At 44.3% G+C, this 57,671-nt stretch carries 48 protein-coding genes (2 of these 48 cut by a window edge); 39 read left to right on the forward strand and 9 right to left on the reverse strand.

Annotated elements, in window-relative coordinates:
• From CES81_RS04535 to CES81_RS04545, 3 genes are all read left to right on the forward strand, one after another.
• A protein-coding gene (locus CES81_RS04535) for a DUF1002 domain-containing protein (RefSeq protein WP_089120862.1) crosses the window boundary here: on the forward strand, window positions 1-136 show its final stretch. The gene continues 890 nt to the left of window position 1, outside the view; 136 of the gene's 1,026 nt are visible here — the last part of the coding sequence; its start codon lies off the left edge, out of view; its stop codon occupies window positions 134-136.
• Between the two features lie 276 nt (window positions 137-412).
• Window positions 413-1,543 (forward strand): LysM peptidoglycan-binding domain-containing protein, encoded by a 1,131-nt coding sequence (locus CES81_RS04540; protein WP_089120863.1) that lies wholly within the window; start codon window positions 413-415, stop codon window positions 1,541-1,543.
• A 200-nt stretch (window positions 1,544-1,743) separates the two neighbouring features.
• Entirely contained in the window at window positions 1,744-1,953 is a 210-nt protein-coding gene (locus CES81_RS04545; protein ID WP_089088544.1) for a hypothetical protein, read from the forward strand.
• A gap of 103 nt (window positions 1,954-2,056) precedes the next feature.
• Here CES81_RS04545 and CES81_RS04550 read toward each other — a convergent pair whose 3' ends face one another.
• The 3 genes from CES81_RS04550 to CES81_RS04560 form a co-directional block, all read right to left on the reverse strand.
• A complete protein-coding gene (locus tag CES81_RS04550) occupies window positions 2,057-3,025 on the reverse strand; it encodes a diacylglycerol/lipid kinase family protein (protein ID WP_089120864.1) in 969 nt (322 codons plus the stop codon).
• A 219-nt stretch (window positions 3,026-3,244) separates the two neighbouring features.
• Complete coding sequence (gene rnjA / locus CES81_RS04555; protein WP_089088542.1) at window positions 3,245-4,921, reverse strand: ribonuclease J1; 1,677 nt, start codon at window positions 4,919-4,921, stop codon at window positions 3,245-3,247.
• Complete coding sequence (locus CES81_RS04560; RefSeq protein ID WP_089088541.1) at window positions 4,918-5,136, reverse strand: DNA-directed RNA polymerase subunit epsilon; 219 nt, start codon at window positions 5,134-5,136, stop codon at window positions 4,918-4,920. The genes rnjA and CES81_RS04560 overlap by 4 nt, the downstream gene beginning before the upstream one ends.
• A 253-nt stretch (window positions 5,137-5,389) precedes the next feature.
• Between CES81_RS04560 and CES81_RS04565 the strand changes: the two genes are divergently transcribed.
• Window positions 5,390-5,896 carry a hypothetical protein gene (locus CES81_RS04565; protein ID WP_089120865.1) on the forward strand — a complete coding sequence of 169 codons (507 nt, stop codon included), beginning with the start codon at window positions 5,390-5,392 and terminating at the stop codon, window positions 5,894-5,896.
• Window positions 5,897-5,987: 91 nt separating this feature from the next.
• Here the strand turns inward: CES81_RS04565 and def are convergent, their stop codons facing one another.
• Window positions 5,988-6,545 (reverse strand): peptide deformylase, encoded by a 558-nt coding sequence (gene def / locus CES81_RS04570; protein WP_089088539.1) that lies wholly within the window; start codon window positions 6,543-6,545, stop codon window positions 5,988-5,990.
• A 296-nt stretch (window positions 6,546-6,841) separates the two neighbouring features.
• Between def and pdhA the strand changes: the two genes are divergently transcribed.
• From pdhA to holA, 17 genes are all read left to right on the forward strand, one after another.
• A complete protein-coding gene (gene pdhA / locus CES81_RS04575; RefSeq protein WP_089088538.1) occupies window positions 6,842-7,957 on the forward strand; it encodes a pyruvate dehydrogenase (acetyl-transferring) E1 component subunit alpha in 1,116 nt (371 codons plus the stop codon).
• 2 nt (window positions 7,958-7,959) lie between these two features.
• Window positions 7,960-8,937 carry an alpha-ketoacid dehydrogenase subunit beta gene (locus tag CES81_RS04580; protein WP_089088537.1) on the forward strand — a complete coding sequence of 326 codons (978 nt, stop codon included), beginning with the start codon at window positions 7,960-7,962 and terminating at the stop codon, window positions 8,935-8,937.
• Between the two features lie 39 nt (window positions 8,938-8,976).
• A complete protein-coding gene (locus tag CES81_RS04585) occupies window positions 8,977-10,290 on the forward strand; it encodes a dihydrolipoamide acetyltransferase family protein (RefSeq protein ID WP_089120866.1) in 1,314 nt (437 codons plus the stop codon).
• 7 nt (window positions 10,291-10,297) lie between these two features.
• Window positions 10,298-11,719 (forward strand): dihydrolipoyl dehydrogenase, encoded by a 1,422-nt coding sequence (gene lpdA, locus CES81_RS04590; protein WP_089088535.1) that lies wholly within the window; start codon window positions 10,298-10,300, stop codon window positions 11,717-11,719.
• Between the two features lie 111 nt (window positions 11,720-11,830).
• Window positions 11,831-12,118 carry a UPF0223 family protein gene (locus CES81_RS04595; RefSeq protein ID WP_439951273.1) on the forward strand — a complete coding sequence of 96 codons (288 nt, stop codon included), beginning with the start codon at window positions 11,831-11,833 and terminating at the stop codon, window positions 12,116-12,118.
• A gap of 4 nt (window positions 12,119-12,122) precedes the next feature.
• The gene (locus tag CES81_RS04600) at window positions 12,123-12,908 is read left to right on the forward strand and encodes an inositol monophosphatase family protein (protein WP_089120867.1); all 786 of its coding nucleotides are present in this window, start codon (window positions 12,123-12,125) and stop codon (window positions 12,906-12,908) included.
• 121 nt (window positions 12,909-13,029) lie between these two features.
• Entirely contained in the window at window positions 13,030-14,865 is a 1,836-nt protein-coding gene (gene typA, locus CES81_RS04605) for a translational GTPase TypA (protein ID WP_089120868.1), read from the forward strand.
• Between the two features lie 745 nt (window positions 14,866-15,610).
• On the forward strand, window positions 15,611-23,971 hold the full coding sequence (locus CES81_RS04610; RefSeq protein ID WP_089120869.1) for a mucin-binding protein: 8,361 nt from the start codon (window positions 15,611-15,613) through the stop codon (window positions 23,969-23,971).
• Window positions 23,972-24,202: 231 nt separating this feature from the next.
• Window positions 24,203-25,405 carry an FtsW/RodA/SpoVE family cell cycle protein gene (locus tag CES81_RS04615; protein ID WP_089120870.1) on the forward strand — a complete coding sequence of 401 codons (1,203 nt, stop codon included), beginning with the start codon at window positions 24,203-24,205 and terminating at the stop codon, window positions 25,403-25,405.
• Between the two features lie 4 nt (window positions 25,406-25,409).
• Entirely contained in the window at window positions 25,410-25,697 is a 288-nt protein-coding gene (locus CES81_RS04620) for a YlbG family protein (RefSeq protein ID WP_180949727.1), read from the forward strand.
• Entirely contained in the window at window positions 25,697-26,263 is a 567-nt protein-coding gene (gene rsmD / locus CES81_RS04625) for a 16S rRNA (guanine(966)-N(2))-methyltransferase RsmD (RefSeq protein ID WP_089088529.1), read from the forward strand. Before CES81_RS04620 ends, rsmD begins: the two co-directional genes overlap by 1 nt.
• Window positions 26,260-26,742: a pantetheine-phosphate adenylyltransferase gene (gene coaD / locus CES81_RS04630; RefSeq protein WP_089088528.1), complete on the forward strand. Its 483-nt coding sequence runs from the start codon at window positions 26,260-26,262 to the stop codon at window positions 26,740-26,742. Before rsmD ends, coaD begins: the two co-directional genes overlap by 4 nt.
• A 1-nt stretch (window position 26,743) precedes the next feature.
• Complete coding sequence (locus CES81_RS04635; RefSeq protein WP_089120872.1) at window positions 26,744-27,793, forward strand: SepM family pheromone-processing serine protease; 1,050 nt, start codon at window positions 26,744-26,746, stop codon at window positions 27,791-27,793.
• 90 nt (window positions 27,794-27,883) lie between these two features.
• Window positions 27,884-28,552: a helix-hairpin-helix domain-containing protein gene (locus tag CES81_RS04640; protein ID WP_089120873.1), complete on the forward strand. Its 669-nt coding sequence runs from the start codon at window positions 27,884-27,886 to the stop codon at window positions 28,550-28,552.
• Between the two features lie 66 nt (window positions 28,553-28,618).
• A complete protein-coding gene (locus CES81_RS04645; protein ID WP_089088525.1) occupies window positions 28,619-29,107 on the forward strand; it encodes a ComE operon protein 2 in 489 nt (162 codons plus the stop codon).
• Window positions 29,079-31,343 (forward strand): DNA internalization-related competence protein ComEC/Rec2, encoded by a 2,265-nt coding sequence (locus CES81_RS04650; protein ID WP_089120874.1) that lies wholly within the window; start codon window positions 29,079-29,081, stop codon window positions 31,341-31,343. Before CES81_RS04645 ends, CES81_RS04650 begins: the two co-directional genes overlap by 29 nt.
• Window positions 31,340-32,368, forward strand: coding sequence for a DNA polymerase III subunit delta (holA, locus tag CES81_RS04655; RefSeq protein ID WP_439951274.1), 1,029 nt, complete (start codon window positions 31,340-31,342; stop codon window positions 32,366-32,368). Before CES81_RS04650 ends, holA begins: the two co-directional genes overlap by 4 nt.
• A 55-nt stretch (window positions 32,369-32,423) precedes the next feature.
• On the opposite strand, the gene rpsT is transcribed toward holA, so the two are convergent.
• Complete coding sequence (gene rpsT / locus CES81_RS04660) at window positions 32,424-32,687, reverse strand: 30S ribosomal protein S20 (RefSeq protein ID WP_089088523.1); 264 nt, start codon at window positions 32,685-32,687, stop codon at window positions 32,424-32,426.
• Between the two features lie 268 nt (window positions 32,688-32,955).
• Between rpsT and rpsO the strand changes: the two genes are divergently transcribed.
• The 10 genes from rpsO (at window position 32,956) to argH (ending at window position 44,507) form a co-directional block, all read left to right on the forward strand.
• Window positions 32,956-33,225 (forward strand): 30S ribosomal protein S15, encoded by a 270-nt coding sequence (gene rpsO / locus CES81_RS04665; protein ID WP_089088522.1) that lies wholly within the window; start codon window positions 32,956-32,958, stop codon window positions 33,223-33,225.
• A gap of 236 nt (window positions 33,226-33,461) precedes the next feature.
• Window positions 33,462-35,198, forward strand: coding sequence for a ribonuclease J (locus CES81_RS04670; RefSeq protein WP_089088521.1), 1,737 nt, complete (start codon window positions 33,462-33,464; stop codon window positions 35,196-35,198).
• Window positions 35,199-35,263: 65 nt separating this feature from the next.
• Window positions 35,264-36,154: a hypothetical protein gene (locus tag CES81_RS04675; protein WP_089120875.1), complete on the forward strand. Its 891-nt coding sequence runs from the start codon at window positions 35,264-35,266 to the stop codon at window positions 36,152-36,154.
• Between the two features lie 187 nt (window positions 36,155-36,341).
• Window positions 36,342-37,529, forward strand: a complete 1,188-nt coding sequence (gene tuf, locus CES81_RS04680) for an elongation factor Tu (protein ID WP_089088519.1) — start codon at window positions 36,342-36,344, stop codon at window positions 37,527-37,529.
• A 219-nt stretch (window positions 37,530-37,748) separates the two neighbouring features.
• A complete protein-coding gene (gene tig / locus CES81_RS04685) occupies window positions 37,749-39,071 on the forward strand; it encodes a trigger factor (RefSeq protein ID WP_089088518.1) in 1,323 nt (440 codons plus the stop codon).
• A 267-nt stretch (window positions 39,072-39,338) separates the two neighbouring features.
• A complete protein-coding gene (gene clpX, locus CES81_RS04690; protein ID WP_089088517.1) occupies window positions 39,339-40,589 on the forward strand; it encodes an ATP-dependent Clp protease ATP-binding subunit ClpX in 1,251 nt (416 codons plus the stop codon).
• A gap of 101 nt (window positions 40,590-40,690) precedes the next feature.
• Window positions 40,691-41,284 carry a ribosome biogenesis GTP-binding protein YihA/YsxC gene (gene yihA / locus CES81_RS04695; RefSeq protein ID WP_089120876.1) on the forward strand — a complete coding sequence of 198 codons (594 nt, stop codon included), beginning with the start codon at window positions 40,691-40,693 and terminating at the stop codon, window positions 41,282-41,284.
• A gap of 2 nt (window positions 41,285-41,286) precedes the next feature.
• Complete coding sequence (locus tag CES81_RS04700; RefSeq protein WP_089088515.1) at window positions 41,287-41,583, forward strand: nucleoside triphosphate pyrophosphohydrolase family protein; 297 nt, start codon at window positions 41,287-41,289, stop codon at window positions 41,581-41,583.
• Between the two features lie 243 nt (window positions 41,584-41,826).
• Entirely contained in the window at window positions 41,827-43,125 is a 1,299-nt protein-coding gene (locus CES81_RS04705) for an argininosuccinate synthase (protein WP_089088514.1), read from the forward strand.
• Complete coding sequence (gene argH, locus CES81_RS04710) at window positions 43,125-44,507, forward strand: argininosuccinate lyase (protein ID WP_089120877.1); 1,383 nt, start codon at window positions 43,125-43,127, stop codon at window positions 44,505-44,507. Before CES81_RS04705 ends, argH begins: the two co-directional genes overlap by 1 nt.
• Here the strand turns inward: argH and CES81_RS13775 are convergent.
• Both CES81_RS13775 and CES81_RS13500 read right to left on the reverse strand, forming a co-directional pair.
• Window positions 44,409-44,729, reverse strand: coding sequence for an RCC1-like domain-containing protein (locus CES81_RS13775; protein WP_225356346.1), 321 nt, complete (start codon window positions 44,727-44,729; stop codon window positions 44,409-44,411). The genes argH and CES81_RS13775 overlap by 99 nt on opposite strands.
• Window positions 44,730-44,816: 87 nt before the next feature.
• Window positions 44,817-44,987, reverse strand: coding sequence for an SPJ_0845 family protein (locus CES81_RS13500; protein ID WP_179211632.1), 171 nt, complete (start codon window positions 44,985-44,987; stop codon window positions 44,817-44,819).
• A 319-nt stretch (window positions 44,988-45,306) separates the two neighbouring features.
• Here CES81_RS13500 and CES81_RS04720 point away from each other — a divergent pair, with 319 nt between their 5' ends.
• The 5 genes from CES81_RS04720 to CES81_RS04740 all read left to right on the forward strand — a co-directional run bounded on the left by CES81_RS04720 (window position 45,307) and on the right by CES81_RS04740 (window position 52,903).
• Complete coding sequence (locus CES81_RS04720; RefSeq protein ID WP_089120879.1) at window positions 45,307-46,788, forward strand: ABC transporter substrate-binding protein/permease; 1,482 nt, start codon at window positions 45,307-45,309, stop codon at window positions 46,786-46,788.
• A complete protein-coding gene (locus tag CES81_RS04725) occupies window positions 46,778-47,524 on the forward strand; it encodes an amino acid ABC transporter ATP-binding protein (RefSeq protein WP_089088510.1) in 747 nt (248 codons plus the stop codon). Before CES81_RS04720 ends, CES81_RS04725 begins: the two co-directional genes overlap by 11 nt.
• A 193-nt stretch (window positions 47,525-47,717) precedes the next feature.
• On the forward strand, window positions 47,718-49,514 hold the full coding sequence (gene uvrC / locus CES81_RS04730) for an excinuclease ABC subunit UvrC (protein WP_089120880.1): 1,797 nt from the start codon (window positions 47,718-47,720) through the stop codon (window positions 49,512-49,514).
• A gap of 100 nt (window positions 49,515-49,614) precedes the next feature.
• The gene (gene obgE / locus CES81_RS04735) at window positions 49,615-50,919 is read left to right on the forward strand and encodes a GTPase ObgE (RefSeq protein ID WP_089088508.1); all 1,305 of its coding nucleotides are present in this window, start codon (window positions 49,615-49,617) and stop codon (window positions 50,917-50,919) included.
• A 40-nt stretch (window positions 50,920-50,959) separates the two neighbouring features.
• On the forward strand, window positions 50,960-52,903 hold the full coding sequence (locus CES81_RS04740; RefSeq protein ID WP_089120881.1) for an acyltransferase family protein: 1,944 nt from the start codon (window positions 50,960-50,962) through the stop codon (window positions 52,901-52,903).
• Window positions 52,904-53,151: 248 nt separating this feature from the next.
• Here the strand turns inward: CES81_RS04740 and CES81_RS04745 are convergent, their stop codons facing one another.
• Together CES81_RS04745 and CES81_RS04750 are read right to left on the reverse strand one after the other, a co-directional pair.
• Window positions 53,152-53,880 carry a hypothetical protein gene (locus CES81_RS04745; RefSeq protein WP_089120882.1) on the reverse strand — a complete coding sequence of 243 codons (729 nt, stop codon included), beginning with the start codon at window positions 53,878-53,880 and terminating at the stop codon, window positions 53,152-53,154.
• Between the two features lie 15 nt (window positions 53,881-53,895).
• On the reverse strand, window positions 53,896-54,162 hold the full coding sequence (locus tag CES81_RS04750) for a hypothetical protein (protein WP_089120883.1): 267 nt from the start codon (window positions 54,160-54,162) through the stop codon (window positions 53,896-53,898).
• Window positions 54,163-54,384: 222 nt separating this feature from the next.
• Between CES81_RS04750 and rnz the strand changes: the two genes are divergently transcribed.
• The 3 genes in view from rnz to recJ are tightly spaced (at most 11 nt apart) and all read left to right on the forward strand, a layout consistent with a single transcriptional unit that may run on beyond the window.
• On the forward strand, window positions 54,385-55,323 hold the full coding sequence (rnz, locus tag CES81_RS04755) for a ribonuclease Z (RefSeq protein WP_089088504.1): 939 nt from the start codon (window positions 54,385-54,387) through the stop codon (window positions 55,321-55,323).
• 11 nt (window positions 55,324-55,334) lie between these two features.
• A complete protein-coding gene (locus tag CES81_RS04760; RefSeq protein ID WP_089088503.1) occupies window positions 55,335-55,679 on the forward strand; it encodes a LapA family protein in 345 nt (114 codons plus the stop codon).
• Window positions 55,672-57,671 carry the 5' portion of a single-stranded-DNA-specific exonuclease RecJ gene (recJ, locus tag CES81_RS04765; RefSeq protein WP_089120884.1) on the forward strand. 331 nt of this gene lie beyond the right edge of the window, so 2,000 of the gene's 2,331 nt are visible here — the first part of the coding sequence; its start codon is at window positions 55,672-55,674; its stop codon lies beyond the right edge, outside the window. Before CES81_RS04760 ends, recJ begins: the two co-directional genes overlap by 8 nt.

A 57,671-nucleotide genomic window follows, 5' to 3' on the forward strand; every position in this document is an offset into this window, starting at 1 on the left:
CAGCATCAGTAACTCGGTAGGTAACAAGATGGCGCAATTAAAAGATTTTGCTAGCAATGCCGATACAAGCGGAATCATGGGAGCTTTAAGCAGAATTTGGCAATCAATTGTCACTTTCTTTAACAATTTGTTTTAAAATTTCCCTTTTACTAAGCTAAAAATAATTGAATAATCACAAAAAAATAACTAGTTGTTAATATTCATGAGAATGGCAACTGGTTTTTTTGTATGCTACAAAGTCCGTTAAATAGCGCGATAGAAAGTACACTTAAAGATGAAAGCTTTTTTAGAAATTGCTAATCGCAAGAAAATCTTAAACTTTTTTGTTGATTTTTTAGAAAGTGTGTTAATATGAACATGTAATTTCTGTAAAACGCATTCATGAAGAATTAATTAGGAGGGGTGATCTGATTTGGGAAAACAACACACAACGACCAAAGTCATCACCGCTGGTGTTATTGGAGCTGCCGGATTTATGTTTGCCGGACCACTTCAGGCCAGCGCTAAAACAGTTACTGTAAAATCTGGGGATACTGTTTGGAAGTTAGCCAATCGGTATGGCGTATCGGTTAACTCAATCGAGAAGTCTAATCACTTAAGTAAAGATGCCATCTTTGCTGGGCAGAAGATTGTTTTAGGAGCCTCAGCTACTACTAATACGTCTGCAACACCCACAAAGTCAGTTAAACCCGTAAAGTCTGTTAAATCTGTTAATAACGGGGCTGCTTCTAAGCAAACGGCAGTTAAGACGGCTAAACAAGCTAATGTTAATCAAAACACGCAGACAACGACTAAAAAAGTAACGCCTGTAACGCCTAAAACTAAAGTGACTAAGCATCACGCATCATCATTTAAAGCAACGAGATCAGCCTCTACATACAGAGTTAAGTCGGGGGATACGCTGCACAAAATCAGTGCTAAGTACGGGGTCACTGTGAGTCAGTTGCAGTCCTTGAATCACTTACGTGGTGATGTGATTTATGCTGGTCAGCGTTTAAAGGTTAGGGGAACAGCCGCAAAAGTTAAGGCAACCACTACGGTTAAACGGACACCAGCTAAGCGGTCTGTAACTTCAGCTACTAAGCCGGTTGCTGCCAAGAAGAGTGTTTCAAAAGTTAAACGAACTGCTGTTAAGACACCCAAGGCTAAGAAGACGGTTAAAGCTGATGCTGCTGTTACACCAGTGAAGTCGGTCACCGGTTACGCTGTCAAGTTAGCTTCGGAAAAGATTCCGTACGTTTGGGGTGGCTCTTCACTAAGAGGAATGGATTGCTCAGGTTTTACCAGCTACGTCTATGCCCACACAGTTGGCACTTCATTGCCGCATAATTCAGTTGCCCAAGAGTCCCATGTATCGACCCATTCTGTCGGTAAAGCAGTTCCTGGGGATCTCTTATTCTGGGGTCACAGAGGTGCCAGTTATCACGTGGCAATCTACATCGGCAATAACCAGTATGTTGCTGCACCTGAACCTGGTGAAAACGTACAGATTCAATCGATCAATCCGTACTTTAGACCAAGTTTTGCTGGAACAGTGAAATAATTGTTTTTTAGAGCTAATATTTAGACTCGGGGTTTGGCAGACAAGCGTCCGGGTCTTTTATTTTCAGTCGATTTTAATCGTTAGTATTTTCAAAGATTTCTTGAAAAAGATGGTTCACAAAGCAGAAGTTTGGTGTTATAGTCATTCTTGTTTTGAAATGACTTAAACAACTATTCTGCAATTGAGAAGGTGTATAGGTGATGAGTAATCGTTCTGAGATCCTCACTGAATATCGAAAAGCAAATGAAAAATTAGATGAACTAAAGGCAACTGAAGCTCGACAGGTTGAACCGTGTTATCAACAGACGATTACGATTAGGCCGAAGTATGGGCAACAAATGCAAGAACTTTCAGCAAAATGCGATTATTTGAATATGATTTTAGAAGCGATGGCGGCGTCTGAGGATTAACTTTAACTTGGCGCAGAGTAATAAAGCAAAAAAGCCGAACTAACAGTAAGTATACTGGTAGTTCGGCTTTTTTGAATGCTTTAAATATCTAGAAAAAGCAGACTTAAATGGTGGGATCAATCCAGAAGGGGTATTGTTTAGTTTCAAAATAAGTATCCCAATAGCGCCCACCCATTTCTTCACCATCAATTTGACCGTATTCTATAGAAGGAACGATCAAATGAATTTTATTATGATGGTAGTGGTGAACAGATTTTAACTTTAAGTGTTTACCCATTGATATCATTAATGATATAAAAAGAAGTTTAAAGATATTGGCTTTTTCAATAACAACCAAATCAAGATTGGGGTCACTCACTGATGCCGGAGGTGCAATTTTAACGCCTCCGCCAAAGTAGGGGTGGTTTGTCACGGTAACCAGATAGGCATGAGCGTAGATATCTCTGTGTTGTCCAATGTGGACAGTCAGCGGGAAAGCCTCCTGGTTATAAAAAACGCCAATAATGACAGCCAGATAACTAAGGCCTCCCAGGTGCAAACGGTTGAGCCAGCTTTTAGTCTGTGTCCCGTTTGCGGAAGTCACCACTGCAGCGTCAAAACCAATGCCTACGTTGTTAGTGAAGATGCCGCGGGCCTGTTTATTTGTATCAAAGAAAGAACCCACTGTGAGCCAATTTTCAGCGGTACAATTTAAAACTTGGTTGAGGGCCTCACGCCAGTTAGTGGCCATTTTGATTCCTCTGGCAAAATCATTACCAGAACCAACAGGTAAGTAGGCCACTGGAATAGGGTGTTCTAAATTAGCTTCTGCTAATCCAGAGATTGTTTGATGAAGAGTACCATCACCGCCAACGGCCAGAACCACATAACGCGGCTGTTCGGTTGGGGTATCGTCAGCGTGTGCTTTCGCAAACTGGTTTGCCAAAAGCTGGGCGTGTCCAGAATACGCGGAGCGGACAACCTTATAGTCGACATGACGTTCGTCAAGTGCCGACTGGATTTCCGGCCACCGTTTTTTGACGCTGCCCCCACCAGCAAACTCGTTTAAAATGATGTAGTAACTAACTGACACCTAACTCATCCTCCAATAGCTTACAAAAATCATACTTTCTTATTATAGCCGACTTTACGTACAGGAACCATATTGAAATGTTCAGATTTGGTTAGAATGTGATGAGAAAAATGCCGCAATAATCAGTTAAAATCAATTGAGAGGCAAACTGTTATTAGTAGATAGAAAAAGTCGTCCACAATCAAAGTGGGCGACTTTTATTTTTATTTTTTAATTGGTTTAATCCATAATCAGCATTGGTAAAATCATTGGATGACGTTCAGTTTTTTCGTAAAGAAAGTTCTGCAAGTCATCAATGATGGCGTTACGAATCGAGGCTTCGTTGGCTTTCTTGGAACGCATTGCTCGGCGAATAGTGGCGAACACCAAACGACGGCCTTCATTCAGTAACTCTCCTGATTCACGCATGTAAACAAAGCCACGTGAGAGCAGATCCGGACCAGCTTGAATGATCTTATCATTCAAATTAATCGTTGCCACAACCACCACTAGGCCTTCTTCAGAAAGCAGCTGACGGTCTCGCAGCACGACGTTGCCGATATCGCCGATACCGCTGCCGTCGATGTAAACATCGCCTGCGGTAAAGTGTCCGGCAATTCGGGCTGAATCCTTGGTGAGCGCTAAAACATCACCGTTTTCCATAATGAAACTGTGATCTAACGGCACACCACATTGTTCAGCTAGTTCCGTGTGAATCTTGAGCATTCTGTATTCACCATGAATTGGCATGAAGTACTTCGGCTTCATCAAACGGAGCATCAGCTTCTGTTCTTCTTGACCACCATGACCAGAAGTATGAATGTTATTCACTTTACCATGAATGACGTTGGCACCAGCTTCTTCAAGTTCGTTGATCACGTGGTTAACACTGACAGTATTACCAGGAATCGGGTTACTTGAGAAGATAACCGTGTCTCCAGGCTGAATTGAAATTTGACGGTGGGTGCCGTTGGCAATCCGTGAAAGGGCAGCCATTGGTTCACCTTGAGAACCAGTACAAAGAATCATGACTTTGTTAGCTGGTAGGGACTTCAATTCGTTTGCATCAATGAGCGCATCGTCTGGAATATTCAAATATCCCAGTTCACGACCATTGACGATGGCAGCTTCCATGCTTCGGCCAAAGACCGCAATTTTACGGCCATGGGAGAGTGCAGTTTCACAGGCGGTTTCCATTCGGGAAATATTTGAGGCGAAAGTCGCGAAAATAATCCGGCCATCAACCTGGTCGAAAATCCGTCGAATAGACTTACCAACCCATTTTTCTGACTTCGTCCAAATCGGTTTTTCAGCGTTCGTGCTATCTGACATCAGGCACAAAACACCTTCTGCACCAAGCCGTGCCATCTTTTGCAGATCAGGCGGCTGGTTAGTAACTGGCGTCAGATCGAACTTATAATCCCCAGTCTGGACAATAACGCCAGATGGTGTATGAACAGCGACACCTAAAGTATCGGGAATGGAGTGGGTCGTTCGGAAAAATTCCACACTCAACTTGCGAAACTTCAAGACGGTATCATCGCTGATTTCATGAAGCTCAGCTGTTCGCAGCAAACCGTGTTCATCTAGTTTGTTTTTGATTAGCGCAAGCGCTAGTGGTCCAGCATAGACTGGCACGTTTAAGTCCTTTAAAAGGTAGGGAACACCACCAATATGGTCTTCGTGACCATGGGTAATGACCAGTGCTTTAATCTTTTGCTGGTTGGCAATCAAATAATGATAGTCAGGAATGACGTAATCGATCCCGAGTAATTCATCTTCTGGGAACTTAATTCCGGCATCGATCAGAATAATCTCATCCTGGAATTGAATACCGTATGTATTCTTCCCAATTTCGCCTAAACCACCAACGCCAAAAATCGCTGTTTCGTTGTTTTTGACGTTTAATTTTTTCATTTATTGAACTCCGTCAACTTGTAGTCCGGGTTTTCTTGTTCGTATTCAAGGAACTTGCCCTCAAGTGGTTCGATGAATTCGATGTTGTGCTTCGTGTTTTCAGCAACTAAGGCACGTGCTTCAACTTCCGTAGCGGCATCGATATAAAGCGATTTCGTATCCTCACGTTTGGGGTTGCGAATCTGGTCTTCTTGATAGTAAACTTTAAAAATCATAGTGAAATTGTCTACTTCCTTTCTATAAATACAGTTACTTACTGCACTGATCGTTAACCGATCTTTTATTTGTACCGAACGTCTCGTTGTTAATGAACAACAGTTGGTAACATATTATCATATATGAATAAAATTGTATAGTTTTCCAACGATTAGAGGGAGTACAGTAGGATTTGCACTCAGACCTGACTGCAGATTACAGGAGTTGGTATTTGAATTGTGGTAGTATAAATTTAAAAAGGGAGGGTTGGCTTTGAATCGAACGATAACGATTTTAATTGGTGTTGCGATAGCAGTTGGGCTATATTTATTGATTCATCATGTCATTGTGCGCCGTAACACTAAGAAAGCGCAAAGTACTGCACTGGAACAAACTAACGTGGCGGTTAAGGCTGCCCTTCAACGATTAGCGGATGAGCACTTTATTTCAGCCCCCGCAACCATTTTGGATGCTAACATCATTCTGGATGGCTGGGGCAGGGGGGTAATGGCCTTTGAGTACTTGGTATTAATTGACCAAGTGACAGATGAGCAGTTGCCGATTCTGAGACAGCGGTTAAATCATATCCTAGCTGAGTTTTGTCAGGACCATCAAATTCCGTCGGCAGTTGCATCCGGGGAATCAGCCTTTCTGGTCACGGATGCTTGGCGGCATACTAAACGAATCCATCTTGGCGTTGCTTATCTAGTCAATGAGGCGACGATTGAATACATCCAGGACTTGCACCGGTTAGATCCCAAGGCCAAGGGACAACCCTAGTCCCTAACAAAACAGCACCTTGACCCATCAAAAGACGGGTTAAGGTGCTGTTTTGTCAAATGCTTTTTAGAAGTTGCCATAACGGTTAGCACTATTCGAACATGATCGTGTTATCTTCAACTTCGTACGGGTTATCCTTGTTGATATGATCGTAAAACAGGATACCATGAAGATGGTCGATCTCATGCTGGCAAACGATGGCTGGATAATTCTTGAGGCGAACTTTTTTAGTTTCACCCTTTGTGTTCTGGTAGCGCAAGGTAATTCGGTCATGCCGCGGTACGAAACCGGGGACGTCTTTGTCTACAGATAAGCAGCCTTCACCTTCAGTTAAGGCACCGTTTTGAACTGAATGACTAATGATAACTGGGTTAATGATGACATCAGTAAAGGGGGATTTTGCACCCTCTTCAGCTGGAACTAACACAGCTGCCATCATTTTTGAGACACCCACTTGTGGTGCGGCTAAACCCACACCGGCACGCAGTCCGTATTCTTTGCATAAATCTGGATCCTGACTAACTTTTAAGTACTCCATCATATTGTCAGCCAACTTCTGATCCTCTTCTGATAATGGGAAACTGACTTTAGCAGCTTCTTGTCGGAGAACAGGATCACCGTCTCTGACGATGTCTTTCATTAAAATCACGAAAATTACCTCCGAAATTGAAAAAACAAGTGCTTTAATAACTAATTCTAGCATATCAGGCACTAAAAATGAAATTAAAAAAATGTGAAAGAAAATACAAACATTTTTTCAGAAAAAAGGATTCCTACACCCATGGGCTACTTGGTAGCTTTTGCGTTATAAAAGTAATGTAAGGGCTTGCACGAATTCTGGAAGCGTGGTAATTTAAATGTGTAGTTGAGAAAAGCAAGCGGTTTCAAAACTATGAAAGTGGCTTTGAAACCAATTGCATACAAACGGAAAGGAAAGTGTTAGTTATGGCGAAGAAAACTGGGCAAGCAATTGACTTTGCGTCAATTAAAGCCACGATGAGCGATCCGTATAAGAAAACGTTCCAAATTGTGGACAAAGATGCGAAAATCGTGAATCAGAAGCTTTTCGATACTTTTTCGGATGATCAGTTAGTTGATTTTATGAAAAAGATGGTTTGGGAACGTGCATTGCACGAACAGACGATGAACTTCTCTCGGCAAGGTCGTTTAGGCTTTTATGCTCCGACTTATGGTGAGGAAGCAAGTGAGATGGGGTCAGTCACAGCCTTTAAAGACCAAGACTTCCTGTTCCCTGCCTACCGTGACTTGCCACAATTGATTCAACATGGTGCCTCAGTCACCCAAGGCTTCTTATGGTCAAAGGGTAACGCCGTTGGTGACGATTATGGTGACCAGCGTAACTGGTTCCCACAAATCATTATCGGTGCACAATATGTTGAAGCTGCCGGCGCCGCATTAGGTATTAAGAAAAATGGCGAAAAGGATGCTGTATCCTTTGTCTATACCGGTGATGGCGGAACTTCACAAGGTGACTTCTATGAAGGTGTTAACTTTGCATCCTCATTCCAAGCTCCTGCTGTATTCATGGTTCAAAATAATGGCTGGGCAATTTCAGTGCCTCGTAAGAAGCAAACTGCTGCTGAAACCTTAGCTCAAAAGGCCGTTGCTTCTGGTGTTCCATCTATTCAAGTTGATGGGATGGATATCCTCGCTGTACACATTGCAACCCAAGAAGCGCGTGAGTTTGCTGCCGCTGGGAACGGACCAGTCTTAGTTGAAACCTTAACTTATCGTTTCGGTGCCCACTCAAGTGCTGGTGATGATCCTAGTCGTTACCGGACTAAGGAAGAAGAAAAACCTTGGTTCGATGCTGATCCTTTGATTCGGATGCGTAAGATCTTAACCGACAAGGGATTATGGTCACAAGATCAAGAAGACAAACTTGTTGAGGAATATAAGGACAGCTTTAAAGCATCAATGAAAGAAGCTGAAAATACACCTACGCAATCAGTTGTTGATATGTTGAAGACCACGTTCGAAGAACCAACTCCACAAATCAAAGCTGACATTGCAAGATTCGAAGCAAAGGAGTCGAAGTAACCATGGCTAAATTAACTTATATCAAAGCGATTACAGATGGTTTAGACGTTGTTTTAGGCGAAGATCCGAAAACGTTGATCTTCGGTGAAGACGTTGGTAAAAACGGTGGTGTTTTCCGGACTACTGAAGGCTTGCAAGACAAGTACGGTGAAGACCGGGTATTTGATACACCACTAGCTGAATCAGGAATTTTAGGATTATCAATTGGGTTAGCTGCTACTGGCTGGCGTCCGATTCCTGAAATTCAATTTATGGGCTTTACTTTTGAAGCCGTTGATTCATTAGGCGGTCAAATGTCACGTGAACGCTTCCGCTTTAGCGGCAAACGTTCCATGCCAATTACGGTTCGGACACCATTTGGTGGCGGGACTCATACCGCTGAAATGCATGCCGACAACCTTGAAAACTACTACGTTGGTACACCAGGTCTGCGGGTCGTAACACCTGCTAACCCGTATGATGCCAAAGGGATGATTATTTCCGCCGTTGAAAATAATGACCCGGTTCTTTTCTTGGAAAACTTGAAGTTATACCGTTCAATGAAAGATGAAATTCCAGAAGGTAAGTACACGGTTCCCCTAGACACTGCTAAGGTCGCTCGTGAGGGGACTGACATCACCATTGTGGCTTATAGTGCAGAAGTTAATGAGTCACTGAAAGTTGCTGACAAACTGGCTAAGGAAAACATTTCTGCTGAAGTGATTGACCTGCGCTCATTGTCACCAATTGATACGGATACGATCTTCAAATCAGTTGAGAAGACTCACAAGGTAGTTGTTGTGCAAGAAGCTCAAAAGATGGCTGGTGTCGGTGCTCAGGTAACTGCTGAAATTGCTGAACATGCCATTATGAACTTGGACGCACCAATTGGTCGTGTGGCTGCTCCAGATAGCGTATATCCATGGGCTCAAGTTGAAAATGACTGGATTCCAAACGCTGACGATATTGAAGAAAAAGCACGCGAAATTTTGAATTACTAACTCTAATGACTACTTTGTAAATAGAAAGGAAGTTTTTCCATGGCTTATGCATTCAAACTCCCAGAGCTTGGTGAAGGTATGGCTGAAGGTGAAATCGCATCATGGGATGTTAAAGAAGGGGACACCGTTAAAGAAGACGACGTTTTAGTTGAAATTCAAAACGATAAGTCTGTTTCCGAATTGCCATCACCAGTAGCCGGTACCATTAAAAAAATTGTTAAGCAGGAAGGTGAAACTGCTGAAATTGGCGATACTTTAGTTGAAATCGATGATGGTTCACCTGACACACCTGACGATGATTCATCTTCAGATGCTTCATCAGACGAAGCACCTAAGGAAGAGGCACCTAAGGAAGAAGCAGCACCTGCTGCCGCTGCTGCACCTGCTGCTCCAGCTGCCGCAACGGGGGTTCCTGCTCAATCGGATCCTAATAAGTTAGTTTCAGCAATGCCTTCTGTACGTCAATATGCACGTGATAAGGGAGTTGACATCACTGCTGTAACGCCAACTGGTAATCACGGCCAAGTTTTGAAGGCGGATATTGATAACTTTAATGGCGCTGCCGCACCTGCTCCAGCTGCTGCCGCACCGGCCGCTGCCGCTGCACCTGCTGCTTCACCACTTAAGCCTTACAAAGAAGCAATTCCAGATCTTGAAACCCGTGAACCAATGTCAATGATGCGTAAAGTTATTGCTAATTCAATGCGGACTTCTAAGGATATCGCTCCTCATGTTACTTCATTCCAAGACGTTGAAGTTTCTGCTTTAATGGCTAACCGGAAGAAGTACAAGTCAATGGCTGCTGATCAAGGCATTCATTTGACCTTCTTGCCATACATGGTTAAGGCACTGGTTGCTGTAATGAAGAAATTCCCAGATTTCAATGCTTCAATTGATGGTACGACGGATGAAATTATCCACAAGCACTATTACAACGTCGGTATTGCAACTAGTACGGATCATGGCCTATACGTTCCTAACGTTAAGAACGCTGACGCTAAGAGTATGTTTGAGATTGCAAAAGAAATTTCTGATAACACCCAGGCTGCTAAAGACAACAAGTTGAGTGCTAAACAGATGTCTGGCGGTTCAATTACCATCAGTAACGTCGGTTCAATCGGTGGTGGGTTCTTTACACCAGTGATCAACCAACCAGAAGTTGCCATCTTAGGTGTTGGTAAGATTGCCAAGGAACCATACGTCAACGATGATGGTGAAATTGTAGTTGGTAACATACTGAAGCTATCATTGAGTTATGATCACCGACTTATCGATGGTGCATTAGCGCAAAATGCTTTGAATATGATGAACGATTTACTTCATGAACCAGAATTGCTATTAATGGAAGGATGATCCTCAAATGTCAGATGCTGAAAAACGTGATACAGTCATTGTTGGTGCGGGCCCTGGCGGTTATGTTGCTGCCATTCGAGCTGCTGAACTTGGCCAAAGCGTAACGGTCATTGAAAAGGGTAATGTTGGTGGTGTATGTCTAAACGTTGGTTGTGTGCCTTCCAAGGCCTTAATTAACGCTGGTCACCGCTTTAAGGAAGCTCAAGATGCGTCAACCTTTGGTATTACTACTCAAGCGCCTTCAATTGATTTCAGTAAAACGCAGGAGTGGAAGCAAAAGAAGGTTGTTGACCGGATGACTAGTGGTGTCAAGATGCTGCTTAAAAAGCATAAAGTTGACGTCATTGAAGGCGAAGCCGTACTGGATTCCAATACTCAGTTACGGGTCGTATCAACCGGGCCAAAACAGTTTATGAGTGCTGATGACGGCTTGACGATCGAGTTTAAGAACTTGATCATTGCAACTGGTAGTCGTCCAGTAGAAATTCCTGGCTTTGAATTTAAAGACCGGGTCATTGACTCAACTGGTGGTTTAAACTTACCTGAAATTCCTAAAGAATTTGTCGTTATTGGCGGCGGTTACGTCGGAACTGAGTTGGCATGTGCCTACGCTAACTTAGGTGCCCACGTTACGATCATTGAAGGTACGCCATCAATTTTGCCTAACTTCGATAAGGACATGGTGAAAGTTGTTCTGAAGCAAATGAAGAAGAACGGGATCGATGTCATTACCAGCGCAATGGCAAAGAAAGCAGAACAGGATGGTAAGAGCGTCACGGTGACCTATGCTGTTGACGATAAGGAATCAACCATTAAGGCGGACTACTGCATGGTCACGGTTGGCCGTAAAGCTAACACGGATGACTTAGGTCTCGAGATGACTGACATTAAAGTCGGTGATCACGGTTTGATCGAAGTTGACCAGCAGGGACGCACATCCGTTCCAAACATCTATGCGATCGGTGATATTGTTCCGGGTCCAGCACTTGCTCATAAAGCCTTCTTTGAAGCTAAGACGGCTGCTGGCGCAATTTCAGGCAAGAAGACTGCCAACGATTGGCTTGGCGTTCCCGCTGTCTGCTTTGCAGATCCAGAACTTGCCACAGTCGGAATGACACAAAGTGAAGCCAAGGATAAGGGAATTGAAGTTAACACAGCTAAGTTCCCATTTGCTGGTAACGCGCGTGCTGTTTCACTTGATGAGCCAGATGGCTTTGTCCGTTTGGTAACGACTAAGGATGAAAATAATTTGGTTGGCGCTCAAGTTGTCGGACCAGGTGCTTCAGACTTGATTGCTGAATTGAGTTTGGCAGTTAACAGCGGTATGAACGCTGAAGATATTGCTTTGACGATTCACCCGCACCCAACGCTGAGTGAACCAATTCAAGAAGCTGCCGATGTTGCGATTGGCTTCCCAACCCACATCTAAAGTGACTTGTTTGTGAAATTAAACAAAACGGGACTGGACTGTGTGTCTAGCCCCGTTTTGCTGTATAATAAACTAGGAGAATTCACAATATTAAGTAGATGGGGTGCCATTTTGAAAAACTTTAGTTATCCCTTAGCATCTGATTGGACGACAGATGAAATTATTACGGTTACGGCTTTTTATCGACAGGTCGAGGATGCCTACGAGCTTTCGCAAGGTGTGTTGGTTGAGGCTTTGTTATCAGCCTATTCGGCCTTTAAAACCGTTGTCCCGTCTAAATCTCAAGAAAAACAGCTCGGCAAGCAGTTTGAACAGCTAACCGGGTATAGTTGGTATCGAACACTGAAAGCAGCCCATGAGACTGCTAAAAAGTCAGTTAAAATGACGATAGGAGGTTAAGTCCATGAACGAAACAGAACTTCACCGAATTGATCGAACAGTTAAACAGTGGCTAAAGACGTCACGTGACTTTATTTTGGCGAAAATGGGTGAGAATTTAAAAATTTCACAAAAAACTAGCCGGAAGGATCTAGTCACGAACGTTGATAAAGAAAACGAAAAACTAATCATTAGTAAAATTCGCACTTTTGCACCTAACAGCCAGATCTTAGGTGAAGAGGGGTTTGGTGACCAGATTCGTCAGACTAAGGGCTGGGTTTGGGTCGTTGATCCGATTGACGGCACAATGAACTTCGTTAAGCAACGCGATCATTTTGCCATTATGATCGCACTCTACGTCGATGGAAAAGGCGTTTTGGGCTATATCTACGACGTCGTTAATGATCAGCTCTTTTCTGGCGGACCGGATTTAGGTGTTTTCCAAAATGAGCAGTTGCTGCCGGCACCGGAAAACGTTGGTTTGCGTAACGGCCTTATCAGCTTGAGCGGGCCGATGGTGATTCATGACCGCTTTAACTTCCAAAAAGTGGCGGAGACGAGTTCCGGGCTAAGAATCTATGGTTCGGCTGGGGTTGAAATGGCCCACTTACTAAAAGGAGAAATTGTCGCGTATGTCTCATATTTGAAACCATGGGATTTTGGCGCTGGTAAGATTTTGGCAGAAAGTCTGGGACTTGCGGTGTCAACGGTTGACGGGAAGCCTCTAGATATGCTATCATCAGATTTCGTAATGGTAGCAACGGTACAAGCACAACAAGACATTCTGCCAATCATCGGTTCAAACGTCTGACTGTGACGCTGGTCACAGTTTTTTTATGGCGTTAAGTCAAGGTGTAGAGTGTGGAGAATGCGCTACAGTTTGACCGTTAAATAATGAAGATTCACGCGTTTATGAAAGGAAGAACAAGATTTTGAAAACCAGAGATGACATTCGTAACATCGCAATTATTGCCCACGTTGACCACGGTAAGACAACCTTGGTTAATGAATTAATGAAACAATCAGATACTTTAGATGAACATACGGAGATTGCGGACCGTGCGTTGGACTCTAACGATATCGAAAGGGAACGTGGGATTACGATCCTGTCAAAGAACACTGCAGTCCGTTATGGGGACAAGCAGATCAACATTTTGGATACCCCAGGACACGCTGACTTCGGTGGTGAAGTTGAACGGATCATGCGAATGGTTGACGGTGTTTTACTTGTCGTTGATGCCTTTGAAGGAACCATGCCGCAAACCCGTTTCGTTTTAAAGAAAGCTTTGGAACAACATTTAACCCCGATCGTTGTGATCAACAAGGTTGACCGTCCAGGTGCCCGTCCTTCGGAAGTGGTTGATGAAGTTTTGGACCTGTTCATTGAATTAGGTGCTGACGAAGATCAACTTGACTTCCCAGTGGTATATGCTTCAGCTATGAACGGAACTTCAAGTTACGATCCAGACATCGCAACTCAAGAGCACACCATGAAGCCAATCTTTGATACGATTATCAAAAAGATTCCATCACCAATTGACAATTCAGACGAACCACTTCAATTCCAAGTTGCCTTACTTGACTACAACGATTTCGTTGGTCGGGTTGGTATCGGCCGGATTTTCCGTGGTAAGATCAAAGTTGGAGACAACGTTACGGTCATGAAGTTAGACGGTACAACCAAAAACTTCCGTGTGACTAAGCTGTTTGGTTTCTTCGGTTTGAAGCGTCTTGAGATCAACGAAGCCAAAGCTGGTGACTTGATTGCCGTTTCAGGGATGGAAGACATTAACGTTGGTGAAACGGTAACGGCGACTGATACGCAAGAAGCCTTACCACTCTTACGGATTGACGAACCAACGTTGCAGATGACTTTCCGGACTAACAACTCACCATTTGCTGGTCAAGATGGAAAGTTTGTCACGAGTCGTCAATTGGAACAACGTTTGAAGACTGAACTTGAAACGGATGTTTCGCTCCGTGTTGATAACACCGACGAACCAGGTGCTTGGGTAGTCTCAGGCCGTGGGGAATTGCACTTGTCAATCTTGATTGAAACGCTTCGTCGCGAAGGCTTCGAACTTCAAGTATCACGTCCAGAAGTTATCTACCGAGACGTTGAAGGCGTTAAGTCAGAACCATTTGAAGAGGTTCAAATCGATACCCCTGACGAATACACCGGTAGTGTGATTGATTCACTGTCACAACGTAAAGGTGAGATGCAAAACATGGAAAGTACAGATAACGGCCAGACCCGTTTGACTTTCTTGGCACCTTCACGTGGCTTGATCGGTTACTCAACTGAATTCATGTCAATGACTCGTGGTTATGGTATCTTAAACCATACCTTTAAGAAGTATGCGCCAGTCATCAAGAACTGGAACCCTGGTCGTAAGAAGGGAACCCTAGTTTCAATGAATGCTGGTAAGGCAACGACTTATGCCATGATGGGTATTGAATCTCGTGGGACCTTACTGATCGATCCAGGTACTGATGTTTATGAAGGTATGATCGTTGGTGAAAACAGCCGTGAAAACGATATTACCGTCAACATCACCAAGGGTAAGAACTTGACCAACGTTCGTGCTGCTGGTTCCGATGACATGGCTCGTATTAAGACGCCTACTCATTTATCACTTGAAGAATCACTTGAATTCTTAAACACTGATGAATACTGTGAAGTTACCCCTCATCACGTTCGCCTCCGGAAGCAAATCCTGAGCACCAACGAACGTGAAAAGGCTGCTAAGCGGGCTCGTCACAACTAAATTTAACTTTTAATCAGTAGTCCATTTTTACTGATAATCACAAGATCCCCTTAAGCGGGCAGATGAACGATTGTGTTCAGTGTCAGCTTTAAGGGGATTTTTTTATTTTTAAATGGCCGTTTGTGGAATCTAAGAGCTGCCAAAAATATGGCTGGTACCGTTAAAGCCGTCACAATACTGAATTAAAGCTAGTCTAAGCTTCGTTATTAAGTGGATTGTTGCATTTAAAACATGGCTAGTAACTTCAACTTTACCGGGATTGTCGTTATCGGATGATTTACAGTCGTTGTTAGATGATTGTGTTACGTTAATGTTTTTGTTAAAATGTCATCAAACATTGATACTGCAATAAGAAACTGTGATGAAAAGGGGGAAATGATGAGGCTGTTGAAGTTGAATTATCGTAAAAACGTAAATCAGACATAATTCTGTAAATGTATTAAATATGATATTGTAACTAAAACGAAATACTAATCTGTATACAAATGATAGGTCATGAATTATAATGAAATCCTAAGTGGGTAGCTGTTTCTAAGTGGTTAATATCATGTACTAATCAGCAATTAAAATCGTTATCCTAAATTTTTAAAACATGCTTAACATTTTTAACTCAAAGGGTGGGGATCCTATGAAAGACTCTAAGTTTATACAGTTTTCCGCGTCTAGTAGACAAAATTAAACTGAAAAGTTTGGCTTGATTAAGTGAGGATAAATAAGAGCAATATTGTTAAGGGGGAGACAATCTATGGTTGGCAAAAATAATCACACTAAGATGATTCAATCGAATCTAAAAGAGCGTTATAAATCGTATAAAGTCGGGAGACGGTGGGTATTCGCAAGTATTGCCAGTTTGTCGCTGGGAGCAGCACTGTTTTTGGGTTCTGCAACAACGAGCTTTGCTGAGACAACGGATACTGCTGCTACACCGGATACGCAAGATGATAGTACGGCAACTTCGGCCACTGCAGCGACAACTGCGAAGACGGTCACCTTGAAGCCGGCGACCCAGCAAACGGATAAGTCAGCAGTGGGGACCAGTTCATCAGCGACAAATGTAACCGCTTCTGATGGTAATGGTTCTAACCAAACGGCTTCTAAAAATGAGGTAGATGCGACTCAGCAAGCGACCGCCGTTAAAGCGGCGCCAAGTGAACAGCAGCCGGTATCAGCAAATGATGCGAAAAGCACCGCTCAGCCTGTCAAAACGTCCGGGTCTAATCCTGGAAACAACGGGTCTACTGCTACACCGAACGACACTAAGTTAGCCGACGCTTCTATCACTAAAACGGCAAGTAATCTGGTTAAAGACGCTACTAATGTTGGGGTAGAACCAAATTCTGCAACGAAGCCTAACACACAACCAGCTGCACAAACCGCGGCCCAATCCAGCCAGGTGAAGACGGCACAGGTGACTTCAGTAGCTGCTAAGGTTGATCGTACTAAAGCAGATCAGCTTGATGCACAAGCAAAAACACTGTTAGTGGACCCGAGCAACACGGATCTGAACCAAGCTAAGATGGTGGCGTCCCAGCAGTATGCGCTGACTGGCGAGCCGCAACAGGTTGTGGCGATGGCAGCTGATGTAAAGTCAACGGTGATACTCACTTCTTCTACAGATAAAATCGGCTATGGGCAGCCAGCTGGGGATGTCGTGATCACGGCTAAGATGACGGTTAATACCGGAGATACCGTCACTATCACCGTTCCCACCAACTTAGACGATTTAGAGTGGAGCAATGTTCAAAAATTGCAAGATAGTCTGGGAACTACCCAGTACGTGAAAAATACTGATGGCACCTATACGGTAACGAATACGTTTAATCAAAGCGGTATTTTTACGCAAAAGATCACCTTGAAACAGGTAAGCAATGGCGCGGATTCAGGTGAGTTACCTCAACTGACTCCGGATCAAATTGGCAAAGATACCACTGGTGAAGTCACGGCAACACTTAATGGCAGTCCAGTAGATCCATTGACATTAACGCAAACGACCAAGCCAAGCGTGGCAATTTCAAACCCAACCCGGGTATCGCCGGCACTAACCAGTAAAGATGCTGATGGCAATCCATTTTCAGTAGACGCCGTTATTCCTAATACGAACTACGTATATAAGGTTAACGTTACCGATTCCACAGGACTGAAAGATGATTCAGGCGACGGCATCAATTCGAGACTGAACACAAATGGCACGACCATTACGATTCCGGTGCCAACTGGTTTTACTCTGGATAGTGCGCTGACTGACACCTTGAATGGGTTTGCCGCGGGAACTACCACAATCAAGCAAGATGCTAGCGGTGCCAATATTATTATCACGGTACCTGCAAACACTGAAGTGGGTAAGGGCGGTTTCTACCTCGCTGGTAAGTACACGAACGAATTAACTGATACCGTGCAGACTTTAACTGCCGCAGGAAATCCAACGATCACTCAAAAGATCCCGAACGGTCAAACGTTAACGGCAACCAGCAATCCTTGGACTGAGAAACTGGCAGCTAAGGGTGATGGCGTTGCACCAGCCGTTGGCAGTGTTACTGCCGCTGGTAATAGTAGTAAGGCTCCAGATAAATTAGTGCTTGATACAGATACCAGTAATGATCCACTGTATCTGAGCAGTTTTGGGTTTGGTGTTACATCTTCAACACCTGTTACCGATGCTAAATTGACGATTACGGTTCCGGATGGTGTCGATGCTACAGGTGTTGTGGTACCAAAGGAGATCGTCAATCGGAATGCTTACTTACCTGGAACAACTGAATATGGGTACACCTTAATACTTGCAGATGGAACGACTGAAACGGGAACCGTAGCCGCAGGCGGGACCATTTCCAAAGGCAACACGACTTCGCTAATCAAGCAAATCGTACTGACGCCAAACTACCTAGCACCGGGCGCGACAACGGGGACTGAGCCAGGTAATCTAGATGCTGCTCACAAGGACAATTACATTCATTTATTGGGCAAGCTTGATGCTAAATATGAAAATGGTTCAAACGTTAAAAACGGTGATGGATTGAAGTTTAATATCAATATTCAAATGCCAGAAGATACACATAGCATGGATTCTTGGGCGAACGAGACAGTTTCTAGCCCGATGGGACGTGTCGGTGCTTGGGGCTGGAAAGGCGGTACAGATAATACTGCACCAGGTAAGCAGGATAGTGGTTATATTAGTGTTGTCGCTAATGGCTCTAGTGGTCAGACAATTGACCTGGTTTATGAGCCAACGCTGTACTTCGTTTTACCCTTTGGAACCAATATATATAGTATCAATATGAAAGCAAGAGACGCTTCGGGCAATACAGTATCAAATGGGGCTAAAATTTCATACTATCAAACTAGCAATGGGCAAACCGGTGTTAAAGTTGATTTTGCGGGTACTGGCCTATCAGTATTTACCGATGATACATTCCAGGATGTCATTCATTTGAGCAATGATGCTGATGCGTTGCCGGGGAAATCTTACGTTTATTACTACGTGACTTCGCCGACCACATCTATTTCAAATACGACTAAGGCAACAGATTCGAAAATTGGCGATCCTGCTAATGATAAGAGTGAAACCAATCCTAATCCTAACGCCGACCTGACATTTGTTGATGGCGATGCTAATGCTGTAGCAATGGCAGGCAATCGGTTCCTTTGGACCATCGACGCAGCCACCGGTACGTATGTGGCTTCAATGGCTCAAGGTAACCAAGATGAGATGCCTAAAAATGCTGGCACGGCTGTTGCTAATGGCAATAATGAGCTTGATTTCTATACCAATCTGGTGAATGCAGCCTCAGCGATTAAGGATGCTTCAGTTGCTATTAACCTACCAGAAACTGGCGATGATCAGGGTTCAACCTATACCTTCCAGCTGACCGGACCAGTGAGCGTGCCTACGACCTTTACCACTAGTGAGGGAACTGGCAGTGATACGTTAACACCGACGGTTTTGTACAGCACAAATCGTTATGACAAGGCAGGCACAGCGGTTGATACTACTGGATACGTAACGGCTGACCAAGTGAGTGACTGGTCAGCAATTCGGTCGGTAATTGTTCAAGTAGGTAAAGTACCAAACAATGCAGCTACCGGTCGAATTAAATTGACTGGCACCACGGCCAACTTTAATAACATTACGTCACCGGATAAGCAAATCGGTTATTTACAGACAATTTTGTATGAGAATGGGGCGGCTGCATCAGTGACTAATAAGGCTACGTCCATTACCATCATCAGTAAGTCGACGGTTAATGCACGAATTCACTACAAAGATGCCACTGGCGACCATTACATTCCGCTGGATAGTTTAAGTAAGACACTCGTTAATAATACGGATAGATTGAATGCCAGTGATTTTCCTTCAACTGAAGATCAATTAACCGCGGCTGAAAGCAGTTTGAGTGATACCGACAAAGCTTTGATCAATACTTTGCTTTCAAAGGGTTATTATTGGGTCAAAAATTCTGATGGCAACCTGAAGACGACCATCGTCAATTCAGATCATGGTGATTACGGAACGGATAAGCCTAATAAGGTTGCGGTATTTGGTGCTACTTCGCAATATTACTTCGATGGTGATATCGTGCAATACGACTTGACCAATGCTGCTGATTTAACGGTTACCTACGTTGATACCGATAACAATAATAAAACTGTCGGTACACCGGAAACAATTTCGGGTGGCATCAATGACATTGGGTCATACACCGTGACGGTACCAGATGGTTATGTTCTGGCAACGGGTCAAGCTAACATGGTGCCATATACATTAACCACTGATGATACTGATAATATTGTCATCAAACTGGCTCATGAAATTGATCAGGGAACTTTGACAACCACGCGGACAATCACTTATACCGGCTTGCCAGCTGATAAGACGCCAAGTGATACACCTCAGCCAATCACTTGGACAACAACTACGGATAAGGTTACTAATAAGACGACTTATACGCCGAGCGGCAATTACGAAGAAGTCACGGTACCCATAGTTTCGGGTTACACACCAGATCAATCAACGGTGCCGGTAGGGACAAATGCGGTAGTTAACACCAAGCCAACGGATAAAAAGGTAACGGTTACCTACACTGCCAACCCGCAAAAGGTGCAAATACATTATATTGACGTAACCGGATCGGATAAGACCACAGGCTGGACTACAGGCGATGGTACGGAAGTAACAACCGCTGAGCAAACACTAAACGGGAAGACGGATGAGGCCTACACGAACACCATCAAGATACCTACAAATTATGTTCAGGTCGCGGCCGATGCTGGTGCATCCAGCGGTACGTATGATACTGACGATAAGACGGATCAGAGCTACTTCGTTTACATCAAGCACGCCACTAAGACCATCACGCCAACGACTGATCCGAAAAACAATCAGTTGAAGGCTTCCATTACGCGGACGATCAACTACGTTTATGGTTCTGATGCAGTCGATGGTAAGAAAGGCACGACAGCGGCGCCAACGGTGACCCAGACGCAGGACTTCACCCGAACAGGAACCATTGATTTAGTCACTGGCGACGTCACTTATAGTACTTGGACGCCTACGAGCGGAACTGGTGAAGGGTTTGCAGCAGTGACTTCACCAACTGGAACTGCTCTGACCGGTTATACGCCGGATACGTCTACAGTAGCGGCTGTGGCGACAACTAGTTTAACGGCTGATGACAAACCAGTAACGGTAACGGTCACCTATCACCCGGATGCTCAAAAAGTCACGGTACACTACATTGACGTGAACGGATCGGATAAGACTTCGGGTTGGACTGCCGGCGATGGCACAGAAGTAACAACCGCTGCGCAAGCGCTGAGTGGAACTACGGATGAGGCCTACACGAACACCATTCAGATACCTGAAAATTACGTTCAGGTTGGTGCTGATGCTGGTGCATCCAGCGGTACGTATGATAACGATGATCAGACGGACCAAAACTACAACGTCTACGTTAAGCACGCTACCAAGACGATCACCCCAACGACCGATCCGCAGAATGATCAGTTGAAAACAACCATCACCCGGACAATCAACTACGTTTACGGCAATAACACGGTTAACCATCGCAAAGGCGACCAAGCGCTCAATCCCGTTGAACAGCATCAGGACTATACTCGAACAGGGGTTATTGATGAAGTTACTGGCACTACCACTTATAGTGGTTGGGTACCGACGACCGGAGACGGCGAAGGATTCGATGCGGTAACGTCAGGTGCAATTACCGGCTATACGCCGGACAAAGCTTCGGTCGGTCAAACAACGGTTGACGTGAAAGATGTGGTGGCTAACAAGGTACTGACACCAGTCACGGTAACGTATAATCCTGTCGCTCAGAAAGTTGAAATTCACTACATCGATGTAACGACTTCAACGAAGACGTCGGGTTGGACAACAACTGATGGTACTGAAGTAATATCGGCTGAACAAACGCTGAATGGTACGACGGATGGCGTTTATACTAACCCACTTATTTTGCCGATGAACTACGTCAAGGTCGGCCAGGATGCTGGGGCCGTTAGTGGCTTCTTCGATAATAACGGTCAAGTTACACAGACTTACAACGTCTACATTAAGCACGCCACCAAGACCATTACGCCAACGAACGATCCGAAGAATGGTCAGCTGAAAGCAACCATTACGCGGACAATCAATTACGTTTACGGTAATGACACGGTTGACCACCGTAAGGGTGATCAGGCATTCAACCCAGTTGAACAACATCAGGATTATACTCGAACGGGCACTATTGATGAAGTGACAGGTGATATTACGTACACTGCATGGACGCCGACAACCGGAGACGGTGAAGGCCTTGGCGTGGTCACCTCAGATTCGCTTACTGGCTACACACCGGACCAAGCTTCAGTTGCCCAAGCAGTGGTTGATTTGAAAGATGTGGCTAACAAGGCAATGACACCAGTTACAGTAACGTATAATCCGAACGCTCAGGTAGTTCAGATCCACTATATTGATGTCACGGGTTCAACAAAGACGTCAGGCTGGGTACCAACTGATGGTGATGAGGTGACAACGGCTGAACAAACCTTGAATGGTACGACGGATGGCGTTTATACTAACCCACTTATTTTGCCGATGAACTACGTTAAGGTCGGCCAGGACAATGGAGCGGCTAGTGGCTTCTTTGATAAAGACAGCAAAACTGACCAAAGTTACAACGTCTACATTAAGCACGCCACCAAGACCATTACGCCAACAAATGATCCGAAGAATGGTCAGCTGAAAGCAACCATTACGCGGACAATCAATTACGTTTACGGTAATGACACCGTAGATCATCGCAAAGGTGACCAAGCTTTCGATCCAGTTGTACAGCATCAGGACTATACGCGAACGGGAACCGTTGACCAGGTTACTGGCAGCATTACCTATAGTGCCTGGACGCCAACGGCTGGCGCTGATGAAGGTCTTGGCGCGGTAACGTCAGATACGTTGACTGGCTACACACCGGATCAAACTTCAGTTGCTCAAGCAGTAGTAGGCCAGACAGATGTGGCTAACAAGGCATTGACACCAGTCACGGTAACGTATAATCCTAACGCTCAGAAAGTTGAGATTCACTATATTGACATCACGGGTTCGGATAAGACGACTAACTGGTTGCCAACCGATGGTACTGAAGTAGCGTCGGCAATGCAAACACTGAATGGTACGACGGCTGGCGTTTATACCAATGCCATTACGGTACCGATGAACTACGTTAAAGTCGGCCAGGATGCCGGGGCAGCCAGCGGGTTCTTTGATAACAACGACCAGATCATTCAAAGCTACAACGTCTACGTCAAGCACGCCACTAAGACAATCACGCCAACGAATGATCCGAAGAATGACCAGTTGAAAGCAACCATCACCCGGACAATCAACTACGTCTACGGCAATGACACCACTGATCATCACAAGGGTGACCAGGCGTTCAATCCGGTTAACCAGCATCAGGATTACACCCGAACGGGAATCGTTGACCAGGTTACTGGCACTATCACTTATAGTGATTGGACACCAACGGCTGGTGCTGATGAAGGCCTTGGTGCGGTAACGTCAGGTGCCCTTACCGGCTATACACCGGATCAAGCTTTGGTTGGCCAAGCAGTAATAGGCCAGACAGACGTGGCCAACAAGGCACTGACGCCAGTCACGGTAACGTATAATCCAAATTCAGTAACAATGACTGTCACGTATGTTGATGATGTGGAAAATGGTAAGGTTGTTGAAGGTACCGTGTTAGATGGCACTGTTGATCAAGCGGGTCACTTTAACGTAATCGTGCCAAACGGCTATGAACTGAGCAAGAATCAAAAGAGCAGCATTGATTACAAGTTCACGCCGAATGAAGCCCAGAATAAGATTATTATCCACCTTGTTCATGGTATTGCTCACACCACAACCACGACAACTCGGACCATTAACTATTACATTCAGGGCACTACGACGCCAGTTCACGTGGCGACCGTTCAGACACTGACTTGGAACGTTGCGACTGATAAGGTGACTGGTGAAAGTGTCGCAACGCCTCAGGGCGGTTACGATAAGGTAACCTCACCGCTTGTGCCGGGGTACACCGCTGATGTCACGAGTGTTAACGGTCAGTATCCAAAGCCGGTCACTGGTAAGAGTGGCGGTAACCTCACCGCGACGGTTTACTATACGGCGGTTCCAGTGAACCCTGATAACGGTGGTGAAGTAACGCCGCCGACTACACCGGAGACGACTGATATGACTGATGGCGGAACAGTGGTACCAAACCAGCCGCAAAATGAAAAGGTTCCTCAGCAGCCGAATGGGAAGACCACAGACTACGACCGGACACCAAACCAGCCAGGATCAGATAACAGTCAAAACCCAACCCAGTCTAATGATGGGACGGCAATGAAGACTACTGAAAACGCTACTGGCCAATTGGGGCGGTCAGTTCCAACCCCAACCAGCAACAAGGCACAATCAGTAACGAGACAACGAGTTGGTAAGGCAACAACTAAGCTGCCACAAACCAATGAGCAACGTACCGGCCTTTGGTCAGTGTTGGGAATCAGTTTGATGGGTATGATGAGTTTGCTTGGATTTGCCAAGCGGAAAAAGCACGATCAAGACTAGTGTTTTAAAATTAAGTCACGAAAGCGCACTTCAAAAAATGAAGTGCGCTTTTTGTGATTAGGGGCCAATTTTAAAGGATCTGAAAATGGTTTTTTAAGTAAAATGATTTTAAGAAAATTAGTCTGTGAAATTTTAAAGGTTTTATACGGATTTACATCAAATCCCGCCAATATGCTATAATCAAGTGAGTTTATTTAAGAAATTTAGCGGAGTAGTTTGGGGACTTTTCAGATGCGAAATTGGATATTTTCAAGGTTACTAGAAACAAAACAAGCGTTTAGTTTAAAAAAATTAAAAGAGTTAGATTATTGGCTGCTCATTCCGTATTTGATGTTGTGTGGTTTCGGTGTCGTCATGGTCTATTCGTCCAGTTCCAATGTTGCAGTACAAATGGGCTCAACGCCGATCAGCTATTTATTTAAGCAGTTATTTTTCGTGTTGATCGGGATGTTTATCATTTTATTGATGTTTATGATTCCGTATCATTTTATAAAAAGCGGTAGAGCTATTTTTGCTGTATATGGCGCTTTGATCCTTGCTTTACTCGGCCTGCTAGTTGTTGGTCAAACCATTAATGGTGCAGCCGGCTGGTTCCATATTGGCCCGTTTAGCATTCAACCCGCTGAGTTCGTTAAGGTGATATTGATCCTACTGATGGCTAAATCGTTGACGATGCCGGATCAGGTGGCCGACATTGTCGGTGGTCATTGGTGGCAAGTCATGTGGTTTCCGGTGATCCTGTGCGGAGCTATGATAGGCTTAGTGCTTATCCAACCCGATATGGGGAGTGCCGTGATTATTACGGCAATTGTTTTTATGATGTGTTTGAGCAGCGGCTTTTCCTTTAAAAAGAGCTACTTATATTTTGGCGTAGCTGTTGCCCTCGTCATTTTTATCGTCTTTCCCATCGCGTTAAAACTTTCAGAATCAGGGACCGTAAAATCTTATAAACTAGCTCGACTAGTCGCCTTCGTTGATCCTTTCGGCCATGCTAACGGATCGGGGCAGCAATTAGTCAATTCATACTATGCTTTGAGTAATGGCGGCTTGTTTGGTGTCGGCCTTGGCAATTCTATTCAAAAGCGGGGGTACTTACCCGAACCGAACACCGACTTTATTATGGCCATTACAAGTGAGGAGCTGGGCCTAGTTGGTGTCGTGATTATTATGATATTACTAGGGATGATTATTTGGCAGACTATTCGAATCGGCATTCGATCAAACGATTCGTTTAACACGTTGGTTTGCTACGGCGTGGCCACCTACTTTGCTGTTCAAGCCTTTATTAACGTTGGCGGGGTAGTTGGCTGGTTGCCAATTACTGGCGTGACGTTTCCCTTCATCAGTTATGGCGGGTCGAGTATGTTTTCGCTAACTCTATCGTTAGGAATCGTGTTAAATATCAGTGCACATGAACGCAGAAAGCGGGGGTAACATAATGGAGATTCAATCACGAACCAGTTTAGTTGTCTACGTGTCCAGTCTGCGCCAAGTGCGGCAGCTGAAGCGTTATGGACACCTGGAATACGTATCAAAGCGGATGCGTTATGCCATTATCTATGTCAATGAAGATCAGGTTAAAGAAACGATTGGCCGGTTAAAACAATTGCATTTTGTCAAACAAATTATTGAGTCTCCCCGAAACGAATTGATGGATTTACTAGGATTATCTGGTGAGCCAGAAGCAAAGGATGACCAAATTAATTTTGAGGAGGATGAAGAGTAATGCGCGTTGTTGCAGGAGAGTATGGGGGCCGCCGGCTAAGAGCGGTGCCTGGAATGAAAACTCGGCCCACGACAGATAAGGTGAAGGAAGCCGTGTTTAATATTCTTGGTCCTTATTTTGATGGCGGGAGAAGTCTGGACCTTTTTGCCGGTTCGGGCGGCCTTAGCATTGAGGGGGTCTCACGAGGCATCGAACACGCTGTGCTGATCGATCGTCAGGGTGCTGCCATCAAGACGATTGATCAAAATATTGAAGTGACGAAGGAACCGGCTAAATTTACGGTGATCAAGCGGGACGCGGAAATCGCTTTAAAGCAGCTTCAAGCCCAGAATCAGTCCTTTGACTTAATCTATTTTGATCCGCCTTATCGCGAACAAAAAATTGTTAAGGAGATTCAAGAACTGATTAAAGGCCAGTTTTTGAATCCGGGTTGCCGTATTATGTGTGAAACCAATCAGGAAGCTGATTTACCAGCTGAAATAGGGGCTTGTACGCGGATCGTGGAGAAGTCCTATGGGATTACTAAAATCACCGTATATCGCTATCAGGGAGGCACCAGTCAATGACAATTGCAGTTTATCCAGGCAGCTTTGATCCGCTGACGTTAGGTCATTTGAACATTATTGAACGCGCTAGTAAACTGTTTGATCAGGTGATTGTAGCAGTGGGCATCAACATTAGTAAAAACGTGCTGTTTACGCCTGAAGAACGGGTTACCATGATTCAAAAGAGCGTTGAACAATTGCCCAATGTAACGGTTCAGACAGAGGATGGCTTAACGGTGCAGTTTGTTAAATCGGTCGGTGCAAGTGTGATTGTTCGCGGGATTCGGGACGCCAGGGATTTATCCTATGAGTCTGGTATTGCCGGCATGAACCACTATTTGGATGACTCAATTGAATCCGTTTTTCTGGTGACCGATCCTAAATATGCCTTTATTTCTTCTTCATTACTTAAAGAGGTGCTGCATTTTAAGGGCGACGTTTCTAAACTGGTGCCACCGGCAGTCGCCAAAGCTTTAAATCAAAAGCAAAGGTCAGAATAGTATGAAAAAACAAACGCGTAAAAAGGTTCTTCAGTATAGTGTCAGCATCGTTTTAGCCATTGTGATCCTGGTTGGTTTCTTTTGGCCAATGCCAAAATACATTGAATCGCCTGGTTCTGCTGATAACTTGAAATCATTTGTTAAAATTAAAAATCATCCTGATCGGCATTCAGGCAAGTTCATGATCACGTCAGTCAAACTGGCGCAAGCTCACCCGGTTACATATTTGGTGGCAAAAGTGTCACCATACGCTTCAATTGAAAGTGCCCAAAGTGTTACTGGCGGCCAGAGTAATGCGACATACATCAAAATGCAGGATTTTTATATGCAAAGTGCGATCAATGAAGCTAAGGCGGTGGCCGTTAAGGCAGCTCACAAAAAAGTGACCAAAAATTATCTGGGTATTTACGTGATGGATGTGCAGAAAAATTCACGGTTTAAGCACCGGTTGAAAGTGGGGGATACGATCACTAAAGTTGACGGTCACCACTTTCAAAGCGCATACGGCTTTCAAAAATACATTGCCAAAAAGGCTGTCGGCGATCGCTTGCGGGTTCAATACCAGCATAACGGTAAACTGAAAACGACCACGGCGCCGCTGATTAAACTGTCTAGCGGCAAAACCGGAATCGGGATTATCCTGACTGATAACGTGAAGATCAAGACTGACCCCAACGTCAAAGTGGATCCTGGTCAAATTGGCGGGCCATCCGGCGGGTTAATGTTTAGTCTGCAGATCTATAGTCAGCTGACGAATAAAAATATTCGCCATGGCCAAAATATTGCGGGGACTGGAACCATTAATCCCGATGGAACAGTTGGCGAAATCGGCGGCATCGACAAAAAAGTCGTGGCCGCTAAAAAGGCGGGTGCAACCATCTTCTTTGCTCCTTATCTGAAGCCGACTAAGGCGGTTTTGCAGCTTGAACCTGGACACGTGACGAATTATCAGTTAGCTAAAAAAACGGCTAAAAAAGTGGCGCCGCACATGAAGGTTGTGCCGGTTGCTAACTTTAACCAAGCCGTTCATTATTTGAATACACACCATTAAAACCAAAACGTTCCCAAAAGCCGGCTGACTTTTGGGAACGTTTTGGTCTTCCTTGCCGTAGTTGGGATTAGAGAGAAGGGAGGGAGAAAAGTGGATAGGTTAAAGGAACTGCTAGAAAACGCCAATCGACAGACTTGGATCATTATCGGTTTAGGACTAACGACCATTCTTGCAGTGGGCTTTTTATTGTTAGGTAATCGACCAGCTGCCAGCGCACAGCCGGAGTTTGCTTCGCAGTCAATGATGTCTGATTCTGGCATGACAGCGTCATCAAGTGCTGCTGCAACAACCAGTCAAACCAGTGTGGAGACGACCATGTACGTGGATGTTAAAGGCGCCGTTAAGCAGCCAGGGATGAAGAAAGTAACGTCTACCATGCGCGTTATTGATGCTATTCAGTTGGCTGGCGGTTTTGCCAGCAACGCTGATCAGAAGCAAGTTAATTTAGCACAGAGACTAACTGATTCGCAGGTTGTTTATATTCCTAAGCACGGTGAACAAGTCCCTGCTTCTGCTACCGGCGGAACATCGGCAGCAGGTGGCGGAGCTGGGGCTGAAAGTCAGGCACCTCAAGTTAATATCAACACTGCTGATCTAACTGGCTTACAGCAACTAGATGGCGTTGGTGAAAAAAAAGCCCAGAAAATCTTAGACTATCGGCAAGAACATGGCGGTTTCAAATCAGCTGATGAGCTTAAAAACGTGAACGGTTTTGGCGACAAAACATTGGCACGCTTAAAGCCTCAAATCACCGTCTAGGGTTATCATGTTCCGATAAAATTTGGTATACTTAACCAGATAATTAGATGATGGAGGCGGCCATTTATGGCAAATAAAAGGATTCCTTGGGATCAATATTTTATGATGCAGTCAGTATTGTTGGCAAGTCGAAGTACGTGTAATCGGCTTTCAGTAGGTGCGACCATCGTTCGTGACCGTCGCATTATTGCCGGCGGGTATAACGGCTCGGTTTCTGGTGACGTGCACTGCATTGACGAGGGCTGTTACCTGGTTGATGGGCATTGTCTGCGAACGATTCACGCGGAAATGAACGCTATTTTACAGTGTGCGAAATTCGGTGAGGCCACTGACGGTGCCGAAATTTACGTCACTGATTTTCCTTGCCTGCAGTGCACTAAGATGCTGTTGCAAGCGGGGATCAAGAAGATTTCCTACCTGCATAACTATCATAATGATCCGTATGCGATGTCGTTAATTAAGATGAAGGGTGTTGAACTAAACCAAGTCACCCTGGATTCTGAGGCCATTGAACGCGCATCAGTTGATGCCTATTTGCAAGAACATCAATCATAATCTGATTTGGTTAGCTATTTTAGCTGGGTGTTTAAGCGGCTGTTTTTTCGGTTTAACTTGGCTATCAGCGATATTGACAGTGATTTGGCTGATTCGCATACTTTGTTTACGTGACCGTCAGCTCTTGATTTGGACGGCCCTAGTGCTGGTCATCTTTAGCGGCTTTTTTTGGCAAACACAACGGCGGATAAAGGATCAGACAATGTCAGATCAAACCGGAGCATCACTCTTGCTGACGGTTCAACCGGATGAATTACGCATTGAAGAGGGCCGAATTCAGTTAAGCGGCCGTACCAGAGATGGCCGGACGATTCAAGGACAGTATTTTTCGGATGATCAAGCACAGCTTGAAAGCTTGCGTTTAAAAAAGACAACTCAAATGTTAGTTCATGGCGATATTGGTCAGCCGCCGCCAGCAACTAACGCTAACGAATTTGACTTTCGTCAGTACCAAATTGATCAGGGGATTTTTAACACGATCAAAGTTGATCGACTAACGCCAGTTGAACTTTCTCATGTCAAAGATCCGTTTACTTGGTGGGTCAATCTTTGTCATAGTTGGCGGGCACGGTTGGTGTACGCCACGCAGACCCTGCCCAAGACATTGAGGCTGTACGTTCAGGGCCTTTTTTTAGGCTGGCGGGCAACCGATTTTTATGATTCATTAAGCGCGGTGACGGACTTAGGGCTGATTCATTTGTTCAGTATCTCAGGGTTCCATATTGTTTGGATCGTAGCTGCCGTGAGCTGGTTTTTTCGCCGTTTAGGGTTTACTAAGACGCCAATAGCGGTGCTTTTATTGCTGCTGTTGCCTACCTATTATATTATCGCGGGTTCTCAAGCCGGTCTGCTGCGAGCGGTTGTAGTGGTGATTTTAGGCTTATTAGCGTCACTTTGCGGCTGGCAGCTGACTGGATTAACGACTTGGAGCATGAGCTTATTGCTGGGATTGGCTGTTCAACCGGCTTTATTGATGCATTTAAGCGGTCAGTTAAGTTATGGCCTGGCCTTTGGACTGCTGTTTACCAGGGAGTTTGGTGTGTTTAAAACGACCTTGATGCTTAACCTATTGAGCTTACCGCTGATCCTCTATCATATTTACCAGTGGCACGTTTTGACCATGTTCGTTAATTTACTGATTTTGCCGGTCTTTAGTGTCTGCATTTTTCCGTTAGTGCTGGTTGCCGGAATCGGCGGGCACGTGATGCCGTGGCTGGCGGCTGGTACGGAGTGGCTGTTAAAGCTGTTTACTGGTGGCTTGAATGCCATTGATGCCTTACCCGGGATGATCGTGTTTGGCAAACCAGCAGCCTGGGTCGTCGGCTTATTGACGATTTTAACGCTGCTGATGATGACACAACGGTTTAAGCACTGGATAATGCTGATTTTAGGGGTGGTATACCTGGCCAGCTTTTTAGTGATTCATTTTCCAGTGTCAGGGGAAGTGACCTTTTTTGATATTGGTCAGGGAGATAGTTTCCTTGTTCGGGCACCTTATAATCAGCAGATCACCATGATCGATACTGGCGGCCGCGTCAATTTTAGCGGTAAAAAAATCAGTGGCCGCAGCCGGGCACAGCGCATCAGCCTTAACTATTTAAAGAGTCAGGGGATCTCGCGTATCGATAACCTCTGCTTGTCACATCAGGACGCTGATCATGTCGGGGACGTTGGCGACGTGCTGCAGGGGATGCACGTTAAAAGGCTATACGTTCCGCTGGGTATGACCGCCAATCCGCAGTTTATGAAGCGGATTGTGCCATACATTAAGCAAACTAAAATTATGCCTGTTCAAGCTGGTCAGCAGGTTAGTGGCACACCGCTTACAGTGGTTCATCCCTTCAAACCTGGTTTAGGGACCAACGAGGACTCAATGGTTTTAGCCGGTCAAATAGCGGGGAAACGTTTTCTATTCACCGGTGATTTAGACCAAGCGGGTGAACGGGATATTTTAAACCGCTATCCTGCATTGCGCACAGACGTGTTAAAATTAGGGCATCATGGCAGTAAAACGGCAACTGATCCAGGGGTTGTTAAAAAATTACAGCCCAAGATCGGCGTTATATCTGCCGGGCGGAATAATCGTTATGGGCATCCTAACCAAGAAACATTGGCTACTTTGGCAGCTGATCATATTCCCGTTTTCAATACGCAAGTTAACGGGATGATTCGTTATCGATATACCAACACAACCAATGGCCATTGGGAGACCTTTTTAAAGGAGAAATTAACTTGACGTACGAGACAACGATGGCACAACTAAAAAAAGGGACCGCTAAACCGGTTTATTTGATTACTGGTAATCAGCCGTACTTAACACAGCGGCTGAAAAAAGCGTTTTTAAATCTGATCCCAGAGGCTGAGCAAACCATGAATTACGCCAGCTATGATATGGAATCAACGCCATTAGCACAGGCTTTAGACGATGCCATGTCAGCACCGTTTTTTGGCGAAAAACGACTGGTATTTATTGAACGGGCCTATTTTTTAACCACGGAAAACCACCGGGGCAGTAAGATCGACCACGATATTGAGGGTCTACTCAAATATTTAGAACATCCAGAGCCGACCTCTATTGTGGTTTTCTTTGCAACTAACGGTAAACTGGACAGCCGTAAAAAGGTTGTTAAAACCATTAAAAAAGCGGCCGAAGTCGTTAGCTTAGAGGCAGTGGGTGAGCGCCAGATTCGCTCATTAGTTCAGCAGAATCTTAAGCAGGACCAGTTTGAAATTAAACCGGATGCGCTCGATTTGCTGCTTCAGCGGACGGGGACTGACTTGTCGCTGATTATGAATGAACTGCCGAAACTGAAATTGGCGTCTGTAGAAACCAAACAGATCGATCAAACGGTGGTTGCAGAATTGGTTTCTAAATCGCTGGATCAAAACGTGTTTGATTTGGTCAATGACGTGATGGGCAAGCGTATCGAAGCTGCTTTGAATCTGTACCGTCAATTGATCTTGACCAAGGAGGAGCCGCTCCGGATCAACGCTGTGTTGGTCAGTCAGTTTAGGCTGTTGATTCAAACGAAGATTTTAATGCACAATGGTTATAGTCAGGGCAGCATTGCTTCTGCGCTGAAGGTCCACCCATACCGGGTGAAATTAGCGATGCAAAGTGTTCGGCATTTGGAGTTGGACCACCTTCGAAGGGCCTACCTTGGGTTAATTCAAATTGAACGGTCATTAAAATCAACTAGTCAAGAACCGATAATGCTTTTTGAACTGTTCATGCTGAAATACTTGGATGAGGTTGCTTAACAACAAAAAAAGGACCGATTCGTAATCGAATCGGTCCTTTAATATTTGGTTTAATTTAGGCGTTTGCTTTAGCTAAACGAGCAGCCATACGTGACTTGTCGCGGGAAGCTTTATTGGTTTTGATTAAACCCTTTGAAGCAGCACGGTCAACGGCGCTAGAAGCAGCTTTGTATAACTCAGCTGCGTTATCGTCGTGGTTCGTAACAGCTTTTTCAAACTTCTTAACGGCTGTTCGCATACTGCTAAGTTGTGCAGAATTACGTTCGTTAGCTTTAACGTTCGTTTTTGCACGTTCGATCGCAGATTTGATAATTGGCAATGAATTCACCTCCACACTCATAAGCCAGATGGCTCTGTAATATTCAACGAATGTCATTATACAGAATAAAATCAATGATTGCAACAGTTCGTCATTAATTGTAAAGTAAAACTACTTGATAAGGGGTTTAATATAAAACCTTGTTATTCTGTGCTAGAACAGATATAATAACAAAGGTTCTTAATTTTCCCTTACTTAGTTGACTGCGATCTCACTCACGGCAACTCAGTAACGGGTGGACAAATAAAATAAAGGTGGGAAATTTTTCATGGCTATTACACAAGAAAAGAAAACCGAGATTATGAAGCAGTATGCTCGTCACGATGGCGACACTGGTTCAGCAGAAGTTCAAATCGCTGTTTTAACAGCAGACATTAACGAATTGAACAACCATATGAAAGTTCACAAGAAGGACTTCCATTCACAACGTGGTTTAATGAAGAAGATCGGTCATCGTCGTAACTTGTTAGCTTACTTACGTAAAACTGACATCCAACGTTACCGTAATCTGATCAAGTCATTGGGTCTACGTCGTTAATTTTGATTATTTGGAGCTCTCCATTTTCGGAGGGCTTTTTTGCTGTTCTGAGAGATTTTTTTACTTGAGCCAGTTTGGACTGTTACATAGTTGAATTAAGTGTGATAAACTGTAAACAGTTTGTAGACGTGCCTAAATTTTAAGAGTTTAGGAAAAAAGTAAGTATTCATAATCAGCGATGGCTTTTAGCAATTGGCTGATTTGAAGAACCAGAACAACATATTTTGAGGTGAATTATGGACAAAGCAAAAATTAAGATGATGCCATTGGGCGGTGTTCGCGAAAATGGCAAGAATATGTATATTGTAGACGTAAATGACAGTATCTATGTTTTAGACTGTGGTTTAAAGTACCCGGAAAACGAATTGCTGGGCATCGATATTGTGATTCCGGATTTCGGTTACTTGCGGGAAAATAAGGATCGTATTGTGGGTGTATTTCTCACTCACGGCCACGCTGATGCCATTGGTGCACTGCCTTATTTCTTGAAGGAATTTAAGGTGCCGGTATTTGGCTCTGAAATGACGATTGAACTCGCTAAATTAAATTGCCAGTCGGATCCGAATGTGAAGGACTTTGATGACTTTCACGTGGTGGATGCGCAAACTGAAATTGATTTTGGGGACGTGACGGTTTCGTTCTTTAAAACGACCCATTCAATTCCTGAATCAATGGGAATCGTATTGAATACCAGTGAGGGCAGCATTGTTTATACTGGTGACTTTAAGTTTGACCAGACAGCTGCGCCTGGTTACCAAACGGACTATGCTCGGTTGGCTCAAATTGGAACTAACGGCGTACTTGCGTTACTAAGCGATTCAGCTAATGCCGAGAATCCTAGTGAAACCGCGAGTGAACGTGACATTGCCGAGAACGTGATTGAAACGTTCAACTATGCTAAAAGCCGCATTGTAGTGGCTAGTGTAGGCTCGAATATTCTACGGTTACAGCAGGTTTTCGATGCAGCTGCTAAGACGGGCCGGAAGGTTTATTTGACTGGCCGAGACATCGAAAAGATTGTTGATACGGCAATGCGCTTAAATAAACTCGTTTTGCCAGAAGACGATTTACTGATTTCAGAAGATCAACTGGAAAAATTGTCACCTGAACAAATCGTGATTATTCAAACGGGTAAGATGGGTGAACCGATCAAAGCCCTTCAACGGATGGCTAACAAGCAGGAGAAGGGTCTGAGCATTGAAAAAGACGACCTGGTCTTTATTACAACGACGCCTTCCCATGCCATGGAGACCAACGTTGCTAAGACCCGCGATATGATTTACCGGGCCGGCGGTGAAGTCAAAGCGATTTCTGATGATTTGAATTCATCTGGACACGCCAGCAAGCATGATCTTCAACTGCTGATCAACATTCTTCATCCTAAGTATTTAGTGCCGATTCAGGGTGAATACCGGCTAATGTCAGCTCATCAACGGGCTGCTGAGGAAGTCGGTATGGCAGAAGACCATATTTTTATGACTGCCAAGGGTGACCAGCTCGTTTACGATGGCAAGGATATGGTGTTGAGCGGCAGTGTTGAAGTGGGCAACACCATGATCGATGGTATTGGTGTCGGTGATATCGGCAACATTGTTCTGCGAGACCGTAAAGTGCTTTCAGAAGACGGCATCTTTGTTGCTGTCATTACGATCGACCATAAAAAGAAGCAGATCATTGGGGAACCAAAGATTACTTCTCGTGGTTTTGTGTACGTTAAAGCAAATAAGGACCTCATGCATGAAAGTGCCGAGATTATTAAAAAAGCAGTTCAAACGAACCTGGACAATAAAGAATTTGACTGGACGCATTTAAAACAGGATGTTCGTGAGAAGCTCAATCACTATTTATTTGACCAAACGCGACGCCATCCAGTGATCTTACCAGTGATCATGGAAGTTGATCCGCGACGTCATAAGCCGAAGAGCAAACATAAGAAACAAGCTGCACAAAAGAATCAGCAAGCTGAAAAATAATGGTTCTAAATCCCGTATGTTTGAATGCAAACGTACGGGATTTTTATTTCATGGAGGTGCGTAGCGTGGATCGAAACTTGCAGTTGGCAAACGAAGCCTTTAAAAAAGAACAGTGGCAGCAGGCTGCTCAGTTTTATGAGCAGGAATATCAGTCTGCACCTAGTGAGAAAATCAATCATTTACTGGTTAAGAGCCTGTTTGAGGATCACCAGTACAAAATGGCCTATACGGTGATGATGGATAACCTTAACAGCTACTTAATGGATGGTCAGCATGTGATCCTGATGGTGAGGGTGCTGCTAGTTAATCATCAGTTATTAATGGCACATGTTTTAACGGCAACGGTTCCGCGCTTGCCAGCAGAAGTTGGCCAACTCCTTTTTCAGGCGGAAGAAGAAGCTCGCCAGAAACCCGGTTTTAGAAAAGACTATCAAACTTTCTATCAGCTGAGCGCCCTAACGCTTAATCAGCAACAGCAGGCATTTGAAAAGGGTAAGCAATTGCCCCTAGGTGAGTGGGTAACAGCGACAAAAGCTTTATTGATTGATCCATTTGTTAAGCCAATTATTCGGGTGAGCTTATTAGAAATGGTACAAAAACTTAAGCTGAAAGAACGATTTACTTTTCGCTGGTTGGATAATAAAAATTACGAGGTTGCAGGCAATCAGTTAAAATCATTGGCAGAGGTCAAAAAGGTTGGTATACTTGAACGTACGCTGCAAGCGATGCTTGGGGATCACGATCCCATGACTCAGCAGTTGTACCAAAACGAGTTGGGTTTGCAAGTGACGTTGTTATATCCCTTTATTGATCGGGCCATCCCAGACCCGCAAGCCTGGGTGACACGTTTGATCCAGGGTGATCAGGAACAGTCAGCAGCATTACCAACGGCTTATAGTGTCGAATGGTGGCAACGAAAACTGTCACAAATTATGTCAGAGATGACGGGCACATAAAAATTTTCCATTGAATTTAGAGTTTATTGTTTACAAACGATAACCTAATCTATATAATATTTAAGGATTCTTCTTGAGGGATTCTCGATTTACCTTTTCGAGAAGAAGTAGTATAATTTACAACAAAGGGTTGCCAACAAATCGCTTGTTGGCATAATCTTTGTGAAAAATACAGGAGGTTTCATTAATGGCAAAAGAAACATACGAACGAACTAAGCCCCATGTAAACATTGGTACTATTGGCCATATTGACCATGGGAAGACTACCTTGACTGCAGCTATCACCAAGGTTTTAGCCCAAAAAGGGTTAGCTAAGGAAGAAGACTACGCTGATATTGACAAGGCACCTGAAGAACGTGAACGTGGTATCACGATCAACACTGCCCACGTTGAATACGAAACTGAGAAACGTCACTACGCACATATTGATGCCCCAGGACATGCTGATTACATCAAGAACATGATCACTGGTGCCGCTCAAATGGATGGTGCTATCTTAGTTGTTGCAGCTACCGATGGTCCAATGCCACAAACTCGTGAACATATTCTTTTGGCTCGCCAAGTTGGTGTTGAATACATCGTGGTCTTCTTAAACAAGACTGACTTAGTTGACGATGATGAATTGATCGACTTAGTTGAAATGGAAGTCCGTGAATTACTTTCAGAATACGATTACCCTGGTGATGATATTCCAGTTATCCGCGGTTCTGCTCTTAAAGCACTCCAAGGTGATGAAGAACAACAAAAGGTTATCTTACACTTAATGGACGTTGTTGATGAATACATCCCAACTCCAGTTCGTGATAACGACAAGCCTTTCTTGATGCCTGTTGAAGACGTCTTCACCATTACTGGTCGTGGTACTGTTGCTTCTGGTCGTATCGATCGTGGTACTATCAAGGTCGGCGATGAAGTTGAAATCGTTGGACTTAAGGAAGAAGTTCTTAAGAGTACTGTTACTGGTTTGGAAATGTTCCGTAAGACTTTGGAATTTGGTGAAGCCGGCGATAACGTTGGTGTCTTGCTTCGTGGTATTAACCGTGATCAAGTTGTTCGTGGCCAAGTTCTTGCAAAGCCAGGTTCGATCCAAACTCACAGTAAGTTCAAGGGTGAAGTTTATATCCTTTCTAAAGAAGAAGGTGGCCGTCATACGCCATTCTTCTCAAACTACCGTCCTCAATTCTACTTCCACACCACTGATATCACTGGTGTTATTGAATTGCCTGATGGCGTAGAAATGGTTATGCCTGGCGATAACGTCACTTTCGAAGTTGACTTGATCGCTCCAGCTGCCATTGAAAAGGGTACTAAGTTTACTGTTCGTGAAGGTGGCCACACTGTTGGTGCCGGTGTTGTTTCAGAAATCATGGACTAATACCTACCTAAATGAACATAAAAAGTCCGAGAAGGTTACCTTTTCGGACTTTTTTATTTGAGTGAATCCCAGTAAAATAATGAATCATAAAACGACTGTCTTCCATACGTTGCGTGCAGTCTAATGTTTACTTTTGAGCTTGCTTACGTTAAACTAAAGTCTGTACGCAATTTGAGTATGATCGTATTCGAAGATATATTTAATTTCGGAGGGAATATAATGGCTGCAAAATGGGAAAAAAAGGACACTAACAAGGGTGAATTAACCTTTGAAATCGGTGCCGACCAAATTAAGAAAGGCTTAGACCAAGCCTTCGCAAAGACCAAGAAGAACTTAGCTGTTCCTGGTTTCCGTAAGGGAAAGGTTCCACGTCAGATCTTTAACAAGATGTACGGCGAAGAAGCCCTTTATCAAGATGCTTTGAACATTGTTTTGCCTGATGCTTATGAGGCAGCAATCAAAGAAGCAGGTATCGAACCAGTTGATCAACCACAAGTTGACGTTGAATCCATGGAAAAGAACAAGCCATGGGTTTTAAAGGCTGTTGTTACTGTAAAGCCTGACGTTAAGCTGGGTGAATACAAAGACTTAAGTGTTACTAAGCAAAACACGCGTGTTTACCAAAAGGACATCGATGCTGAATTAGAAAGCCGTCGTCAATCACAAGCTGAATTAGTTTTGAAAGAAGACGAACCAGCTGCTAAGGGCGACACAGTTGTTATTGACTTTGACGGTTACGTTGATGGCAAGCAGTTCGATGGTGGAAAAGCTGATAACTATTCACTCGAATTAGGCTCTAACTCATTCATCCCAGGTTTTGAGGACCAATTAGTTGGCCACAAGGCTGGTGAAGATGTTGATGTTAAGGTGACCTTCCCAGATGACTACCAAGCTGAAAACTTACAAGGCAAGGAAGCCACTTTCAAGACGACTATTCACGAAGTTAAGCAGAAGGAATTACCTGATCTTGATGATGAATTTGCTAAGGATGTTGACGAAGAAGTTGACAGCTTAGACGAATTAAAGGCCAAGATCAAGGATGAACTGAAGGAAAAGAAAGTGACAGCTGCTCACAATGCTATCGAAGACGAAGCCATTGGCGAAGCCGTTGATAACGCCGAAGTTCAAGAAATTCCTGACGCAATGAAGGAAGAAGACATTCATCGTCAAATGGATCAATACTTAGCAAACATGCAACAACAAGGTATCGACCCTAAGACTTACTTCAAGCTAACAGGTACTAGCGAAGATGATTTGCACAAACAGTTTGCTGCAGATGCAGAACGTCGTGTAAAGACTAACTTAGTACTGGAAGCCATTGTTGATGCTGAAAAGATCGAACCTTCTGAGGATGATTTAAAGGCAGAAGTTAAAGATCTTGCCGGTCAATATGGGATGGAAGAAAGCGCTGTTCGTTCAGCACTTTCAGATGACATGCTGAAGCATGATATTGCCATTAAGAAGGCCGTTGACCTGATTACTGACTCAGCTAAGCAAGACAAGTCTAAAAAAGACGAAGAAAACGAAAAAAGTGACAAGTAGTTTTTAACGTTAACGTTGCTCACAAAGGCCCTAAAGACGAGAATGGTTGATTCTTGTTAGGGCCTTTGTTTGTGTATATGGGCTATTGAATGATGTACGAGTGGAGAACTGCAAGAAAAAATCAAATGGCCTAAAAGGTATGATTAACGCCGTTTGTAGCGTGGGCTGTTTGAGCTTTTACTTTCCCACTCCCATCTTTGTATGGTATAGTAGCAGTTGCGTTAAAGAAAAATATAAATGTAGAATTTAAAGAGGGGTGACTCTTAATTGTTTGAAAATACTGATACAACTGGCCCCGTAAATTGTTCTTTTTGTGGTAAGTCGCAGGATCAGGTTAAAAAGATTGTTGCTGGTCCTGGAGTTTATATCTGCAATGAATGTATCGATTTATGTAAAGAAATCATTGATGAAGAATTTAGTGAAGAAAGCTCACAGACGGTTTTTGATGTGCCAACTCCACAGCAAATTGTTGATTCTTTAAATCAGTACGTTATTGGTCAAACTGAAGCCAAAAAGACGCTTTCAGTTGCTGTTTATAACCACTACAAACGTGTGAATGAAATGGCCACTAACAAGAATGATGGTCCTGAATTACAGAAGAGTAATATTACCATGATTGGGCCGACCGGCTCTGGTAAAACTTATCTGGCGCAGACACTGGCGAAGATTTTGAACGTGCCGTTTGCCATTGCTGATGCAACGACCTTGACTGAAGCAGGCTACGTTGGTGAAGACGTTGAAAACATCCTTTTGAAGTTATTGCAAAACGCTGATTACGATGTTGAACGTGCTGAAAAGGGTATCATCTATATTGATGAAATTGATAAGATCGCTAAAAAAGCCGAAAACGTTTCGATTACACGTGATGTTTCCGGAGAAGGTGTTCAACAAGCACTGCTGAAGATTCTTGAAGGCACGATTGCTAACGTTCCGCCGCAGGGTGGCCGTAAGCATCCGCAACAAGAATTTATTCAGATTGATACGACCAATATCCTGTTTATTGTGGGTGGTGCGTTTGACGGTATCGAAACCATTGTTAAGAACCGTCTTGGTGATAAAACAATCGGTTTTGGTGCGGACTCAACTCACCAGCCAATTGATAAGTCAGAAAGCCTGATGCAGCACGTTGTCCCTGAAGACATGCTGGAATTTGGTTTGATTCCCGAATTTATCGGGCGTTTACCAATTTTAACGGCCTTAGAGAAGCTTTCTGAAGATGACTTGGTTCGAATCCTGACGGAACCTAAGAACGCTCTGGTTAAGCAATATCAACGTTTGATTTCGCTTGATGGCGTCGAACTGGATTTTGAAGATAAAGCGTTACGGGAAATGGCTAAGTTGGCGTTGAAGCGTAATACTGGTGCGCGTGGCCTTCGATCGATCATTGAAGATGTTATGCGTGATATCATGTTTGAACTGCCAAGTCGTGATGATGTTGCGAAGGTCATCGTTACTGGTGATACTGTAAAGGATCACCAAGAGCCGGAACTCATCTTAAAGGATCAAAAGGCTTCTTAAGCTGTCGGTCCGCAACTAATGTCAGCTGACATTTACGCCGTATGTTCCGTGTTATGGGGCATGCGGCTTTTATTTAGGCAAAAACCAAACGGGAGGTAACAATGGAAGTACACAATGTTGAACTGGTGATGAGTGCGGTTGATCCCAAACAATATCCCAAAACGGGACAACCAGAAATTGCGTTAGTTGGTCGCTCAAACGTGGGTAAGTCTTCGTTAACCAACGTTTTGATCAACCGGAATAGTTATGCTAGGACATCTAGCCAGCCGGGGAAGACCCAGACGCTGAATTTTTATCACGTTGAAGATAAGCTCTATTTTGTAGACGTTCCTGGTTATGGGTACGCTAAAGTATCTAGATCAGAACGTGAGAAATGGGGAGAAATGATTGAAACTTATCTCACCGCGCGCGAGACATTACGTGGCGTAGTTTCGTTGGTTGATGGGCGTCACGCACCAACGGAAGGCGATCAAACCATGTATACTTGGCTGAGTTATTACGAAATCCCAACGTTGGTGGTGGCAACCAAAATGGATAAGATTCCTGGCGCAAAGTGGAACAAACAGCTCAGCCTGGTAAAAAAGACGTTACAAATTCGTCCGGAAGATGATTTGCTGCCTTTTTCTGCCCAAACCAAGGCAGGTAAAGATGATGTGTGGCAGTGGATCGAACAACACGCGTTTGGGGGAAAATGATCATGGAATTTAATGACTATCAAAAAGCTGCCAACCGAACTCTTTTTGGCAGTGAACAAGTGTTAACCAACTGTGCCTTGGGCCTTTCTAGTGAAACGGGGCAGGTTGTTGATTTAGTTAAGCAATATACGTTTCAGGGAGAATCCTTGGATAAGCAAAAGCTGGTCAAGGAAATGGGTGATGTCCTTTGGTACTTGTCCCAAGTTGCTGAATGGGCGGACATTCCCTTTGAGGACGTCGCCAGTGGCAATATTGACCGTTTGAATAAGCGGTACCCGGATTCACCTAATAATCATTAATTAATAAAAGTTCGCAAATCAGGTAATTAATCAACTGATTTGCGAACTTTTTTTTGAATACGACATTTAAGTAAAAAGCCTGATACAAGCTGTTATTAGTGCTAAAGGCCAGTCATAAATAATGTATATTAACTGTAATATTGGCTATTTTTATGTATAAATAATAAAAAACACTTGCATTTACTGAATACAGGTGTTAATCTCGTATCATTAAGTAAAAAGATGAAATGAGAGGGCGGTAACATGACAAATAATAAAAAAGTTGTATTAGCATATTCAGGCGGATTAGATACTTCGGTCGCAATTCCTTGGTTAAAAGATAAGGGTTACGATGTGATTGCTTGCTGCATCAATGTTGGTGAAGGTAAAGATTTAGACTTCATTAAGCAAAAAGCATTAAACGTTGGTGCCGTTAAAGTTTATGTGATCGATGCCCTTGAAGAATTCGCTGAGGATTACGCGATGGTGGCCTTGCAGGGTCATACGTATTACGAAGGCGAATACCCACTGATTTCCGCATTATCACGTCCTCTGATCAGTAAGAAGTTAGTTGAAGTGGCCCAACAAGAAAATGCTCAAGCGGTTGCCCACGGCTGCACGGGGAAGGGTAACGATCAAGTACGGTTTGAAGTTGCCATCCACGCCTTGAACCCTGGGTTGGAAGTATTGAGCCCAGTTCGGGACTGGCACTGGTCACGGGAAGAAGAAATCGATTATGCTAAAAAGCACAATATTCCGATTCCAATTGATTTAGATTCACCATATTCAATTGATGCTAATATTTGGGGCCGTGCTAACGAAGCCGGCGTGCTTGAAGATCCCTGGGTCAGTGCGCCAGAAGATGCTTATGCACTGACCAACCCAATTGATAAAACGCCCGATACCCCAACCGATATTGAAATTACCTTCGTTAAGGGAGTGCCAACTCAGTTGAACGGGAAGGCAATGCAGTTAGCTGATTTAATTCAGGAACTCAACAAGATTGCCGGTGAACACGGCATTGGCCGGATCGACCACATTGAAAACCGGTTAGTCGGCATCAAGTCTCGTGAAGTGTACGAAGCACCGGCTGCCACCGTATTGATGAAAGCTCATAAACAGCTGGAAGACCTGACTTTTGAACGGGACTTAGCCCACTTCAAACCAGTTGTGGAAAAGCAGTTAACCGAAATGATTTACAATGCACTCTGGTTCTCTCCATTGATGGATGCTTTGTTAGCCTTCTTGAAGAAGACGCAAGAAGTTGTCAGTGGTGTTATCAAGGTTGAATTGTTCAAGGGCAACGTGATTACGCTAGGTCGGAAGTCAGATAGTTCATTGTATGATAAGAACTTAGCAACCTATACTGCCGCTGATTCATTTGATCAAGAAGCTGCCAAGGGCTTCATCAAACTATGGGGCTTACCAACAACGGTCTACTCACAGGTCAAAATGAAGAATAAGCAGACGGCCTTTGTTAATGCAGTTACCCACAACACCAAGAGCAAGGTGAAAGTAGCCGTAAAGGCACAAAAGAAGAATCAAACGGAGGCGACCAAGTAATGGCAACCAAAAAGCTCTGGGGTGGCCGGTTTCAAGAGCAAGCGGCCGCTTGGGTCGATGCTTTTGGGGCTTCCATTTCCTTTGATCAATTAATGGCTGAAGAAGATATTGAAGGTTCTTTAGCCCACGTTAAAATGTTGCAAAAAACCGGGATCGTTCCTTCTGACGACTGTGATCAGATCATTGCCGGATTGGAAGGCATTCAAAAAGACCTGGAAGCCGGCAAGTTGACCTTTACCGTCGAAAACGAAGATATTCACATGAATATTGAAAGTATTTTAACGGATCGAATCGGACCGGTGGCGGGAAAACTGCACACTGCCAGGTCACGTAACGATCAAGTTGCAACAGACTTCCATCTGTACTTGAAGAAACGGTTACCAAAGATTATTGATGAAATTACGACGGTTCAAAAAACGCTGATCAGTTTAGCAGAGAAGAACGTTGAGACGATCATGCCAGGCTACACGCATTTGCAGCACGCACAGCCGATTTCATATGGTCATTACTTAATGGCCTATTACCAAATGTTTAAGCGTGACAAGGAACGGTTTACGTTTAATGAAGTGCATACGGATATTTCACCGCTGGGTGCTGCAGCGTTAGCTGGCACAACCTTTCCAATCGATCGTCAAATGACGGCGAAAACGTTAGGTTTCAGCAAGGTTTACGCGAATTCGCTGGATGCCGTTTCAGACCGTGATTTTGCGGTAGAATTTCTCAGCAACAGTTCGATTTTAATGATGCACCTGTCTCGATTCTGTGAAGAATTTAGTATGTGGGTCAGCCATGAATTTCAGTACTTAGAATTATCGGATGCTTATACCACCGGTAGTTCGATCATGCCACAGAAGAAGAATCCAGACATGGCGGAGTTGATTCGTGGTAAAAGCGGCCGTGTATACGGTCACTTGATGGGGTTATTAGCCACGATGAAGTCATTGCCGCTGGCCTACAATAAGGATCTGCAAGAAGATAAGGAGGGGGTCTTCGATACAGTCAAAACCTTATTACCAGCGTTACGAGTCTTCAACGGAATGCTTTCAACGGTAACTGTTAAGGCCGACAACATGAAGGCTGCAACGGAAAATGATTTTTCGAACGCGACGGAATTAGCGGATTATTTGGCAACTAAAGGGGTGCCTTTTAGAGAAGCACATGGCATTGTGGGGCAGTTAGTTTTGAAGGGTATTCAGACTCATCAGAACTTACAGGATATGTCATTAAGCGAGTTAAAGAAGGCATCGCCCAAAATCGAAGAAGACGTTTATAACGACTTGAAATCAGAAGTTGCGGTTGAACGCCGTCATTCGGAAGGCGGAACTGGTTTTGATCAGGTTCGTAAACAAATTGAACAGGCTAAAAAAGAAATTGACGATTAAGAACAGCAAAAGGCTTCCTGTAGGGGAAGCCTTTTTTGTCCAAAAAAATAAGATTTTAAAAGCGTTTGGTAGCCGAACATGATGACATTGACTGACGTCACATTGCCCAAACTGGTTATCGCCGGCAGCCACAGCCGTGCCATCTGTTTTAATTGCGATAGTATGCCGACGTCCAGCGGCAATCGTGTGCAGGAATTTAAAATGTGGCAATATGAGGTTCACAATAACACTTTCCCTCCTTAAAAAATTTCGAAATATTGATTTAATGGAAGTCAGAAAAAAACGACACCCTTGAGTGCCGTTTTTTCATTATTTATGATAGTCGCGATGTTCTTTAATTAAAGCCTTAGCCTTTTTAGTCGCATCTTTTTGTTCGTCGTGTTTTAAAAACTTGTCACGTTTTTCATCTTTGATATCGGCTTCGGCAAATTTACCGAACATTGCGTCGAGGTCATTTTGACGTTTTACTTTCAATCCCATGATGCAGTCAACTCCTTCATTGGGCTTAGTTTATCATGGAGAAAGGGGGAAAGCAAGAAAGGTGGAAGAAGGTGTGCGGTAAGAGCGACGTGTTAAACGGCGACCTTCCTGACCGAACCCGATTGGACAATATGTCGGCCAAACGGTTCCAATTTAAGTGGCTTCTTTCAATCAGATGCATAATGTATATAAAAGTGTATATAACGCAAAAAACAACTTTATTTTGTATAAACGAGACTTTTTCCCGTTTTTTATTGCATAAAGAATGATTTTGGTGTAATGTAGGAGTTACTTAAATTTAGAGAGGAAGTTAGGGTGAATGAAAGCCAAGGGGAAAAATATATTACTCACTATCGTGACACTGTGTTTGTCATTATTCGTTTTATTTACAGTTCAACCAACGCACCACACTACTGCGTATGCAGCGGATGATTCACTTCAAAAAATTAAGGATCGGGGCAAAATCGTTATGGCGACCTCGCCAGATTACCCGCCTTATGAATTCCAGGTCAGCAAGAATGGCAAGTCCAGAATTGTTGGTATGGATGTCGACATCATGAAACAGGTTGCTAAGGATTTGGGCGTTAAGCTAGAAATCAAGTCCATGTCGTATGATTCCGTTTTGGTAGCCGTCGAAACAGGTAAAGCCGACGTGGCTATGAGTGGGATCAACCCAACTGCTAAGCGGCGTCAAAGTGTTGATTTCTCGGAAATCTACTACAATGGTGGTCAAAGTTTCCTGATCAATAAGACTGATGTAGGTAAGTATAAGAATAAAGCTGCCTTAGCTCACAAGAAGATCGGTGCCCAGACAGGGACGTTGCAATACAACTTAGCTAAATCCAAGATTCCTGGCGCAACGGTTAAGGGAATGGATAAGAACACCGACCTTGTACTGGCATTAAAGACCCACAAGATCGATGCGCTTGGTATTGAAACGCCGTCAGCTGAAGCTTACGTTAAGAACGACCATGATTTGGCAATGATCAAATCCGGTTATCATTTGAATAAGAACGAAACTGGTTCTGCGATGGCCTTTAAAAAGGGTTCCGGTACTTTAGCTGCAGCCGTTAACAAGAGTATTGATAAGATCAAGGCTAAGCACATGACGACTCAGTACCTGGCTGACGCAGGGAAGTACATGAAGGTTAACACCACTAACACTTCAATGATTCACTACTGGACTTACTTTGCTAAAGGGATCGAATACACGTTATTGATTTCTGCAATTTCAGTTATTTTTGGGGTTTTGCTGGGAACCATCTTGGCATTGATGCGGTTTAGCAAGAGTAAGTTGCTGCACGCCATTTCAGTGGCCTACGTTGAATTTGTTCGTGGGACACCATTGATGGTTCAAGTGATGTTTGTTTACTTTGGTGTTGGGATCATTGTTAACCTGCCGGCATTATTATCAGGTATCATTGCCGTTTCGCTGAACAGTGGTGCTTATGTCGAGGAAATCATCCGTGGCGGTATTAACTCGGTTGATAAGGGACAAACGGAAGCGTCTGCTAGTTTGGGGTTAGCCAAGAGCGATACCATGCGTTTCGTGGTCTTACCTCAAGCATTGAAGAATATTTGGCCAGCACTTGGTAACGAATTTGTTTCACTGGTTAAGGAAAGTTCAATTGTTTCCATCATTGGTGTTACTGATTTGATTTACCAGTTAAACATTGTGCGTGCCGATACGTATCGTGGTGTTATGCCAGTGTTTGTCGCAATGTGCATTTACTTCGTGATGACGTTTATTTTAACAAGAGTTCTAAACTACTTTGAAGGGAGAATGAAACATGCAAAATAAACCATTAGTTGAAGTTAAGAAACTTCAAAAAAACTATGGCGATACCGAAGTCCTAAAAGAAATTGACGGCACGGTTATGCCTGGTCAAGTGATTTGTGTGATTGGCCCTTCAGGTTCTGGAAAAAGTACGTTTTTACGTTGTTTGAACATGTTGGAGAAGCCAACGGCAGGTCAAGTCTTATTTGAAGGCAAAGATACTTCGAAATTCTCAGAAGAAGAACTCACGACGTTACGTGAACGGATGGGAATGGTCTTTCAAAGTTTTAACTTGTTCCCTAATTTGACGGTGCTTGATAATTTGAAACTGGCACCGATCCGGGTTAAAAAGATGTCTGATAAAGAAGCAGAAGACAAAGCTTTGAGTTTGCTTAAACGGGTTGGCCTGGAAGAAAAGGCTAACGTTTATCCAAGCAGCTTATCAGGTGGACAGGCACAGCGTGTGGCGATTGCTAGAGCCTTAGCAATGGATCCCGAAATGCTGCTGTTTGACGAACCAACCAGTGCTTTGGATCCCGAAATGGTCGGTGAAGTACTGGCCGTTATGAAGGAACTGGCTGAGGATGGCATGACCATGGTGGTTGTTACTCATGAAATGGGCTTTGCCAGGGAAGTGGCCAACGAAGTCTGGTTCATGGCGGACGGCTATATTCTTGAGAAAAACAAGCCTAACGAAATGTTTGAACACCCTCAAAATCCGCGGACTAAAGACTTTATCAGCAAGATTATTAATAGCTAATCAAGATGATCAAAAACACCATGATTCGATATTCGAATCATGGTGTTTTATTATTGTCAGTTTAACCCATGGTTACGGTAAGCATAAGCGACTAGCTTGCCCCAAACACTTATTCGGGGTTATAATAAAACGTCGAAACTGGGAAAGTTCGAGATCAGCTTCCCAGATAATCATGTGAAGGGAGGCCGTCCGTTTGGCTACGGAATATTTAGAACATAAATTAGCATTGTTACCAGACATGCCTGGTATCTATATGATGAAAAACATTAACGGGCACATTATTTACGTTGGTAAAGCCAAAAACTTGAAGAACCGGGTGCGTTCCTATTTTAAAAGTAGCCATGAAGGCAAGACGGCTCGCTTGGTATCAGAAATTGCTGACTTTGAAACCATTGTGACGTCAACGGATAAGGAAGCCTTCCTGCTTGAAATTACGATGATCCAAAAGCACCAGCCGCACTATAATATCAAGTTAAAGCAGGGAACGGGTTATCCTTACATTAAAATCACGAATGAACGGGATCCTACGATGAAAATTGTCAGCTCGATTCGCAAGGATGGGGCCTACTACTTTGGACCGTACCCTAACGTTTATGCCGCTGAAGAAACCTTACATTTCTTGCAAAAGGTCTATCCGCTGCGTCGCTGCAACGGTTTCCAAAACCGGCCGTGTCTGTACTATCACATGGGGCAGTGTTTGGGCGCCTGTTTTAAAGAAGTGCCGAAGGAAAAGTATGATCAGCAGATTGAACGAATTAAGTCGTTTTTAAACGGAAATGTGGCAACTGTGAAGCGGCATTTAAACGCTCAGATGCAGAAGGCTTCAGATAATTTGGAGTTTGAGCGGGCGGCCGAGATTCGCGATCAAATGCACTACATTGAAGTGACCGTCGAAAAGCAAAAGATTATTTCCAATGATCAAACCCCACGGGATATCTTTAATTTCTACCTGGATAAGGGCTGGCTGTCGGTTCAAGTTTTCTTTATTCGGCAGGCTCGGCTGATCAAACGGGAAAAACGGTTGTTCCCGATTGTGAACGATGAGATTGAAGAAATGACTAGTTTCATTATTCAATTTTATCACCGGAAGAACAGTGTCTTTCCAAAGGAAATTCTGGTACCTGACAGTCTACCAAAGGATATCCTGGAAGAGATGCTGCCCATGCCAGTCAGAACGCCACAGCGCGGTGAAAAACGTGCACTGCTCGAAATGGCGGGTAAAAATGCACGCTTAGTTTTGGAGGAAAAGTTCCGCTTGCTGGAACTCGATGAACAAAAAACGACCGGTGCCATGAAAGAGATCACCGATGCGTTGGGAATTGCTCCGGGACATAAGATTGAGGCGTTTGACCACTCCCACATTCAGGGGGCTGATTTAGTTTCAGCCATGGTCGTCTTTGTGGACGGTCAGCCGAATAAGAGCCTGTATCGTAAATATAAGCTGCGAACGGTGCATCACGCGGATGAAGCTGCCAGCACACGGGAAGTCATTCGGCGTCGTTATACGAGGTTGCTGAAAGAACATGAGACAATGCCTGACTTGGTTTTAATGGATGGTGGTGCCATTCAGTTAGAAGCAGCAAAGGACGTTTTGATCAATGAACTCGGATTAGACATTCCGGTCGCTGCAATGGTTAAAAACGATAAGCATAAGACCGCGGATCTGCTGTCAGAGGTCAACGATACTCCGCAGCACCTTGATCCTAAATCACAGGGCTTTTATTTATTACAGCGAATTCAAGATGAAGTTCACCGGTTTGCCATTACGTTTCACCGAAAAGTTCATGCGAAAAACTCGCTTAGTTCCCGCTTGGATGATATTCAAGGCGTTGGGCCAAAGACCAGAAATAAACTACTGCGAAAGTTTGGCTCAATGAAGAAAATTGCGGCTGCTACACCAGAAGAACTGCATGAACTAGGGATTTCTAAAGAGGTTGCCGACACCATTCACCTGACTTTAGCCAAAACAACTGAGGCCAGTGAAGGGTAAACTTAAAAAACTTTCAATAAACGGTGGTAATTTAACGATATTCATTAGATAATAGCAAGGTTAGGAAAGTCCGAAAGCAAGAGAATAATGGAGAAAAGCTATGTTTGTAGATCACGTAACAATAAATGTTAAGGCCGGAAATGGTGGTAACGGAATGGTTGCCTTCCGGCGTGAAAAATATGAGCCCAACGGCGGGCCGGCCGGTGGCGATGGCGGTCGCGGCGGCAGCGTTGTGTTCCGAGTAAGTACGGGGCTTCGTACCCTGATGGACTTCCGCTATAATCAAAAATTTAAGGCCGATCATGGTCAAAATGGTGGTATTAAAGGCATGACCGGTCGCGGTGCCGAAGACCGCGTTATTTTGGTTCCCCAAGGGACTACCGTGATCGATGATGAGACTGATATGGTCATTGCCGACTTAATTGAGGTCGGTGATCAAGTTGTCGTTGCTCAAGGCGGCCGTGGCGGACGTGGAAACGTCCACTTTGCTACGCCCAAAAATCCGGCACCCGAATTGGCTGAAAATGGTGCTCCCGGAGAAGAGCGCCGCGTTCGCTTAGAACTAAAATTATTGGCGGATGTTGGTTTAATTGGTTTCCCATCGGTTGGTAAATCAACCTTATTGGCGGCAATTACCAGTGCCAAGCCGAAGATCGGTGAATATCATTTTACAACCCTGACCCCTAATTTAGGGATGGTTAAACTAAGTGACGGGCGTGATTTTGCGGTGGCCGATTTACCTGGATTAATTGAGGGTGCGGCTGACGGCGTCGGTCTTGGGATTGAATTTTTAAAGCACATCGAACGGACAAGAGTTCTGTTGCACTTAATTGATGTCAGCGGGTTTGAGGATCGCGATCCTTACGATGACTTCTTAAAAATCAATGCTGAACTGAAAAAATATGACCCGGATTTATTGAAGCGGCCGCAAATTGTCGTTGCAACTAAAATGGATCTGCCTGATTCAGCGGCTAATTTAGCAACGTTGAAGCAGAAGTTGGCAAAGGACACGACGTTGGCTACGCCACCAGTTGTGATGGCAATTTCTAGCGTCACTCATGAAGGGTTAACCCCACTCATTCAAAAGACGGTTGAGATCCTTGATCAAACGCCGGCCTTTCCTGTTAAGGGTGTCGACGACCTGCAAAAGATGCTGCTCACTGATGATCAGCCGGCAGAAGCGGATGATTTTGAAATCAACCGTGATGGAGACGGTACCTGGGTACTTACAGGGGCCAAATTAGAGCGATTGTTCCAAATGACCAACATGGACCACGAAGAAAGTACGTTGCGATTCGCACGTCAACTGCGAGGAATGGGTGTCGATGATGCCTTACGAGCAAAGGGTGCTCATAATGGTGATTTAGTTCAAATCGACGACTTTACCTTTGAATTTGTGGAATAAAATTTTGAGTTAACATATGAGATGAAACGAGGGAGAATCGATGCAACACGCAGGGAGAAAACGGCTTAAACACAGCCGTTATATTTCTGGGTTTGATGGAATCCGGACGATTGCGGTGATTGGTGTTATTGTTTATCACCTATTGCCTTATAGCTTGCAAGGGGGCTATCTGGGCGTTCCAATATTCTTTGTGGTGTCTGGTTATTTAATTACTGATCTGTTGTTACAGGAATACGAGCAGAATGGGCGAATTGACATTGCCAGTTTTTACGTTCGGCGAATGAAGCGACTTTATCCTGCGCTGGTGACGATGGTCCTGACTACGGCAGCGTACATTACTTTATTTCAACGGTCACTGTTTGTGAGTTTAAAAGCCATTATCAGTACTAATCTGCTTTACGTGTACAATTGGTGGGAAATTGGCCACGGCCAGTCCTACTTTGATCGGTTTAACGGCGAATCACCGTTTACACACCTCTGGTCACTTTCAATTGAAGGCCAATTCTATTTAATATGGCCGCTCGTTTTAGTGATACTGCTGTTTATTTTTAAAGAACGAAAGTCGATTTTTTACTTTGTCTTAGGATTATCGGTTTTGTCTGCTATTTGGATGGGATACCTCTATACGGGTACTGCAATGACTAACCGGGTATACTACGGTACCGATACGCGGATGTTTGCTATTTTACTTGGTGTTGCACTGGCCTTTGTTTGGCCGGCCACCAAACTAAAAAGTGAGCTGAACAGTCAGGCAAAGTGGCTATTAAACGGTACGGGTATTGTGAGCCTGGCGTTGTTGATCATCATGTTTTTTACGATGTCAGGGCAGGCTAGCGCCACTTATCATGGCGGTATGTTTTTGTTTACGCTGTTGTCGGCGATTTTAGTTGCAACGGTGGCTCATCCAGCCGGTTTTATGAATCAGCTGTTTACTAATCGGGTTTTTGATTGGGTAGGGAAACGAAGCTACGGAATTTACCTGTATCAGTTTCCCATCATGATTTTTTACGAGGCGAAGGTGACTAATATTGCAGCGCACCCAGTCTTGAATGCGTTGATAGAGACCGTCTTGATCCTCATTGCCAGCGATTTATCGTACCGGTATTTGGAACGGCCTTTACGTCATTATCATTATGGCCAATTGCCAATGGCAATCAAGCAGTTTTTCCGGAACCCGAAGAAGTTTGGGATGGCCCGTTATGCGGTTATTCCAGCCATCTTGGTAACGGGCATTGCGCTTTTTGGTGCTGCTACTTCCCCCGCTCACTCGGAAGCTAAAGATTCGGCATTACAAACGAGGATTAAGCATAATCAAAAGCAGGATGCCTCTTCTAACAAGGCTGCTTTAAAAAAACAGCGTCAAGCTGCAAAAAAAGCCGCTGCTGAAAAGAAACAGCAGGCTGCTTGGAGAAAAGTTAAATTAACTGCGCATCAAAAAGAACTGGTTAAGACGTATGGGTTATCTAAGCGTCAGTATATTCAGGCGAAAGACCTGTCAGTGACCGCCATTGGGGATTCCGTGATGGTGGATGTTTCCAAGGATATTCGTCAGGTGATTCCTAATACGTACGTATCAGCAGGTGTCGGACGGCAGATCTGGCAAGCCCCAAAGCAAATTGCTTCGTTGAAAGCACAGGGCGCGCTGGCGAACACGGTGGTTGTTAATTTGGGGACTAATAGTCCGATGAGCAATAGCCAAATCAATCAAGTGATTCACATGATTGGACCCAAGCGTCGTATTTTTTGGGTGAACACTCACGTGCCGACTCGCAATTGGCAGACTTCCGTTAACCAAACGATTGCTAAAGCCGCTAAACGTTATCCTAACGTCGAACTCGTTGATTGGCATAGCCTCAGTAAGGACCATAAGGACTGGTTCTACACGGATAATGTGCACCCTAATCCGGTTGGTAACCGCAACTATACGCGTTTATTGATTAAACGATTAACGAATTCCCAAGCCCAGGATACGCCAGAGAATTAAAAAACGAGGCCGTGACATAACTCGGTAGATTCCAGAATTTAACCCCCAAAAGCGTTCTTCCGATGGTTCTGATCGGAAGGGCGCTTTTGGGGGTTAAATGGCCGGAATCTGAGTTATGGAGCGGGTTAAGGCTATATTAAAGGAGTGAACAAAAGTAAGGCTTACGCTATGTTTTACTCAAAAAATTACCTTGCATCCTTATCAATATAGACTTAAGTCACAGGTTCGTTTTAGTGTCAAGACGCGGATTAAAACCTTATGGTGATCGCGGTGGGGGCCTGTGATACTGGCTGGCCGGAATCATTAAAGCTTCCGGAGAATTTAACGTCTAATTGATGAATTTTGAAACTCGTTGGGCCGACTAAGATCATCGCTGAAAAGGTTCGGGCACTGCGTTTCTGAATAAGTTGGCCAGCGCTAGGATCGCTAATACCATTAGAAGCAACAGTTCTTGAACCGTTAAGGCTGATTTTTTGAATGCCGTCAATTTTAACCGCATGGCTGGTAGTGTTTTTAACCGTAAACTTAATTTGTAAAGTTTGGTAGGGGTTAGGAATTTGACCAATGTTGAACGCCTGTTGAGCCATCTGCATGGCACGTTTGGTTTTAGCGTTATTTTTAAATCGCTTAGCAGCCGTTATTTGATAACGAATGCCGGGGCTCGTTGTTTGCTGGTTCAGCCGTTTATTCTGAAATAAAGTTAGTTTAGTGCCCGCTTGATCATAGGCGAACTGACCCGGAAGTGTTAGCAGCCCCGATTTTTGGTAGCGACGGTTATGCTTTTCGGTATTAGGAACGCTGTATGGTTTCATATTTGCCTGATCGGAAGCCGATTTTTCCGGGACTTTAACCTGTGGGCTGGACGAATTCTGTGAGTTTGACGATGATCGATCGCTTGACTTTGCCTGGCCGCCGCAGCCGGTTAGAATGAGGCCAGCTGCCAGAATGGCAGTTAGCATGAAACGTTTACGTAACATATTAAAGGACCTCCATTATTTAAATAATAACCAGTGACCGGACTGACGAAAGCCGTAAAGCCGCTCCTCGTCAGATTTAAAGACGACTAGTTGCTGGTCAAAGTGAGTCGCGTGCTGCCGAAAAGTTTTGACAGTTAAAGGCGTTTGCGTGACGGTATGTAGTTTAAGGTGATTATCGGAAGCTGACATCCCAGAAATCGGTTTGATGGGATTAGTATCAAAGCCCAGTTTTAAGCTAGCATCTAACTGATGCACTAATGTGATAAGCTCTCGTAAACGCAAATTATCCACTCCCTCTATTACTGATTATACATTATCTTTGGCGACAATATTCAACCGGCGTTTGTTTAGTTTTATCCCAAACAACATTCATAATTTCAGTTAAAAAAGCAAACAATCACACGGTGAATCTGATACAATTATAGGGTTAGGATCCGAGCAAGAAGGACCGGATCACACCAGCTGAGATGTTCGGTGCAAGATTGATAGAAAAGGACGACAGATATGCAAATTGAATTTTTAGGTACCGGTGCTGGTTCCCCTGGAAAATTTAGAAACGTCAGCAGCTTAGCATTACGGCTACTAGAAGAACGCAATTCCATCTGGCTGTTTGATGCCGGTGAGGGCACTCAGCAACAGATTTTGAGAACCACGATCAAGCCGCGTAAAATCGATAAAATATTTATTACTCACTTGCACGGGGACCATATTTTTGGGTTACCGGGCCTATTAAGCAGCCGCTCATTTCAAGGCGGTAACGATAAGTTAACCATTTACGGGCCTAAAGGGATCCGTAATTTTGTGCTAACCAGTTTGAAAGTTTCAGAAACTAAATTATCCTACTTCATCGAATTTGTGGAATTAACAAGTGGCGGGGAAATCTTTCATGACAATAAGTTCACGGTGTATGCTGAACACTTAGATCATAAGATTGAAACCTTTGGCTATCGGGTCGTGGAACGTGATCATCCTGGTGAACTCATGGTTGATCAGCTTCAAGCAGATAAGGTGCCGTCTGGTCCCATCTATGGCCAGCTTAAAGCCGGTGAAACAGTGACGTTACCCGATGGCAGAAAGATCGATGGCCATGATTATATTGGGCATGCACAAAAGGGTCGAATTGTTGCAATTTTGGGCGATACGCGTAAGACTGCTAATAGTTATAAGTTAGCTGAAAATGCCGATGTGCTGGTGCATGAAAGTACCTTTGCAAAGGATGAAGCAGCGATGGCTCACAGTTACTATCATTCAACTAATGTTCAGGCAGCTAATATTGCGAAAGATGCGCACGTCGGGAAACTTTTATTAAATCATATTTCTGCGCGCTATAATGGCAAACTCGCACATGATTTGGAAAAGCAAGCACAAGCAGTTTTTAGTAACACAAAAGTTGTGAAAGATTTTGATGTCGTTGATATTCCGTTTGATAAGGAACGGGAATAGGGGGCGATTCAATGAAACGTCAAGGAAAAGCCATTATTGCTATTTTAATTGTGATCCTGATTGCCATTTTTTCGGTAATGAATACCGAATCGGTGCCGGTCCATTTTGGATTTACGACCGTTTCGTGGCCGCTGGTACTGATTTTATTAGTGGCCGTATTTTTGGGCGCTATTTTAATGTTTCTCTTTGCAACGATCTCTAATTATCAAAACAAGAAAATGATTAAACGGAAGAACAACCGTATTCAGGCTTTAGAAACCCGCTTAGACGAAACCAAGCACACGCAGGTAAACTCAGTCAGTGCAAGCAAGCCTGACAGTAGTCAACCACAGACAAAGGATGATGATCATGATTGAACCGCATTATGATTGGCAAATAAAAAACGTGGATCGTCCTAGTGCCGAAGCAACGCAATTGGCAGACACGTTGTCCATTCAACCCATGGTCGCTCAGATATTACTTAATCGCGGGTACGATACCCAGGAAAAGGCAGAACGCTTTTTACACCCCGACCTTTCTCAATTGCATGATCCCATGGCGATGCACGATATGCAAAAAGGCGTGGAACGGATTCAAACGGCGGTTGCTAATGGTGATCACATCACGATTTACGGTGACTATGATGCGGACGGTGTCACCAGCACTTCCATTTTGTATGAAACACTTGATCAAATCGGCGCAAACGTTGATTACTTTATTCCTAACCGGTTTGTTGATGGTTATGGGCCTAACGTCGCGGCTTTTGAACGTTTGATCAAAGACGGGACACAACTTATTGTGACCGTGGATAACGGGGTTGCCGGCAACGAAGCCATTGCGCGGGCGAACGCATTAGGGTGTGATGTGGTGGTGACTGATCACCATGAACTTCCTGATGAATTGCCGGATGCGTACGCGATTATTCACCCGCGGCATCCGGACAGCCAATACCCCTTTGGCGGGTTATCTGGTGCGGGTGTGGCCTTCAAAGTGGCCACCGCACTATTAGATGAAATCCCTCAGGAGATGCTGGATCTAGCGGCTATCGGGACGGTAGCTGATTTGGTACCGCTGGTAGATGAAAACCGGGTCTTAGTCACCGCTGGGCTGCAGCTGCTTTCGCAAACGGATCGGTTAGGCTTAGTTGCGCTTATTAAGGAAGCCGGCATCGCACCAGATCAGATCGATGAACAGTCCATTGGGTTTGGCATTGCCCCCCGGCTAAACGCGTTAGGCCGGCTAGACGATGCAGCACCAGCCGTCGAACTGTTAACCACTTTGGATGAAGATCGGGCTGAAAAATTAGCAGCGCTGACCGAAAAACAGAATAAGTACCGGCAAAAGCTAGTGGCTGACATCAGTGAAGTGGCTTTGGCTCAGGCACAAGATGAAAAGCACCGGGCTCATCCGACTATGCTGATCACTGGGAAAGGCTGGCATGAAGGTGTGCTGGGTATCGTTGCCAGCAAGGTGGTCGAAGCAACTGGCAAGCCAACCGTTGTTTTAAACGTGAATTCAGACAACGGGACTGCTAAGGGTTCAGGCCGCAGCGTCGCCGGCTTTAACCTGTTTGACGCTTTTGATGGCCAGCGTGATTTGCTGGTTAATTTCGGTGGGCACGCTGCTGCGGTGGGCATGACCGCAAAAGCCGATCAGTTAGCGCAGTTGCAGGCGGGCTTTGATCAGGCCGCAGCTGACCAAAACTTGGCTGACCAGCCGAAAACGCAGCTAACCGTAGCATCTGAAATGGCGGTTGGCGATGTCTCAGAAGACCTTTACGACCAATTACGACAATTAGCACCGTTTGGAACCGATAACCCAGTCCCAATGTTTGCTTTTAAACCCAGCGCGGTTCAAAATGTTAAGGCTATCGGTGCTGAGGGTAAACACCTGAAATTCCAATTGACAGATCAAAACCATCAGCTAAACGCCATTGATTTTGGTGCCGGTGAGTTAGCACCAGTTCTTCAAAGCGCGCCGCAACAGGTTAAGGTAGTCGGTCAAATTGATACTAACGTTTGGCAGGGACGGACCTCCATGCAAATCATGGTGAAGGACCTTTCTGTTGACGGTTTGGTGATCAATGACCAACGAACGCAAAAATTACGGCCGGAAATGTTTCAGGATGCGCAGGCAACTTACGTTTTCTTTAATCAACGACTTTATGAAAAGATGCAGTCTCAAATTCCAGCTACGGCTAATTCTTGGCTTCTGGCGGATGCTGAACGGGTAGGTGAGATACATACACCGACCATGTATCTGGTGGATTGTCCGGCCAAAATCAGTGATTTACAGACGGCACTCAAAGCCGTTAAAGCGGATCAAATCGTCATTTATTTTTATTTAAAGGAAAGTCATTACCTTTTGGG

Source organism: Secundilactobacillus pentosiphilus, from assembly GCF_002217985.1.
GTDB classification, from domain to species: domain Bacteria; phylum Bacillota; class Bacilli; order Lactobacillales; family Lactobacillaceae; genus Secundilactobacillus; species Secundilactobacillus pentosiphilus.

What these genes read in the sequence shown, in the direction of transcription:
- CES81_RS04545 (WP_089088544.1), top strand. Translation starts at nt 1,744, where the DNA reads ATGAGTAATCGTTCTGAGATCCTCACTGAATATCGAAAAGCAAATGAA.
- rnjA (WP_089088542.1), bottom strand. Translation starts at nt 4,921, where the DNA reads ATGAAAAAATTAAACGTCAAAAACAACGAAACAGCGATTTTTGGCGTT.
- CES81_RS04560 (WP_089088541.1), bottom strand. Translation starts at nt 5,136, where the DNA reads ATGATTTTTAAAGTTTACTATCAAGAAGACCAGATTCGCAACCCCAAA.
- pdhA (WP_089088538.1), top strand. Translation starts at nt 6,842, where the DNA reads ATGGCGAAGAAAACTGGGCAAGCAATTGACTTTGCGTCAATTAAAGCC.
- CES81_RS04580 (WP_089088537.1), top strand. Translation starts at nt 7,960, where the DNA reads ATGGCTAAATTAACTTATATCAAAGCGATTACAGATGGTTTAGACGTT.
- CES81_RS04585 (WP_089120866.1), top strand. Translation starts at nt 8,977, where the DNA reads ATGGCTTATGCATTCAAACTCCCAGAGCTTGGTGAAGGTATGGCTGAA.
- lpdA (WP_089088535.1), top strand. Translation starts at nt 10,298, where the DNA reads ATGTCAGATGCTGAAAAACGTGATACAGTCATTGTTGGTGCGGGCCCT.
- CES81_RS04600 (WP_089120867.1), top strand. Translation starts at nt 12,123, where the DNA reads ATGAACGAAACAGAACTTCACCGAATTGATCGAACAGTTAAACAGTGG.
- CES81_RS04610 (WP_089120869.1), top strand. Translation starts at nt 15,611, where the DNA reads ATGGTTGGCAAAAATAATCACACTAAGATGATTCAATCGAATCTAAAA.
- CES81_RS04615 (WP_089120870.1), top strand. Translation starts at nt 24,203, where the DNA reads ATGCGAAATTGGATATTTTCAAGGTTACTAGAAACAAAACAAGCGTTT.
- CES81_RS04620 (WP_180949727.1), top strand. Translation starts at nt 25,410, where the DNA reads ATGGAGATTCAATCACGAACCAGTTTAGTTGTCTACGTGTCCAGTCTG.
- rsmD (WP_089088529.1), top strand. Translation starts at nt 25,697, where the DNA reads ATGCGCGTTGTTGCAGGAGAGTATGGGGGCCGCCGGCTAAGAGCGGTG.
- coaD (WP_089088528.1), top strand. Translation starts at nt 26,260, where the DNA reads ATGACAATTGCAGTTTATCCAGGCAGCTTTGATCCGCTGACGTTAGGT.
- CES81_RS04635 (WP_089120872.1), top strand. Translation starts at nt 26,744, where the DNA reads ATGAAAAAACAAACGCGTAAAAAGGTTCTTCAGTATAGTGTCAGCATC.
- CES81_RS04645 (WP_089088525.1), top strand. Translation starts at nt 28,619, where the DNA reads ATGGCAAATAAAAGGATTCCTTGGGATCAATATTTTATGATGCAGTCA.
- CES81_RS04650 (WP_089120874.1), top strand. Translation starts at nt 29,079, where the DNA reads ATGCCTATTTGCAAGAACATCAATCATAATCTGATTTGGTTAGCTATT.
- rpsO (WP_089088522.1), top strand. Translation starts at nt 32,956, where the DNA reads ATGGCTATTACACAAGAAAAGAAAACCGAGATTATGAAGCAGTATGCT.
- CES81_RS04670 (WP_089088521.1), top strand. Translation starts at nt 33,462, where the DNA reads ATGGACAAAGCAAAAATTAAGATGATGCCATTGGGCGGTGTTCGCGAA.
- tuf (WP_089088519.1), top strand. Translation starts at nt 36,342, where the DNA reads ATGGCAAAAGAAACATACGAACGAACTAAGCCCCATGTAAACATTGGT.
- tig (WP_089088518.1), top strand. Translation starts at nt 37,749, where the DNA reads ATGGCTGCAAAATGGGAAAAAAAGGACACTAACAAGGGTGAATTAACC.
- yihA (WP_089120876.1), top strand. Translation starts at nt 40,691, where the DNA reads ATGGAAGTACACAATGTTGAACTGGTGATGAGTGCGGTTGATCCCAAA.
- CES81_RS04700 (WP_089088515.1), top strand. Translation starts at nt 41,287, where the DNA reads ATGGAATTTAATGACTATCAAAAAGCTGCCAACCGAACTCTTTTTGGC.
- CES81_RS04705 (WP_089088514.1), top strand. Translation starts at nt 41,827, where the DNA reads ATGACAAATAATAAAAAAGTTGTATTAGCATATTCAGGCGGATTAGAT.
- argH (WP_089120877.1), top strand. Translation starts at nt 43,125, where the DNA reads ATGGCAACCAAAAAGCTCTGGGGTGGCCGGTTTCAAGAGCAAGCGGCC.
- CES81_RS13500 (WP_179211632.1), bottom strand. Translation starts at nt 44,987, where the DNA reads ATGGGATTGAAAGTAAAACGTCAAAATGACCTCGACGCAATGTTCGGT.
- CES81_RS04720 (WP_089120879.1), top strand. Translation starts at nt 45,307, where the DNA reads ATGAAAGCCAAGGGGAAAAATATATTACTCACTATCGTGACACTGTGT.
- CES81_RS04725 (WP_089088510.1), top strand. Translation starts at nt 46,778, where the DNA reads ATGCAAAATAAACCATTAGTTGAAGTTAAGAAACTTCAAAAAAACTAT.
- obgE (WP_089088508.1), top strand. Translation starts at nt 49,615, where the DNA reads ATGTTTGTAGATCACGTAACAATAAATGTTAAGGCCGGAAATGGTGGT.
- CES81_RS04740 (WP_089120881.1), top strand. Translation starts at nt 50,960, where the DNA reads ATGCAACACGCAGGGAGAAAACGGCTTAAACACAGCCGTTATATTTCT.
- CES81_RS04745 (WP_089120882.1), bottom strand. Translation starts at nt 53,880, where the DNA reads ATGTTACGTAAACGTTTCATGCTAACTGCCATTCTGGCAGCTGGCCTC.
- rnz (WP_089088504.1), top strand. Translation starts at nt 54,385, where the DNA reads ATGCAAATTGAATTTTTAGGTACCGGTGCTGGTTCCCCTGGAAAATTT.
- CES81_RS04760 (WP_089088503.1), top strand. Translation starts at nt 55,335, where the DNA reads ATGAAACGTCAAGGAAAAGCCATTATTGCTATTTTAATTGTGATCCTG.